The following is a 57,671-nucleotide window of genomic DNA, read 5'->3' as shown; positions in this document are numbered from 1 at the left end:
AGAGCCGTTGCCTCCCCAACGCAATGGGCTCGGCATCGGCTCTTCTCATCTCGGCTTGCCTTTATCGCATCAAAAAAAGCTTGATTGCTCAAGCTTCAAGTCCTTTTCGGACGATTATAGGAGGCCTTTAATCAGCGTATCCACATATTTCTCACTGGCTTGGCCAATATCGTAGTCGGCATCGGACAGACACCAAGTGATGAAGGCTCCCGTCAAAAAAGAATAAATATAATTCACGACTTCATCGACGGATAACGCCGTCTTGAATATGGACGTCGATATTCCGTCAGCAATCGCTTTGATCAGCAACTCCTGCTCGATGCAGTCCGAGAAAAAGGATGGTTCTGTTGAGTTCTGAGATAGGTTGACTACAAACGTAAGTTTCGTCAGTTCCTCTCCAACGATGATTGGAAAGCCCAGTGCAACCATCATAAAAGTTTTGAGCTTCTCTACCGGAGAAGCTTCTTCGTTTTCATTGATATACTTTCCGAAATGCTCCTCCATGTACTCGGAAAAATCGTCTCGGTATAATTTTTTGACGATGTCCTCTTTGGACTTGTAGTGAATATAGAATGCCCCTTTGGACAGGCTGCATTTCTCGCAAATTTCATCAACCGTAACGTTGCTATATCCCTTGCTTAGGATGAGCTCCTTCGCGACGGCGAATATCTTTTTCTTCGTGGCTTTCCCCTTCAGGTACCGACTTGTTTCTTTTTCCTTCATTCCGTAACCCCTCCACTATTACAACTATACTGTATTGGTTTTTAGTTAGTCAAAGCGCACGCAGGGAATTGACAAAACAAAAGTGACCAGAGTATACTGACTTCAGTCACATTTAAACTGACTGCAGTCATATTTAAGTGGCTATATGATAAATTCCAAGAAGGAAGGTTGTTCATGATGAAAATAGCTATTATCGGTACAGGAAATATCGGCGGTAACCTTGCACGGATTTTCACCCGAAAAGGACATACTGTCTCTATTGCGAATTCGAGTAACTCCCAGGCTTTGCACGAATTAGCCAAAGAAACGGGAGCGACGCCATCAACGGTACAGGATGTAGCTAAAGGCGCCGATGTTATTATCGTCTCCATTCCTACAAAGGGAATTCTCAATTTACCGGCGGAATTTCTCGCCGGCATCGCACCTGAAGCGGTTGTCATCGATACCGGCAATTACTACCCTTTGCACCGCGACGGCGCAATTGAGCCCATTGAGAAAGGGTTGCCCGAAAGCCGCTGGGTAGAGGAACAAATCAAGCATCCGGTTATTAAAGCGTTCAATGCCACGAATTGGTATAACTTGACGGAAGAAATTCAATCGCAACTACCCGGCCGCTTCGCGTTGCCTGTATCCGGCGACGACCCTGCAGCTAAAGCGATCGTATCGCAATTGGTCGCCGAAGCAGGATTCGATCCGGTCGATGCCGGAGGGCTGGATGAGTCCTGGCGCCAACAGCCCGGATCGCCTGCCTATTGCACGGATCTCGGCGTAGAAGACATGCGTAAAGCGCTGGCCCAAGCGACCAAGGAGCGCAAACCGGAATCGTCAGGCATTCGGTCAAGCGAAGAAGAACTCAAAACGGCGCAAGAGATGCAAAAAGCGTTTTTCGCGACTCTCGACCAAGCGATCCAGGTTCTGACGGAAGCGAACCAGTGGACGGAAGCATTAGCCACTAAGCGACTAATCGCTCAATTTATGACCGGCAAATCACCGGAAGCTATTTTAGGACACGTATTCGAGCATAAACGGCTGGACTAAGAGCAACTGCTCGGGATTAACCGATGATTATTAATGATTGAACGTAAGAAAAAAGTGCTTAACTTTGCATGAGCAAAGTTAAGCACTTTTTGTTGTTTTACCTACTTAGAGCCATTATTTATTCAAATACAGCAGTACATCATTAATGTAATGATCAACGGGTTGTGAGGTGTCTACTTTGGTGCACGCCACGTGTAACTTCCTTTTGGCTCGGTTGATCACCTCTTGCCATTTCTCTTCAGGTATATCGACCGGACCGATCTGGGTCATCATTCGCTCTCGGTTTTTCAGCCGATTATTCAGTTCATGGATATCGTTCAATACGCATTCTACATACTTGTATTTCACATGATGTTTGTCAGACAATGCGGTTCCTTTCTCAACCAACACCTCATACAAACAAGGACTATCCAATATAACGCTATGTCCTTGGGAAAGGTGGAAATCAACCAACGCCCATTCGATATGATAAGCGACCCCTCCCGCCCTTCTGGGATCTACCTCCTGGCACTCTAATTCAAGTCCCTCTAACAATCCTGTTTTCACGATATCATGGTCGATTATGACCGATTTGGTGCGCTTCGCAATTTCTCTGGCAAGCGTTGATTTTCCCGAACCGGGAAAACCGGACATTTGTAAGAAAAACATATCCCTTTGACCTCCATCCTTTCTTTATCTAAAGTCAAAGACGAAGGTAACAGGAAATAGGTTTCTATTTTGTCATTCCATGCAAGTCATTATGAGTCTCACGCTTGATGGGATGGAGGACAAATAAAAAGCCGCCTGCATCAGATCGAATACAAGCGGCTTGGAAGTATCTATAAACACAATTAATGACGGATCAGATAATCAAAGGCACTCAAAGCTGCGGTAGCGCCTGAACCCATGGAGATCACGATTTGATTGTACGGAATGTCCGTGCAATCCCCGCCGGCAAATACGCCGGGCAGGCTTGTTGCTCCGCGCTTGTCCACGACAATTTCGCCGGAGCTAATCCGCTCAAGGCCATCGCCGAGCCATTCGGTATTGGGAACGAGTCCGATCTGTACGAATACGCCCTCGAGCTCGACATGCTTCTCGGCTCCCGTCACGCGCTCGATGTAGGAAATACCGTTCACTTTGTCCGTCCCTGTAATTTCTTTCGTCTGAACGTTCACCAGTACGGTAACGTTCGCCAGACTGTACAGACGATCTTGAAGTACCGCGTCGGCCTTCAATTCCGGAGATGATGCCAGGACGGTGACATGGCTGGCGATGCCTGCGAGATCTATCGCCGCCTCGACGCCGGAGTTGCCTCCGCCGACTACGGCTACGCGCTTGCCTGCATACAACGGACCATCGCAATGCGGACAATAAGCCACGCCTTTATTCTTGAACTCCTCTTCGCCCGGAACGCCGATATTGCGCCAGCGCGCGCCGGTGGAGAGAATGACGGTCTTGCTCTTCAGCACTGCCCCGTTCTCGAGCTCGACTTCAATGAAGTCTCTCTTCTCTAAACGTACGGCGCGCTGCAGCTTCATAATGTCGACGTTATACTCTTTCACATGCTCTTCGAGACTAGCCGCCAGCTTGGGGCCTTCGGTATATTTCATGCCGATCAGATTCTCGATCGCAAGCGTATCGACGACTTGTCCGCCGAAGCGGTCTGCCACGATGCCGGTGCGGATCCCTTTGCGCGCCGCGTAGATCGCTGCACTAGCTCCCGCAGGTCCGCCGCCGACAACTAGCACGTCATATGGCTCTTTGACGAACAGCTCCGAGTCGTCGCGCGTCATGCCGATTTTGGTCAAAATCTCGTCGATCGTCATTCGGCCGCCGCCGAAAAACTCGCCGTTTAGGAACACGGATGGGACAGCCATGATGTTGTTGCTCTCCACTTCCGCTTTGAATGCAGCACCGTCGATCATCGTATGCGATATGCCGGCATTTAGGACGCTCATCAGGTTCAGTGCCTGCACGACGTCCGGGCAGTTATGGCAGCTTAAACTGATGTACGTCTCAAAACGGTATTCGCCTTGAATGCTCTTGATCCGATCGATAACGTCCTGCTCGACTTTGGGAGCTCTTCCGCTAACCTGCAGCAGAGCGAGTACCAAGGATGTAAACTCATGGCCGAGCGGGATCCCTGCAAAAACGATGCCGGTCTCCTCGCCGGGACGGTTCACGCTGAAGCTTGGCGTTCTCGGCAAATCCGCTTTCTCTACTTGGATACGGGATGACATGCCGGCAATCGCGTCCACCAGTCCAAGCATATCTGTCGATACTTGATCGTCGCCTGCACATACTTTGAGCAGTACGTCGCCTTCCATCAAACCAAGGTATTGATTTAACTGTGATTTTATCTCGGGGTCTAATACCATCGTCTATTCACTCCTTAGATCTTGCCTACGAGATCAAGGCTCGGTTTAAGCGTAGAACCGCCCTCTTGCCATTTCGCTGGGCAAACCTCGCCTGGATTATTGCATACGTATTGTGCTGCTTTGATTTTATTCACGAGCGCGCTTGCATCTCGGCCGATGCCGCCTGCTGCGCAATTAATTATAATTATTATAAAATAATATTAACTATAGAATAGGTCGCTGTCAATAAGATTATGCTTCCAATTGAAAACAATTATCAATCACTCTCAATAAAAAAGCCGCCCGCATCCTGTAGGATACAAGGCGGCCGGAAGCGAGCATAAGCTGGATTAATGACGAATGAGATAATCAAAGGCACCTAAAGCCGCAGTTGCGCCTGAACCCATCGAAATAATAATTTGCTTATACGGACTGTTCGTGCAATCACCCGCGGCAAATACGCCCGGCAGGCTTGTCGCTCCGTGGTTGTTCACGACAACCTCGCCGAAACGCGTCCGCTCGATATGATCAGGTAGCCAGTCGGTATTCGGCACAAGTCCAATCTGAACAAATACGCCTTCTAGCTCGACATGCTTCTCGGCACCTGTATCGCGTTCGATGTAGGAAATGCCGTTTACTTTGTCCGTACCCGTAATTTCTTTCGTCTGGACGTTCTTATGCACCGTTACGTTCGGCAGACTGTACAAACGATCTTGAAGAACGGCGTCCGCCTTCAATTCCGGAGCGAATTCCAGAACGGTGACATGGCTGGTAATGCCAGCGAGATCAATTGCCGCTTCGATCCCGGAGTTCCCTCCGCCGATGACAGCTACGTGTTTGCCGGCGAACAAAGGACCATCGCAATGCGGGCAATAAGCCACGCCCTTGTTCTTGAACTCTGCTTCGCCGGGAACGCCGACATTGCGCCAGCGAGCGCCTGTGGAGAGGATAACGGTTTTGCTCTTGAGTACAGCGCCGTTCTCGAGCTCGACCTCAATAAAGTCGCTCTTATCCAAACGCACAGCGCGCTGCAGCTTCATGACGTCAACGTTGTACTCTTTCACATGCTCTTCCAGGCTTGCCGCGAGCTTAGGGCCCTCGGTGTATTTCGTGCTGATGAAGTTCTCGATGCCGACCGTATCCATGACTTGCCCGCCGAATCGCTCCGCCAAGATGCCTGTGCGAATTCCTTTGCGGGCTGCATAGATCGCCGCGCTCGCGCCTGCCGGACCGCCGCCGACAACAAGGACGTCATATGGCTTCTTATCGAATAGCTCGGAGTCGTCGCGCGTCGCGCCGATTTTCGCCAAAATCTCGTCGATGGTCATGCGGCCGCCGCCGAAAAACGCGCCATTCAAGTAAACGGATGGAACCGCCATGACTTCCTTGCTTTCGGCTTCTTCTTTAAATACCGCGCCGTCGATCATCGTATGCGAAATGCCTGGGTTGAGAACGCTCATCAGATTTAGCGCCTGCACGACGTCCGGACAGTTATGGCAGCTTAAGCTGATGTACGACTCGAAGCGGTATTCGCCTTGGATGCTCTTGATTTGATCGATTACGTCCTGCTCGACTTTGGGAGCTCTGCCGCTGACTTGCAGCAGCGCAAGCACCAATGAGGTAAACTCATGACCGAGCGGAATGCCCGCGAACGCAATGCCCGTATTCTCGCCTGGGCGGTTCACGCTAAAGCTCGGCGTTCTCGGCAGATCAGCCTTCTCGACCTTGATCCGGGAAGACATGCCGACAAGTTCATCCATCAGCTCAAGCATTTCTTTCGATACTTGATCCTCGCCCGCGCAGACTTGGATATGCACGTCGCCTTCCATTAAACCAAGGTATTGATTCAGTTGAGCCTTAATTTCCGGGTCTAAGACCATTTCACATTCCCTCCCAAGTGATGTTAAATGATTGCCGCGTTTCAAAACTCCAAATGAGAATCATTTTCAGTTATTGCAAGAAAAAACCGCCTGCACCCGTCGGGATGCAAAGCGGCAGTAGTCATTTACATCGTTCCTTAGATCTTGCCGACAAGATCAAGGCTCGGTTTAAGTGTTGCGCCGCCTTCTTGCCATTTCGCAGGGCAAACTTCGCCTGGATTGTTGCGGACGTATTGAGCTGCTTTGATTTTGTTAACTAGCGTGCTTGCATCGCGGCCGATGCCGCCTGCGCTGATTTCAACCGATTGAACAACGCCGTCCGGATCGATGATGAACGTACCGCGGTCAGCAAGACCGGCTTCTTCGATCAATACGTCGAAGTTGCGGGAGATCGCGTGCGTAGGGTCGCCGATCATGATGTATTCGATTTTGCCGATTGTTTCCGAGCTATCGTGCCATGCTTTATGCGTGAAGTGTGTATCCGTCGATACGGAGAAAACTTCTACGCCAAGCGATTTCAATGTAGCGTATTGATCTTGCAAGTCGCCAAGCTCAGTTGGGCAGACGAACGTGAAGTCAGCTGGATAGAAGCAAACAACGCTCCATTGACCTTTGAAGTTAGCGTCGGATACTTCGATGAATTTACCGCCTTGGAATGCTTGCGCTTTGAAAGGTAGTACTTCTTTTCCGATTAGAGACATGAGTTTGTTTCCTCCTATAGAGCATTTAATTAAAATTATTCTAAACTGATATTAATTCTCGGACGAGCATTTGTCAAGACTTTTTCGGCATCTAATTGATAATTATTTTCAACGAGACCCTCGACATCCGAAACCACTGCCACGTGCTAGTATTGTCTACATTAGGATCATTATACAAAAATGCCTCGATTTACGCAGCCCCTTCTAGCTCACCGTGCTGTGTCGATAACGAGGAATCCATATATAGACAAAAAATAGTATATCCCCGATAATAGATGTATCCATTTCCACAATATGGCAGACATTTCAGGGGGAGTCATGAAAAAGAAATTATCGGCACTATTAATCAGCTTTATATTCATTTGTTCACTAATTACCGGAGCATATGCAGCCCCGGCTGCAAGTACGAAACCACAAACTTTTCGATTTAATCTGTATACGAATCCCTCAACGTTGGATCCGGCTCGCATTGTAGACTCCACCGAATTCACAGTGGCACAGGCGCTTTATGAAGGATTAACGAGATTGACGAAAACCGGCCAAGCAGAGCCAGGGATGGCGAAGTCGTGGGACATCTCTAAAGATGGCAAAACGTATACATTTCATTTGCGATCTTCCGCTTACTGGAGTAACAATCAGAAAGTAAAAGCATCCGATTTCGAATATGCATGGAAGCGCGCATTGAATCCGAAAATGAACGCCGACTATGCTTTCTTGCTCTACAGTATTAGCAATGCCGAAAGTTACAATAAAGGGCTAATCGATGTTTCTAAAGTTGGCGTTAAAGCACTGGATGACAACACGCTTCAAGTGACGCTGCAGGAGAAGACTGCCTACTTCTTGCAGCTGCTCACTACACCGATCTATTCGCCGGTCCCGGCATCAATTGCAAAAACGAACCCGAATTGGTTCGCTTCCGCAAAAACGTTGGTCTCTAACGGGCCTTTCTATATGAAAGCATGGATGCCAAACAAGCAGATCATACTTGCGAAGAACAGCCACTATTCAGATGCGAAACAGATTCATTTTACCGAAGTACGCATTCAAATCATGGATAACCCCGAGAAAGAATTACAAATGTACAAGAGTAATCAAATCGATTGGTCGGGGTCAGATCAGACCAATATTAGCAGACAAGCTCTTGATTCAAACACAATAAAAGATCTGCATGTCTCCGAGATCGCTTCTACCTTCTATTATGTGTTTAATGTCAACAAGAAACCTTTCGATAATGTGAACATCCGGCGTGCATTTTCAATGGCGATTCATCGTGACAAGCTTGTATCTGCTGCTACACCTGCATACGGTTTCGTACCACCGGGTATTCAAGGCGCAAAACAATCATTTCGTGAAGAGTACTCGGATAAGGCGTATATTTCGGAAAATGTAAAGTTGGCTAAACAACTCTTGAAGAAAGGGCTTGAAGAAGAAGGACTCGATGAATTACCGCCTGTAACATTGATTTCGAATGATACGTTGGGTATCGAAGAGCTTCTAACCGGTTTGCAGCAAATGTTGGGACAGAATTTAGGAGTCAAAGTTAATATAGAGTTTCAGGAATGGTATGAATTATTACAAAATCGCAGAGATCAAAATTATCAGATTGCCAGAGCCAGCTGGGGGGCTGACTATAACGATCCGTCTTCCTTCCTCGATATATTTACTTCTTGGAGCGGCATGAATGATAGTGGGTGGAGCAATGCCGACTATGATGGCTATATCCGTAAAGCACAACAAACATTCGATGCCAAAACAAGGATGGAGCTCTACCACAAAGCGGAACAACTGTTACTGGATCAAATGGTTATTTTGCCATCCCATTACTTTACCGTTAACACCCTGCAAAAATCCTATGTTCAAGGTGTCTATAAGAATTTCGCAGGAAATACCGTATTCTCCAGAGGCTCAATTAAATAATGAATAAATAAATCGCTGTTTCATCGCATTACTTCCATAAAGCAAAAAGTGCCCAACTTTGCATTACAGCAAAGTCGAGCACTTTTATTTTATAAAGCCGATTTTTCAGAATGAGTCGGGGCCAAGTATTTATTGTGGTGATTGAAAAACGTAACCGTTGACTAATCACTTCCACCAAAAACCATGACGTAACCATCCAGGTCCTTGACCGCAAAATGCTTCCACTGACTATTTCCCATTGGTTCTATTCTTGGTTCGTATGCAATTATTGCTCCCTTGGAGCTGAACTCATTAAACAAATATCCAACCCCGTCGAAATTGCTATAGAAGTTTGCTCGTCCCCGGTTGGTTTATCCGGCTTTCGATTAGGGAGAACGTCTTCCGGCTTAATAGCTTGTTGAAGGATAAAGCCAAGATTATTACCGCGTTCGGCATGCCCCCAGCCGTCAACTTGGAACTTCTTGGTAATACGTTCTTGCTTTCTCGAGATCCGAAACTAATCTTACTTGTAGAAAATTCTTAAGATAAGCATTCTCGTTACTCAAAGGAACAACCACCTTTATTTAAGGTATGTTTCCTTATAAGGATACGGAACGTTTGTTCATACGTAAAGTTTTTCCTTTTCTCTTTATCGCTTCTATTTTGGCGAGTTTCACATCAGCGGAATTGAATCTCAAACATAAATAATGCTCCCTTTATAGCAACAGATTTTTATTAATTCACCTGTCTGCTGTTGGGGGAGCATATCAAATGGGCAGTACTATTAAAATAAGTTAATTACACTATTGGAGGACTCATTGAAGTAATAAAGATAAGCTCATTCTGATTAAAGAGTTGCTCCTCAACTAAGTTTCCGAATTCGTTAATACCAGTAACAGCCATCAATACAGCAGGCGGGCTTACATTCATTGTAGCAAGCTGCACCTCGTAGGTAACATTTCCTGCAATAAAAAACTCCCTAACATCATAGGAGTTTGGGGGCACTAAATACGAGAGATGGTATGCAGTATAAAAAATACTGGAATCAACAGAAGCAAAAATCTGTGCGATAATTGTTGCTGGGCTTGCCAAATCCAGATTTCTTGTGCTTATAACAATATTAGTTGAAGCTGTGCCAAAGTCTCTAGTATTCGTTACTGGACCAGTAGTAAAAGGCATGACGTCTCACCTCACTTTCTTAGAGGACATGCTACATTCTATGAAAATAATGAAATAATGCTTGGGCAGCGATATAGAATTTGTAATATTTTACATTTTTTAACGCATCTTACCTTTTGATGAGGCTAGCACAATGGATCTATAGAGGTCACGTGTAAACCGCTCACGAAAATCGTGAAAACACAGCTTTGTACGCAACTGTTGATTTAACGAAAGATGGGTAACCTATAACCGCGGGCGGATACGCGGCATGCTTCGAGAGTGCGCTGAATGTAGTGTGTCGGGAGCGGAAAGTGAACCCCGACCGTACAGAGGTGACAGCGCACGTAACACTGGGCAAAGATGAAACAGACCATTTCAAACTTGCGGTCAAGCTCGACATCGCCTTGGCTGGTGTGGACCGGAATACTGCTCAGGAACTCGCCAGAGCAGCTCATGATGTATGTCCCTATTCCAGAGGGCGATTCGCGGCAATATTGACGTTCAATTAAACGTGGTGTAAAAACATCGAGATAACAGATGCGCTGCACATCGCACATCGGCGAATAACAAAGGACATCGAATGGCATCGCGGGCGGAGCATAAAGCAGAATAATACCTCCGATTTCTCAACGATCATATCCGACAATGGCACTCCGATTCATCCGGGCATTTATAAAGCACTCATTCATATTCAGCATTATTTCCGTCAACCTCTCATGCTCGAGGAAGCCGCAGCGCACGCACATTTGTCTGCTACGTACTTCAGCGAGCTGTTTCGACAGACATTGGGGCTTACTTTCCAGCAGTATCTGCAGCAGCTACGCCTGAAGTTCGCTCATAATCTGCTTCGCTCTACGATGCTTCCCGTTACCGAAGTTTGTCATGTAGCAGGTTTCAATACATTGACACACTTTGAACGAGTGTATCGAAAGCAATATAGCAAAACACCGCGCGAAACGAGAAAACTAGGTAAAAAGGCAGGTTCAATAAATTGAACCTGCCTTTTTGATGCTTTCCTAATTATACGAATGTAATCATGAATTCATTGCCGATCACCAGTAGCCTTTCGTATTCCCATTCGCTTGCAGACGCGCGATGGCTTCCGCGAAATAATAATCTCCGTAAATTAACGAGCAGTTCAAATCGACGCCGGCTGGGTGATGGCCGCAACCTTCGTTAAGCAAGCCTTCGTTCTCGGGTTCAAACCTCGTGCTGTATGTTTCATATAAGTTCAGGAGCGTTTGAATAGCAAAGTTCGTATAACGTTGCTTTTCGTCCTCGCTATCCGCATGCTCAGCCAGTTCGAGCAACGAAGCCGCCGAGATCGCCGCTGCCGACGTGTCCCGCAATGCTTCCGAGCGATTAGGCACAGAGAAGTCCCATAAAGGAATGAAGTCTTGTTCCACACGGCTCATGTACGCTTCCGCCGTCTTTCGGGCGATCTCCAAGTATTTCGTATTTCCAGTATATTTGTATGCATAAGCGTATCCGCCGATCGCCCAGGTCAGACCCCGGGACCAGCATGAATCGTCCGAGTAACCTTGGAATGTCTTGCCGTATTTAGGTTCTCCACTATCGGGATCGAACACGTAAGTATGGAACGCAGTGTAATCCGACCTGATAATTGTCTTTGCACACGTGTCCGCATGGGCCACCGCAACGTTACGGTAAGCCTCGTCGTTCGTTTCCTCCGTAGCCCAGAACAAAAGCGGCAAATTATACATGCAATCGATAATAATCCTGCCCCGGTTTTCTTCACTGAAGGCCTCTCCCTTCACCCAAACGTTCCATGCCTGAATGAATTTGCCCTTATCATTGAACCGTTCCTTTAATCGATCCGCCGCATCCAAAGCAATCTGCCTCGAAGAGGAATCGCCGGTCAGCTTATAATGCGCCACGAACGTCGGAAGGTAGAGAAAACCCGTGTCATGATCCAACGTATCCGGCTTCTCGTAAAGTCTCTTTGTTAAGCGCCAATTGGATGCTTGCGCTGCAACGGCGAACGATTCTTCTTCCGACATCTCGTAGCAAAGCCAGTTCAAGCCCGACCAGAATCCGCCTACCCAGAATCCATCGTCCGCGAACTTGTATTTGCCTCCTTCCGTGCTCGTCGGCAGCCGGTCGCCGAATGAAGACGCGTTCTTCTTCGTCTTTTCCAATATAAAGAATTTAGCATGCTCTAAGTGTTGTCTCATATCACGATAACCCCCATACGATGTGCGGATCATTCTTCTTGTCTGAAAAGCAAAAAGCTGGATCGGAAAGATCCCGTCCAGCCGCTTCTGGTAACTTAAGGATTATTTTTTTTGAACGTATCGATCTGCATTTGCAAGTCCGTGAGCACTTTTTCCAGACCCGCTTTATTAGCCGCTTTCTCGAACTTCGCGTATGCGGTGTCATAGTCGGCCAACCCGACAGAAACAGGATTCATGTATTGTTGCGCCAAATTATTGATTGCCGCGTTTTCGTTTTTGACGTTGGCATCGCTGTAAACGAAGCTCAAACCATACGGATATTCGTGGAACGACTCTCTATACCCTTTCAATTGAGCGACGACGTCGTCCGGCTGCTCCACATTCCATCTTTCAAATGTGCCTCTCCAACCCCAAGGGTCGTTACCGGAAGGCGGATAATTTGCGGCATCCGCCAACGAGATGAAGCGGTCATCGCCTGACGGCTCCCAGTGCTTGCCTTTAATACCGTACCAAGTTAAGTCGAAATACTCCTTGTTCCACTTCAACAGATCGAGGAACATGAGCGCGCGTTCCGGATTTTTGGAATTCGCGTTGATCGACACGCCGTTCTGCGTAAATCTTGCAGGCACGATCGCGACGTTTGGCATGAACACTTCAGGCTTCCATTCCGGATGCGTCTTTTTAATTCCGGCTACGACATTGGAAGCTTGGTCAAGCGACAGAGCTCCCACAGCAGATTTACCCGCTTGGAAAAGCTGCGCGGACGTTTCTTTTTGCGTTAACGCGTTTTTGGAAAGTACGCCTGCTTTTTGCCAATTAGACATCGCGCTGGCAAAGCTTTTATACGTGTCATTGGCATAAAGGTTTTGGGCGACCATGCCATCTTTCGTGAAATAGTTCCAGCTCAGCGCGCTGTTCGATTTGTCCGATCCGTTCGTATATGCTTGTGGGTTTTTATCAAAATACTTCTGGATGAACATTTCCGTCGACAGCTGGAATCCGAATGGAATGATTCCTTTTTCATTCTGGGCGACGGCCAGCAAATAAGCTTCAAGACCGGCCATGTCTTTAATCGTCGGTATATTGTGCTTCTCTCTCAAATCGCCGCGAATCATGAAAGAGTGAGAAGCGTTCTCTTGTACAGCTTGCGGCACGGCGTACACTTTTCCATTCACTTTGGCTTGCTCCCATGCGTCTTTCGGGGTTTTCTCCCAAGTAATCGGCGCATTCTTGGACAATAGATCTTCCGTTAATTCAAGGAAGGCGTTCTTTCCTGCGTAACCTTGATAGCCGGTCCAGTCCGCGACGTAGACGAGGTCGAAATCTTCGCCGCTCGAGAAGAGCAAAGGATATTTCTGACTCCATTCTCCCCAGCTCAGGTTCTGAACCTCGATATTCGCATTAATATCTTTCTTCGCCATCTTGCTGAGCTCTGTGTACACCTCGTCGGCATCCGTCGGCTTATCACCGAGCAGCACCATTTTCAACGTCACTTCTTCTAGCGGCTCTTGAGTCGCTTCCGACTCGTTCGCCGATACGGACGGGGAAGCCGAACCGCTACCAGAAGAGCTTGAGGAGGAATTGCCATTGCCATTGTTGTTGGAGCATGCCGATAAAAAGATGCTGCAGAGGATTGCCAATGCCATTGCGGTAAACCACTTTGCCTGTTTCTTTCTCATAGTGACCCTCCATGTAAAATGTATTTATGTTAAACCGGTATGACCGGATTTAACCTTTAACCGCGCCTAAAGTCAACCCTTTAACGAAATAACGCTGAATGAACGGGTACAGTAAGATGATCGGCCCGATTGCGATGACGGTAACCGCCATCTTGAGGGAATTTTGCGGCAGGTTCGACATATCCACAGAAGCGCCTCCCCCCGATGCTTCCATGACTCTGCGCAATTCCTCCGAATTCGTCACCAGGTTGTAAAGCAATAGCTGGAGCGGCCGAAGGTGCTCTTCGGAGATGAACAGCATCGCAAGGTACCAGTCGTTCCAGTAATGCAAGGCGACAAATAGCGTGACCGTCGCAAGAACCGGTTTGCATACGGGCAGCAAGATCGAGTTAAAAATGCGAAATTCGTTCGCACCGTCCATATACGCGGACTCGCTAAGCTCTTCCGGCACTCCCCTCATGAACGCTTTCAAGACGATGATATAGAACACGTTTAGCAAGGAAGGCAAGATAAGAGCGAGCAAGCTGTCTTTAAGGTTCAAATATTTAATAATCAAGATGTACCAAGGAACTAGCCCTGCGTTAAACAACGTCGTGAAGAAGAAGAAAAACGCGAGACCGTTGGCAATTCTGAACACTCGCTTGTGAATGACATAAGCCGTCATCGCCATCAAATAGACGCTCAGTACCGTGCCGATAACCGTGACGGTTATCGTAACGCTATACGCTCTTAGCATCAGCATCGGGTCTTTCAGCGCAACCCGGTAAGCTTCTACCGTCACGTCCTTCGGCAGAAGCGTGTAACCGCTTGCCACAATCGTCTGTTCGCTCGTGAAGGACGAGGAGATGACCATGATGAACGGGATGACGCATAAAACGGATATAACTCCGATTAACACATATGCAATGGTGTTGAAGGTTAACCGATCCGTAGTAATTTTTCTCAACGGCAAGCTCTCCTTCCTAGAACAAAGAGTAGTCTTTGTTGTATTTTTTTACAGCGAAGTTCGCCATCATAATCGTAACGAAGCAAAGGACGGATTGATAGAAACCGGCCGCAGCGGCCATTCCCTCTTCCCTCGTCATGAGCAGTGAACGGAAGACGAAGGTGTCGATGACGTCGGTTTTATCGAACAGAACTCCATTGTTCTGGACGAGCTGATAGAACAAGCCGAAGTCGCCTCGAAATATGTTCCCGACCGCCAGCAGCAGCAAGATGACAACTGTCGGAATCAAGTACGGAATCGTCAGATGCCAAATTTTGCGAAAAATATTCGCTCCGTCGATTTCGGCCGCTTCATAGATTTCGGGATCGACGCCCATAATCGCCGCCATATAGTAGATCATCCCGTAACCCACCGCTTTCCAAGCGCTTACGAGCACGATCATGATCGGCCAATAACCTGGCGTATTGTAAATATCGATCGGCTCCGCGCCAAATGTCTGCAACAAGCTGTTCACGATACCCGAATCGAAGTTCGCAAAACCGAAGAACAACAGCCCTACCGTCACCCAGGATACGAAATACGGAAGGAACAGCATCGATTGCATCACTTTACGAAGCCAATTGCTCGAAATTTCGACGAGTGCGACTGCAAGCACAATCTCAAGTAGGTTGTTAATGATAATGAACGCTAGATTATACAGAAACGTATTGCTCGTAACAAGCCAGGCTTTTCCTGAAATAAAGAAAAACTGAAAATTGTCAATACCTGCCCATGGGCTGCCGAAGATGCCATCGCGGTAATTGTACTGTTTGAAAGCGATAACCAAACCGGCAATAGGCAAATAACTAAATACGATAAAAAAAACGATGGCCGGCAACGACATCAACACCAGAAGCCGATTTTTCACTAGATGCCGAAGCAATGATTCACGTTTCACTGCGTTAATCCCCCTGTTCTATGTAGTTCATTCTTGGATAGCTATGTTTCTAGTATGCCGATTCTTCGTTTTCAAATGAACCCGACAGAATTGTAATATAGCCAAAAATATTGTACTGTTGAGAAAACTGTCTTCTCAATGAGGGGGAGCTGAATACATGCTGAAAGTGTTGATCGCGGATGATGATCCGTTTACGCTGCAAGGAATTTACGAGTCCCTACCTTGGCAATCGCTTGGCGTGGAAACCGTGCTAGTAGCGAGCAATGGGAGCAAAGCGTTGGAAATCGCTAGGCGGGAACGTCCCCAAATGCTTTTAACCGATGTGCGAATGCCCAAGATGAATGGGATTGATTTTGCAACCGCTTACAGAGAAACAGAGCCGAATTGCCACATTATTTTCATGAGCGGATTCTCCGACAAGGAATATTTGAAGTCGGCCATCAAGCTGAGGGCAGTTTCCTACGTCGAGAAACCGATTGACCTCCCGGAGATGACAGAAGCGGTTCGGCTGGCAGTATCCCATTATCGAGAGCTTCTCAAAAACCCCAATGCGGAGAAGAGCACGATCGTCGCTGCCGTTCCACTCATCTTGAGCGAAATGGCGATCGCCATCACGAAGTCCCAATCGAACAAAGAACGTATTGAAGAAATGTGCCAATTAGCATCTATTTCATTTCCCGCCAAACTGCGGTTACAAACTTTATTGATTAAAATCCGTTCCATGTCCGCCTCTGGGAATCAGGAGCAGGCTGAAACGATGGCTGACTATATATACAACCTGGCATCCGGATTGCTAACGGCCCCGGACACGACCGGCCTCGCCGCCGTTAAGGACAAACACCACATCATCGTGCATCTATATGCTGCGTCCGGCCATTCGGAAGAGCTTCAGGATCAAGTCGACCGTTTCGCTTCCAACTTGCTGGACGTTTTGCCCGCGAAGGAAGCGGTGTTCATTGCTGTTGGCAAGCCGGTTGTCGGCCTGGCTAACGCGGAGCAATCTTATCGGACGGCAGCGATCGTCCTGCAACATATGTTCTATAACGGCTATTCTTTATACGGATATAGCGAGAATAACACGCCCTCCTATTCGTTAAATTCCCAATTGATTACCTCATTCGGCGAGCATCTTGCCAAACAAGAAACCCGCCTTGCGATTAGACTTATCCATAGCCTGACCTTCGATATTAAGCAACATAAGAACACGACGGTGAACAGCGTCAAGGAAATATACTTCCAGCTCCTGCTCGTCGTCGTTCGTGCCGCCGGAGAAAAAGAAATCCGTTTGTTCGACAATGCAGACAGCTCGAATTATCTATGGAATTTAATGAGCGATTTCAATACACTAAGCGAACTGAGAGAATTTCTCGTAAAGAAGATTGAACGTTACGCCTCCCTCTTGAAGGAACGCTCGCCTTACAGTAGCGTCGTAGACGGCATTCTCGATTACATTCATTCTCATTACGCAGACCAAGAATTGTCCATTGCACGGATAAGCGCTCATACATTGCTGACTGCTTCTTACCTGTGCAATCGGTTCAAGCAGGAGACGGGCCGCACGATCAACCAATATTTAACGGAGTACCGTGTCGGACAAGCGAAAGCTCTTCTTCGCGATGCTTCGCTTAAAATCTCCGATGTATCCGCCCGGGTAGGCTACAGCAACGGAGATTATTTCGCGAAGTGCTTCCGAAAGCTTACAGGGAAGAATCCTTCGGAATACAGGGAGGATTTAGTGGAATGAAGCGAACGTTAATGGGAGCATTTCGCTTTTTTTATGAATTGAAGCTCAAAAACAAGCTTATTCTATCCTTTTTAGCACTGATCGTCATCCCACTCGGCGGTTACTTCTATCTGTCTTCGGAACAGGCCTATAAGCAATTTTTGGATCGAACGACGTTCTCGGTCACCCGGAATTTCGACCAGTCCTTCTCATTTCTCGCCTATAAATTTCAAAGAATTCGCGCGGCGAGTGATATCCTCGTATCTGAGAAAATGCTAAACGACGTCATGACGAGTGAGGCAAGCGCCGCCGACTTTTTTACGCAATATAAAGATTTTCTCAATATCCGCCCGTTCTTGTCTTCGTTTGAAAATGAGCAGGATATTAGCAGCGTGAAACTATACGTCAACGATCAGCTGTTTTATTCAGAGGAAAATTGGAATTTATTCAGCTTGGGTGCCGCAAAGAAAACCGCCTGGTTTAAACGATTAATGGACAGCGGAAAAGGCATTCTCTGGGCACCGGGCTCGTACTTCGAAAGCGAATCTCTTTCGTCCAGAACGTTGTCCGTTCTTCGACCGATTCGCAACCAGAATGATTTTTCCGAATTTCTGGGAATCGTCAGATTAGACATTCCAGAATCGGCTATCGTCGACGTTCTAAACAACGCCTCGCCGATCCGCAACAGCCTGACCTATATCCAGAATTCAAGCAACGAAATCGTCGCCAGCTCGAATCCTAAGCTTCAGCAGCAATACAACATCGATCTTGCGGAGACGGCGAGTTCCGCAGAAAAAGGTCCGCATTTCGTTAAAGTGGACCATACATCCGCCAGCATGTATCTCGAAAGCAGACGAATTCCCGATACGGACTGGTACATGGTGACGGCGATTCCGCTTAAAGAAATCGCCTCCGAGAGCAAGCTGATGTTAAGGAAATCCGTTCTCTTGCTCATTGCCATCGCCCTGATCGCTTTTCTATTGTCCATTGTAATCTCCAACTACATGACGTCCCGTCTCACTCAGATCATGCGCAAAATGCGCAACGTTCAAAATGGCCATATTGCGGCGCTCTCCCTGCCTCCTTCCAAAGACGAGTTCGGGGAATTGATCGAGAACTACAATTTCATGGTTGGCAAGATCGAATTGCTGCTCGAGGAGCAATATCTTTCGGGACAGGAGGTCAAGAACGCAGAGCTGAGAGCATTGCAGGCGCAGATCAATCCCCATTTTCTGTATAACACATTAGATATGATGAAATGGATGGCCCGAAGCGGAATGAACGACCAGATCGAGCAGGTTGTGACTTCACTTTCGAAGTTTTATAAATTAAGTTTGAGCATGGGAAAAACGGTCATCTCCATTCGGGACGAGCTGCTTCACGCGAGCAGCTACATGCAAGTGCAAACTGCTCGTTACGTCAATAAAATTCAATTGGTCGTTGATGTCGATGAAGAAATCCATGATTATGGAATTTTGAAAATCACGCTACAGCCGATTTTGGAGAACGCCATCATTCATGGGATTTTGTGCAAAGATTCGGAAGCGGGCGAGATTCGGATTACGGGGGGGCTCGAGAGAGGAGACATCGTCATTAAGGTGTCCGATGACGGCGTAGGCATGCAAACCGAAATGGTCGGAATGTTGCTTACGGACAATTCGGATAACCGAACGAGAGATAGCGGATACGGACTCCGTAACATTCACGAGAGGATCCGGCTATTTTACGGAATCGATTTCGGACTCGCTTTCCATAGCGAACCGGGTCGCGGCACGCAGGTAACGATCCGGATTCCCGTTCAAAAATTGTCATCCGGGTGATGCATGCCTTTTATCGCGGGATTGCTCATTCATCTTCCTTCCTCTCACCAAGCCAAATTCCCCGCTTCGGCCACATGGCCGGGGCGGGGGACTATACAGCCAAGCCCGTGGTAAGCTTGATCTGCTCGCTGAACAGCTTACCCACTAGTTTCTCCGAAGACGCTGCACAACCATAACCCCGTATGGCGGCAATTCTGTGTTTCCGACCAACGTTCCAATATTTATGCAATCTTGGACAGGTTCCTTAAACTCTACTACTTGCGAGCTCGACATATAATTAAGGAAGATGGCAACCTCTCCATCAGGGTGAAAAGTCAGGCGAATGCAAGAACATCTCAAAATGCTTCAGCCCCACCCAATCACTGCCGAAAAAGCCATTAAATAAGTTATAATTCTGGAAAGCCATTAAGACGCCCCACATGGGAAAATAGCTGAATATGAGGACCAACAAAACGCCGGGAAGCACCATCACTTGTAAATCAATCTGACTGATGAAAGTTTTTAACCAGCTTTTGCTGGAACGATGACGGATCTCTTTATAAGTTGCAGCTTGTAGCTCCGATTTCATGATTTTCTCTCCTATCTCTTTTTTTTTAATTATATCTGCAATACTCTTAATGAAATATGTCATCTGCCAACGAAAACATATTCGAAAAATCGGGAATACTAAATAATTTTGTAACAGGAAGCATGAAATTGACGCAAAAAAAGGTTGAGCAGAACGTGTCTGCTCAACCTCCATGCAATTGATTGTAGATTGTTGGATCAAGGACATGAAAGTAGACTACCCATTTACCCTTTAACAGAACCGAGGACGATCCCTTTTGTAAAATACTTCTGAAGAAAAGGATAGAGCAAGAGAATCGGCAAAGCCGTCACGAAGACTTGCGCGCCTTTCAGCGTCCGATCCGAAACATCTGCATACAGCTTTGCTGCGTCGAGCGTCATAATGTCGTTGCCCTTGACGACCGATTGCAGCATCGTCTGCAGTGGATACTTGGATATATCCGTCATGTACAGCAAGCCCGCGAACCAATCGTTCCAATGCCCCACGAAGTGGAACAACGTCACGGTCGCGATAACCGGCATAGACAGCGGAATGACGATCCGCGATAAGCTTGTGAAGTAGGATGCGCCGTCCATAAACGCGGCTTCTTCGATTTCGGAAGGCAGCTGCTTCAAGAAATTCATCATTAGAATGACACTGAAGATCGGAACGGCGCCCGGCAGCACCAGCGACCAAATGGAGTTCAGCAGCCCAAGATCATGCACGATGATATAGGTTGGGACGAGTCCGCCGTTAAACAGCATAACGAAGATCATCCCCCACATGTAGACGTGCCGCCCTGCAAACTGCTTCGCAGACTTGGCCAGCGGATAGGCCATCAGGATGGTCAGTACATTATTGAGCAGCACGCCAAGCAAGGTTCGCTCCGTGGATATCCAAAACGCCTTCAACACTTCCGCGCGGGTCAGAATGACTTTGTAAGATTGAATCGTGAAATCAACCGGCCATAGGCCTACCAGATTGGCATTGGCCGCGTGGCTGCTGCTCAAGGAAACGGCCAGCACGTTTATCAGAGGCAGGATGCAAAGGAATGCTGCAGCCGCAAGAAGCAGATAGTTGAAGATGGCGAACAAGCGCATCCCCCATGTATCATGTAGTTTGTTCATTTCATGCCCCCCCGAAGGAACAAATGCCTGAATGCGCGATTAGAATACGCGGTATTTCGTAATGCGGTAAGCAAGCAAGTAGCCTGCGATAATGAGCACGCTGTTCACAACCGATTTGATCAGCCCTACCATCGTGCTAAGGCTCCAGTTCGTTTCCTGAAACGCCACCCGATACACGTACGTGTCCAGAATATCGCCCCGATCCATGACGAGCGGATTATATAAGTTGAAAATTTGCTCGAACCCCGCATTGAGCACATTGCCCAGGCTCAGAATCGCGGTCAATATGATAATGGGCACGATGCCCGGGATCGTAATGTGGAGCGTTTGCTTCCAGCGGTTCGCACCGTCAATAACCGACGACTCGTAAAGGGCTGGATCGATTCCGGTTAAAGCTGCCAGATAAATGACCGTTCCCCAGCCAAAATTTTTCCAAATGTCCGTTGCTATAATAATCCAGGGAAAGCTCCGGTTGTCTCCAAGATAATAGAAAGGCTCGATGCCGAACCAGCCAAGAAATGAGTTCACGATGCCCGTTAGCGAAAACACGTCGAGAATGAGTCCCGCCAGAATGACCCAGGACAGGAAATGAGGCAGATAAATGATCGTTTGCACGCCTTTCTTGAAGAAGCTGCGGCGCACTTCGTTCAGCATGAGCGCAATGATAATCGGAACCGGGAAGCCGAGCAGTATTTTCAGTCCGGCAATGTAAACCGTATTGTTCGTCACGCGCCAGACATCGGGCAACTTCATCATGAAGTCGAAGTATTTGAGTCCGACCCAAGGCGATGCCCAAATTCCTTTGGAAGGCAAGAACTCTTTGAAAGCAATCAGGATGCCATAGAGCGGCAAATACGAAAACAGGATAAGAAAAACGACGCCGGGAGCAATCATCAGATGAAGCTGCCATTCTTTTGTAGCCAAACGCCTTTTGATCATGTTCATGAAGCCACCGCCATTGCCATTAGATATGCCAAGGCTCGCCGCTGCGGACGAGCCCTGGTATTCGGTTGCGCGTACGTCTTGGTATTGGGCTTACTTCTGCGTTGCTAGCACCGCATTCATTTCATCTAGAATCTGCTTGCCGCCGAGATCGTTGTATTGCTTCGCAAAGTCGTCGAAGGAATCGACCGGAGACTTGCCCACGATGATTTTAATGAACGTTTGATTCTCCAGGTCGAGCAGGCTTGCGCCTTTGAGCTTGCCTGTCTCTGTCGCGCTTCCGAACCAACCGTTGTAGACGATCGTTTTGTAGCTGCTGGCATTCGGTACTCCTTCGAGGAACGTTTTGTACCATGGCCAGTTAGCCGCATCGCCTTCCTTGCCCTTCTTCACGTTCTGGAACGTAACGCGCTGATCGGCCGGCATGTTCTGATCGGTGCCTGATTTAAGCGCATCGGTGAAGAGGTTGTAGCGGTTCGTATTGGCGTCAGGGCGGTCATTGAAGACTGGCAGCCAGTTGTTGATGCTGGCATTCGCGTACTTCGGATCCTTATTGAGTTCCGACCATGCTTTCGCCCACGCATTGTCGAGGTTACTGTAGGACGTTTCGGCAAGATTGTTTAGCAGCACCATCAGCGCTTCCGGATGCGCGAAGCCTTTGCGGACCACGAAGTAGCCGCTTACGTTAATCGGAACGTTCGGCTGATACTCCGAACCGCCAAGACCAGGCATTGGCATGCTGACGAAATCAGCGCCCTTCACGTTCTTCGGCACATCCTGCAGCGGCCAGAGCGGCGAGAAGAACTCCCCGATCAGAATGCCGACTTTGCCTTGCGAGACGAGCTCCATCGATTTCGGCATGTCTTTCGTTACGAATTCCTTGTCAATGACGCCTTCTTTATACAGTTCGGCCAGCATCGTCAAGCCCTGCTTCATATTCGGATTCAAGCTGCCGTAATTCAGCTTGCCGTCCGCATCCTTCACGTATACCTTCGGATATGCGCCGTAAGCGTTCATCAGCGCCGTAAACTTCAGGTCGAGCTGGTTGTTCATGGACAGCCCGTACGTGTCCGGTTTGCCGTCGCCATCCGGATCTTCCTTGGCGAAGCGCTTAGCCAGCGCGATCAGCTCTTCGAACGTCTTCGGCATTTGCGCGCCCAGTTTGTCCATCCAATCCTTGCGGATGTAGACGACAGGCGAACCGTTCAGTGAATCGGAAACGTTAGGCATGCCGTAGATCTTGTCTTCGCGCTGTGCGCCAGAGAACAGAAGCCCATCCTTGTAACCGGCGATTTGTTTTGTTTTGTCCGTTGCGTACTTGTCATAAATCGGCTTCAGGTCTTCCAGCATGTCATTCTTGATCAGTTGGTCCACGTCGGCTTGCTCCGCGAAGAAGATGTCCGGCAGATCGTTGCTCGCAATCCCAAGCTTGATGCGTTCGCGGTAGTTTTCGTAAGGGACGGCGAACTTGTTCGTCGGCTTGATGTTCGTCGTCTGCTCGATCATTTTGTACACCGCGTTGTTGCCTGGATCTTCTCCTTCAGGGTACACCTTGACATCGAATACGCTCTTCGCGAATACGACATCGACCGGCTCCTTGAATTTGTAGTAGTCGATCTCTTCCGCCGGCTTCTCCGCAGAAGTATTGTCCGTCGGCGCATTATTCGTTGTCGCCGAATCGTTCGTCTTATTCCCCGATTCCCCCGTGTTATTGCCATTGTTGCTGCCGCAGGCTGCCGTCAGTACGAGCGTCAACGCCACGCATCCAAACAGAGTAAAGCGCAGTGCCTTGTTCTTCACATGCATCCAATCCTTTCGCTCAACGTTATTGGAATTGCTCTACTTGCTACACATTTATCGTAACGGATGCAGGCTATCGCCAATAAGAAGAAAGTCTTTACGTTCGTGCACGATTTTGTCCTCTGCGCGGATTAAAGGGATACGAAGCAGTAAAAAAAGCGGCTCCCGAGTGAGAGCCGCCGCTTCAAGCTATGAATTCGATAACGAGGAGGAACGGAAATCCTGCGGCGGGATGCCGACGGTTTTGCGGAACACCTTGGAGAAGTAGTTCGCACTCTGGAAGCCGAGCTTCTCGGATATGTCCTGTATCCGGTAGCGATCGTCAAGCAGCAGCTTCTTGGCTTCCTCCATCCGAACTCGGGTAATGTAGCTCATCAGCTGCTCACCTGTAATCTGGTGGAACAGGCGCGACAGATAGGACGGACTGACATACTTAAGCTTGGCCAGCGCGTTCAAGGATAGATCCTCTTCTAGATGCTGATGAATGTAAGCGCGGACCTGCGCGATCAAGAGATCGGATGGATTGTCGCGAACCGCGCCCATCTTGTTCGAGATATGATTAAAGAGCTGGATGAGGAAGCTCTTCATAGAGCCGACGTCCCGATGAGACTTGAAGTTGCCTAGCCGATCTGCCGTCTGAGGGTCCAATTGGTTCTGCAAATTATAGAGCAGCAAGAATTGCGACAGCTGGTTGGCGATCGCAATGTAGTGAATGGCCAGCTGCTCCGGACTCGGCAGCTCCAGGCCGTTAATGGCGAAAGCGCTGTCCAGGCAGCGCTTGAACCTTGCCTCATCCCTGGCTTTTAGCGCCTCGGATAACTCCTGCGTGATCTTGTGCAGCAACTGGTAGTGGATCGCCGTCGCCTTGTCACGCTCCGGCGTGACGAGCAGCGTGCTGCTGAATGCGCACAATCGCAGCGCGGATTCAGCATACCAGAACGCATCGGGCCATTTGTCCCATGAGGACGGCTCAGGTGTGAGCACCATAGAGAAGGTGATGCCGAGCACCCGTTGAACGGTTTCATGCATAATCGACACCCGCTCGCTCCACTGCTCCCTGCTCTGCTCCTGATCTTCCGTCTGCAGCAGCAGCACGAACCAGCCTTCGAAGCGGAACGACTCCACGCGATATTGTCCCGCCCATAGCTCCTGAACCATGTTTTGCACCGCAAACAGAAGCAAGAACTCGTCTTCGTTATGAAACCGCCTGCCGAAATCGTCGATACGCACAATCAACGTCCATACGGGCAGCGACACAGAAAGCGGTATCCGCTTCTGGCTGAAAGCCGAATCGGATAATGTCCTCACATTCACTTCGCCGTGAAGCATGCGCCCCCACCATTTGTCCTGCATGAGCGGAATCGCTTGACGGGACAGACGCTCGGCCTCCTCTAGAGAAAGCATTAGATGATAGGCTTGGTCGAGCTGGGATATAGCCTCTTTCAAGCTCACCACTACTTCTTCGTCTTCCGCAGGCTTCAGCAAGTAATTCAATGCTCCCAGTTGCAGCGCGCGCCTTGCGTAATCAAAGTCCGAGAAACCGGTCAGGAAGATAACTGCGGTATGGCGCCATCTTTCCCTAAGCCGCTGAACGAGCTGCAGTCCATCCATTTCGGGCATGCGGATATCTGCCAGCACGATATCGAACGGTTCCTGATCGAACTTGCGAAGCGCTTCGTTCGCCGAGAAGGAGTAGCTGATTTCCCTTAGAGGCAGCCCAAGCTCGGTAATCATCTCCGCAAGGCCCTCCGCAATCGCCGGCTCGTCGTCAACGATCAACAGTCTGTACATGGCCGGTCACTCCCTCTTGGTTTTGTGGCTTGAACGGATGAATAGCTTCCGGCTGCTGCTTCAGCTTGCATAGCGGAATGCGAAGCGAGGATGTAAACCCGTCCGGCGCACCGTTCTCCAGCATGATCCCGCTCTCCTCGCCATACAGATGATAAAGCCTGCGATTCACATTCCATAAGCCAAAATGATCCGAGCTGTTCACGGGCTTCTCCAGACGGCTCTGCAGCCTCAGCCATTGCTCGTTTTCCATGCCGCGACCGTTATCCTTCACGTCCAACCGTAAGACATCCCCTTCCACGCAACCGGTAATGCGCAGAAAACCAGGCCGGTCCGCGCGTTCGATCCCATGCAAAAGCGCATTCTCCACAAGCGGCTGCAAGAGTAGGCCCGGAACCTCGATACGTTCAAGCCCTGATTGAATATCGATTTCGAATTCGAGCCGGTTGGAGAACCGCATCTTCTGAATTTCCAAATACGTACGTGTGTATTTGATCTCCTCCATCAGCGCCACGTCGCGAGATCCCTGTTGGGTGACGAAACGGAAATAATCGCCTAAGTACTTGCACAGCTTTGCCACCTGATCCATCTCGCCGGATTTGGCCATCCGATACCCGATGTAGAAGCAGTTGAACAGAAAATGCGGGTTAATCTGCGATTGGAGCTGCTTCAGCTCTGCTTGCTGTCGCTCGATTTTGCTTTCGAGGACTTCCTCGATCAGGCTTCGGAGTTGACCGACCATTTTATTGAACTGTTTATAGACAAATCCGAACTCGTCCTTCTGACTGACGGGCAAGGTGGAATTCAAATTCCCGATCTCCACCTCGCGCATCGTCCGCACAAGCTTATGGAGCGGCTTATGAATTTGATGGTAGGTGAACCAGGAGTACAGCACGGCAAATAGAATCATGCTGATCGAGATGCCCACGTACCATTTCCAGATGACGGCGACCGGCGCCAAAATGCTGCTTTCGGCGATATAGGACACCAGCGTGAAGTTGTGGTCCGTCGAGCGCTGGACGAGATATGCTTTCCCGTCAACTTGAATCCGGCTCGTCTCGTCCTCCGCAAGCTGATCGTAGATGCTGCGGTCAAGCACTTCCGAATCCGCATCGCCGATTCGTTTTCTCGTTTCGTCATCGATAAGAAACACGTTATACTTCTTGTTGTCGTCCAGCTTGTTCATCGTCGCAATCATGCGTTTCTGTGATAGGTTCGTTCCGAGCACGTAGAGGACGTTGGTATTGCTGCCGTCCGTAACCGCCGTGGAATAGGTAATAGTGTCATTGCCGATGTAGCGCACCATCTCGTCCGTACGGTTCATATGCCTGCGAAGAATGGTTTCGTCCGCTCCCCCGATCGACGTCACCCCTTCATTGACGGACAGCTTGATCTTCGACTGGGGAAGCAGCAGGAAGACGTCCGTGACGTAATCGCTGGAGTAATTGACGATCTTCATCTTGGCCCGGATGCTGCCAGCCAGCTGGACGAATTCATAATCGAAACCGTCATGCTGATGTAGGTATACCGCCGGCATGTCAGCGTCGTTATTCAGGGCGATGAGCATCTGATTCACGTTGCGCAGCTCTTCCTGCAAGTAATCCATAAAAAACTGCAGCTTCGAATGCGCCGATTGCTGCGCTTGATTGGACAACGCATTGCCGGCCACCCACAAGGCGCCATAGCAAATCGCGGTGAAAGGAATCATGACCGCAAGAAAGCCGAGAAACATTTTACGAAACACGCCTGTGCGCAGCAACCCTCTCAATCCCATTGTCCACCGCCTTCCTGCCCGTGCTCCGCTAATCGGAGCTTCATTGTTTTTGCTGCCAGGCATTCACTTCCCGAGTGATCGCATCCCCGCCGAGCTTGACCCATTTTTCCTTGAACCGGCCAAACATGTCCAGAGGTGAACCCATGATGATTCGCGTCAATTGTTCGTGCTCGAGGCGTGCGAGCGCTTCTCCTTTAGTGAGCATCTCCGGTGTCGGCGCATCGAAGAAGGCCGAATACTGCAGCTTAGGGTAACTGCTCAGCACCAGTTCCGACTCATCGAATATTTTGCGGAAGGTCCAGGCGTCCAGCTTATCCTTGGATTGAATGAAGTTCGCATAGATATTGCGGGCCGATGTGGAAACGAGCTTGGTTTCATCGCCCGACTGAAGCGCCGCATGAATTTCTTTGCCTGATTGCAAGTTCCGAACAGGTGAATCGAACAAGTAGGGCTTCATGTACAGATGCGCGGACAAATCCTTGTAGACGCCTTTGCCCGCTTCGTCCCAGAACTTACCCGGCTCGCCCATATTCGCTTGCATCATGTAGGTGACGTTGAGCGCCTTGATCAACGCCTCGGGATGCTCGTAGCCGCTGCGGACCACGACCCAGCTTCCCGAGAAGGGAAGCGCCTTAGGCACGGCGGGTTTCCCATCCACGCTCGGAATAGGCGCGACAATCCAGTCCGCATTCGGATTGTTCTTGAGCGCATCCTTAAGCGGCCACAGGGGGTAATGAAACGGTCCGAATACGATGCCAATTCGTCCGTCCGCGACATCCTTGGAAACGCGGTTCAAGTCCTTAATGGCGAATTCCGGGTCGATTGCGCCGGAATCGTACCAGTCCTTCAGCATGGAGAGCACGGGAATCATCCGATCGCTGATAGTGCCGTACGATAATTTGCCGTCAGGAGAGCTTACCCATAACTCCGGGTAAACGCCGAAGCCTGCCGCAAGCGCGTCCATTGTCATTCCACCCGGCAAGCCGACTGAGCCGCCCTCAGCGGCTTGCTCAAAAGCAACGCCCCAGGTATCCTTCTTCCCGTTGCCGTCAGGATCTTGCGAAGCGAACGCATGAACAAGCTCGTTCAGTTCGGCAGTCGTACGCGGCACTTGGCGATGAAGGTTACGCAGCCAATCTTTGCGTATATACATTAATGCTATGGAATTGCCCATATCCGAGGGAAGCGGAATCCCGAAGATGCGTCCACTCTTCGTTGCAGGTGTAAACGCGATCCGATTCTGGTAGCCCATGTTCGCCTTCAGACCAGGCAGTGCGTACTTGTTCCATACATCCGTCAAATCCTCGACCTGACCGTTCTTGATCAGGCGGGACATTTGCTCCACGTTTACTTGAACGGCGTCGGGAAGATCGTTGCTGGAGATGTCGAGATCAATTTTCTCCCCGATCTTTCCGCCGTCCGCCACCCATTTATTATGAAATTCGAGATTCAGAAAAGATTTCATATAGCGTGTATGCAAATTATCGTCTATGCTTTCGCCCGATGCGAATCGCATAACGTCGTTCATCCCTGCCCAAACCGTCATCGTGACCGGTTCGGCATAAGGAGTGACAGGGCCGTCCGTCTCTGGCCGAGACAGCTCGGTATTTGGCGATTTCCCGGCTTGCGAAGCGCAGCCGGCCATCTGAGCAATAGCGAGAAGGGAAAGGAAACCGAATGAATAGGAACCTCTGAATCTATGAATCTTCACCTTACCCTCGCCCCCAAGAAAACAATATATATGAATCATATCATTTACTCAGGCAGGGCTCATAAACAAAAGATGGAAGGCGTTCCATCAGTGGGGAACTACGGGAACTACCCGCTAATCACAAACAAACGCGCTCTGTTCATGCCTGAAATCCGCACGGACAGCTTCGCGAGATGGGGATGGAAGGCGAACTGCGTTTCCGCCGGACTCGCTGGGTAGATCAGCTCTGCCCTGGCATGTCGGCCAAACCAACGTTCAAGCGGGATTTCGCAGACATCCTCCGTGCTCTGCAGCTTCCATACCGCAAGCAGCATGCGGTTCTCGCTGACATTGTTCAGCCCGAATGAAGCCCATTCCTTCGTATCGCCAAGTCTCGCGAGGCCGCTCGGATAGACGGGAACAGATTGTCTGATCTGCGCGCGTTCACGCTTATAGATCTCAAGTCCTTGCTGAATCAGTGCCATGTTGAATACGTCCGCGGCATAGAGATGTCCGGCCAGCACCAGGTTTCCGCACATGCCGTTCACAAGATTGAAGATCGTCTGCTCGCCGTCCTTCATGCTCTCCTGATACACCTGACCATGGACGAGCTCCGGCTGCTTCTGCTCGAGAAACGGAAGCGGATACGGATAGCTCCATATGCCGGATTGCTCCGGCAGGACTGCCGCCTGCGTGCCCATCAGGATCGACGGATACCGCTCATAAAATTCCTGATCGCTCGTGCTCTGAACATGGAAATGCGAGAGCGCCGCGTAATCCTCGCGCATTGCGCCCGAACCGCAATTCTCCAGGATCAACGTTGGATGATTGGCTCTCACTTCGTCAATGAAGGAATAGAATGCATCCAAGTTCTCGCGGACGCCATCCTTGGACACGCCGTCAGCGCTGTCGGCATGCGGAATATAATCGTTGTAATCGTTCTTGATATAACCGACGCCCATGGCCGCTAAACGGTCAAACAGCTGATGGAAGTACGCTCTGACCTCATGGTGAGCGAAATTGAGGAATACCCGATCAGGGCCGCCGACTCTTCTCCCGTTATGCAGCAGGAACCATGTGTCCGGCTTGGTGAATAACTTCGATCGCTCATGGCACATTTCGATTTCGAGCCAAATCCCCGGCGTCATGCCTGCGCGTTCGATGTCACGAAGCATCTGCTGCAGGCCGCCTTCTCCGAAACGCTCGTCGACCGGCTCCCAATCCCCCAGCACTTGCACGGGCTCTTCGGTATGCTCCATGAACCAGCCGGCATCGATGCAGAACACTTCCGCTCCCGCTTCTGCTGCGGATGCGATGAGCGGCTCCAAGCGCTCGCGGGTTGGCTGGCCCCAAATGCCGTTCATGAAATCATTGTAGACGACAGGAAATTCTCCCGTCCAAGCATTGGCCGGCTTCAATATTTGCCGCCTATAGCGGGTCAATTCGCCGACTGCCTCATTGAAGTCTCCCAGCGTGCAGCCAAAAGCAACCGGAACGCTCGTGTAGGTTTCATCCGGCGCAAGTGTCCTGCTCCAATTCCCGAAGCGCTCGTTTCCCGCGTCGGCGCTCAGATACAAGCAACCTTCCGGACCTGCCCATGATCCGCGGTAGCCGATCTCCACGTTCCATGAAGTGGACGTCTCGAGCTGCACGTACCACACCTTGCCCGTCTCCTTGTTCTCCAGCACGAACATCGGCAAATATTTGCCTGTGCTGAACGAGCCGTAGGAAGAGAAGCGGATCGTATTGGATGGTGGATGAGGAGAATGATGGTACAGCCCCAATTCTTCGAGGTTTTGGCTGCGCCACTGGCCTTCACCGTGCCAGGTTTGATGCGCGTAATGCAGCCGGAGTTTGTCCGCTGCCTGCCAATCCTTCAGTCCGTCCGTTGCCAGCCCGTTCAGCAGCGCCGCTGAGAAGTAAGTCAGCTTGCGCGGCTCGCTGCCCGTATTCGTCACGGATGTATGCTGGCGTATGACCGCGCAGCCCGGCACGAATTCGTAATCAACGGTGACCTCAATCGCTTGTTCCTCATGGACGTACGTAATGCGGAAGCCTTTTTCACTCTGCTCCTTGGACTTGGCTATCATCTGCGCGGGCAGAATCGTGCTCCCGTTTGGCGGTACGGGGAAGAGCAGGCGGCCAAAGCCTTCAATGCCGATCTGGAAAGGCACGACCGGGATAGAGGCGAAGCGATCGAACCGTTCTTCCACCGTATTCAGCACATCCATGGCACAAGCCGTCTCATTCTCCAGAAATTCCATGCTCATGCCTTGATGTTCGATCTTCCGTTTGCTTATACCGGTTACCGTTTCTATCATGCGTTGCATCTCCTTTATGGTGCGGGGAAGAGCAAAACCTACAAGGCAGCAAAGCACCTGCAGGTTCGCGTCATTTACCGTTTGATTTGATAGAGCTTGTAGGCGTTCTCGTACATGATTTTGTCGGCAAACCGTTCCGCATCCTTCGATCGCCATGCGCCGCTGTTCACTTTGTCCGCGCAGACGCGGGCCAAAATATGGCGGAAAGCCATAGAAGCACCGACCGCTTCTTCACCAGTCCACGTGTCGCCGCCCCATGCGATCTTGCCGCTGTCCCGCAGCACATCGGCGTAAACGTGAAGAGCATCTTGCGCAGCAGTGGTCGAGATGAGCGGCAGCCAGTTGATGTCAATGACGAGATTGTCGTAATTGTGCGCAAGCGCCGCCGTATCGTAGGTCCACGGAAAGCCGCCGTGGAACAGGACGAACTGATTGCTCGGATGCGCGGCGATGAGCGGCTCCAGCAGGAGCGGATTGGACCCGCCGAGTCTTGCGAGCCCGGTATGGATCTGCACAGGAAGCTCCAGCTCCGCCGCGAGGCTAAGAGCAACCTGCAGCATATAATCGCCGAACCGATTCCGCTCGGCCTCGGAGATCTCGGACGGTTGCTTTCCGAAGACAGCCTTAGCGTCTTCTCGGGACGCATCCGAGAATGCGATCGTACGCTGATACGCGGATGCGCACTTCAAGCCCGCGATAGAAGGCCTGCGGCTGCGCAGCTCATGCTCGAACCGTTCCATGTACTGCGCGAAGGTCGGCGGCTGCTCGAATTGGTCGTGAATCGTCGTGCGCTCATTGGTCAGCGATTCTGGATGGTAACCCATCATCCACATGTCGAGCCGATAAACCGGCGTAATGAAGTCGGGGTAGCCGACATCGCTGCCCGTATTCCAAAAGCAATCTTCCAGAAATCCCGTATAACCGCCATGCTGTTTCATCAGATTCAGATGCCAGTCGGCATCCGACAGATGAGCGTGCCGTATCGCATGCGAAACATCGTCCCAATTGTCTGCAGTGAGTTCCTCAATGCCATAGATGCGCATGATAGCTTTCTCAAGCCATTGAAAATACGTATTGAAGCGGATTTTATCGAGCCATGCCGTCCGCGCTTCATAGGTTGCAGCAGGCGTAGGTCCACACCAGCCGACATAAGACCACTGGAACAGCAGATCCAGATCCAGCTGCTGTTGGCTGAACGCTTCCCGGTGATGCTCATGCGTGCTATAGACAGGCTTGGCGTTGAGAACGTCCAGCCACGCTTTCCAATCATTGTTCGTTGTCTGCATCATCGCTGCACCGCAGCCCCCTTCTCGAAATGAACGATTATGGCTTTAGGCATATCCTCATCACGGACGACCTGATAAACAGAAGGCACGGTGACCGTGCCCGAATAGACGCCGTCCTCCCGTTTCCACTCGGCGCGGATCAAGCCGTTCCTAGTCGGCAGCTCGGCCGATAAGCGGTCAGGCCCTTCGTCGGCCGGCTTGCGAAGACGGATGATGCCCTGGCCCAATCGCAGCACATCAATGCCGCTGATCAGTTGATGCAAAATATAAGCAGGAGATGCTCCCCACGCATGACACTGGCTGACAAGCGGGCCTTCCCACAGGTAAGTTGGGACGTTGCCGCCGTAGGTGCTCGGCGTTACGCCGTGAGGCGTCGAGGCGTCAAACGTTTCCCACCATGTGGTTGCTCCACGATCTACCATGGCTCCCCAATAACCTCGAATGAGCTCAAGTGCACGGCCCGTCATCCCCATCCGCACGAATACCTCCAGAACGATATGCTGGAAGAACGCTCCTTTGATTTCAACAAGCGCATTCGTATCGTAATAACGCTCGATGAAGCGAGTCGTCTCCGCCTCGGTCATAATGCCGCACCAAGCAGCTAAGAAATTCGTTTGCAAAGACAGATTCGTCGACAGCGTGTTGCCGATTATGCAATCGGTGAACGCTTCTTTGTCCGCCAGCCACAGCTGCCTGCGAATATCGAGCTTCAGCTGATCCGCGTGTTTACGGTAGTCGACGCTCACTTCGAATTTACCCAGTGCCAGTGACATCTCGGACATCGCTTCCAGCACCGCAACATATAGCGCATTGATGCACGTCACCTTATCCCGCTTGTCGATATGCACCGTCCAGTCGATGAAGCACCACCAGCCCGGCCGATCCGCCTGGGCGAACAAGCCCGTCTCGTCCTTCTGAGCACCGAACCAATCCGTCAGCTTGAGCAGATTCGGCCAAAGCTGTTCGATTGTTGCACAATCGCCGGAATAGCGCCAATAATCGCGCACGCCAAGCAGCCAGTGTCCGCAGAAATCGGTCAGCATCTGCGCGTTGCGTTCCGGTCCCGTTCCCGGAATGGATCCGTCCTCGTTCTGGATGCGCGCCCCTTGCAGCAGCGACTTGCGCAGCAGGGCGGTATCGCCGTATACATGATAGATCACCTTGCCCATCACGACGGCATCAGCTACCCATAGCGCCTTCTCGCGCCAAGGGCAATCCTCGAGATGATCCTGACTGTTCATCAGTGTTGTGTAGCAGCTTACGTCCCAGATCCGATTCAACCGTTCTTCGTTCGTGACGAATGTCCCTTGCTGCTTGAAGTCGTAGTGCTGATGCTCGAAGACAAGCTCTTTCACCGTCAGCGGCTTTGGCGCCGCAAGGAAGGAAAGCTGCAAAAACCGGCAGGCCCTTCGGCCAAATGTCGAAACAGCATTGTTGCCGCGGCGAAGCACGAACGTATCGACATATTGCAGCTCCAGCGATTCGCCGTATGCCAGCCTCATGACGCCGCCCTCCGGCGCTTCGATTATGATGACAGGCCGGCCGACGACCTCGCGCCCATAGTCAAAGACGACTCCAGGAAGCGAATACGGCGCTGAGCAATCGACCGACATGCCGGCGGCAGGCGATCGCGCAAGCAGCTCACTGGCGCCAATAACGCTTCCATAGTTTGCTTCTGTACGGATGATAGCCGCCGGATGCACCTGCTCGCGATGCAGCGGCGCAATCTCGGCAGGGATCAGATGCGTCCAAGGGTTCTCCGCATCACCTATGCGCGCCACGATGCCGGCTTGCAGCCAGTCTTCCTCGACATATTCTTTCTCCTGCCAGCCATCCTCGCGATCAACCACATAAATTTCATTAAACCCGCCCCACCGGCTGATGCGATGATTACGCGTCTCCCACCGTGGTGAAATCCGACAGGACCAAGAGGCATCCGAGCCTAGCAGCATCTCGCCCTCCGCCGACTCCAGCTGCAGCCAGAAGCCTCCGGGACCTTGCATCTGATTGGTGACGATATCCTTATCTCCGAAATGATAGACAACCGCGCTAAGGACGTTCTCTCCCTCTTGCAGGAAGGACGAGATATTGATTTCGTCATAATATTGCCACTCCGGCGAACAAGGAGATGGTCCTCTGCCAGCCAATTGGCCGTTTACGAACAGTTGATATTCTTGGCATGCCGATACCTTCACGATGACGTTCACATGCCCCAAAGCAATCTTTTTTCTAAAATCCACATACATATTCGGCTGTACAGCCGTTTGATCGGGATACCAAATCCATACCGCTTCCGTCATTATGTTCGCTCCCTGGGAAGTGCCCGGCTTCCGAATTCTTTTGCCATCCGCTCAATCTCCTCGAACTTGCCTTCCACGAGGTAATGACCGTAATTCACGAATTCCGAACCTGCGATATGCGTCCAGAACTCCCAGCCGCCCACGTTCCTCCAGCCCTTGGCCTGCGCTTGCACGATAGCCCGCTCGCCGCTGATATAGCGCTCCAGCACCGTATCGTCCCAGCTCATCATTTCCTGCGCCAAGCGCGACAACCGCTCGACAATGCGGTCTGCATATCGTCTTCCTAACTCTGGTGAAGAGCCATTCTCAATGATCCCTCCTATGCTGTAGTCAGGATCCTGTCGAATTCGCTCGATTTGCACGAGATCGGGATGCAAATCCCATAGCAGAGAGGTTTCACCAATGCCCGCATGATCGCCAAGGTACCCTTCATCAAGCGCAAGCCAGTATTCCGGCGATCCGAATACGGGAATCCGCAGCCTCTCTGACATACGTACTGCCGTCTCGCGAATGACGATTTGCTGGTTATGACCGTAATGTCCGGTAAGCAGAATGATCGCTTTGAAGCCGTTGCGGTGGAATTCATAGCAATACTGCTCGAGCCATGTGCGAAGCAATACGTTCTCCCATGCCATCTCCGGCTCCATGATGACCGTCGCGGGCTTATCAAGTCCGCCCATTCCGCCATACAACGGGGGATGCACGACTCCGCCTCCCGCACGGGCGGCCGTACGAACTAGCAGCTCGTGGGCTTTAAGAGAATCCAGTCCCAACGCGTTATGCTCGCCATGCCATTCCACAGTGCCAAGGGGCATAAACAATATCGGAAGCTTCGCCTGCGCGTTGCGGAATTCTTGCGGCAGCATGAGTTCCCATTGAATTTGGTTACGGGGCAGCTTATCGTTCACTCTGAATCGACTCCTTTATCGAACTAGTCTATCCCCTAAATATACAAAGAAGGGGCTCACCTTTATGATAGGTAAGCCCCGACGCCAGGGTAAGAACAACATTTTTACTTTCAGGTACGATCTTGCCCGCTTGAACGAAGACGTCACTGTCGACGTTCTTGTGCGCTGAACAGCTGCTATCTGACGAAGATTTCCATCCCTTCGCCTGCTTTGCAGCGAATGGTCCCCGTGTGGCGCACAATTCCCTTCACTTGCCCCCCTCGGTTCCGCTCTGCTTCCATTTCTATAATGCCATGCGGTGTAGGCACCTCCGCTTTGATCCACTTCAGTCCGCCCAAGGAAGGCTTGGCGCTGAAGCTGGCAAACCCCGGTGTCAGCGGCTGAATACCGGCAACGTACGCCTGCAGCCCATAACTCGAGGAGCCTCCCCAAGCGTGGCTGAGCGACAATGTGTCGCCAAAACTTCCGACAGGCAGGCTGCCGTCGCGGTTCATCATTTCCCAGTACGTACGGTGCCCCTGGTTCAGATGGCTTGATCCGACGCGCCGCATCACCTCGAGTCCTCGATCCGTTTGTCCCGCATGAAAGCTGGCAAGCGCCTCATAAGCCGACATGTACGGCCATATCGTATCGTTATGCCGCCATACGGCCGCCTCCTTCGGCAGGACATTCCACCACCAAGCGCCGTCTAGCGGCTCCTCGAACACCGGCACGACGTTAATCGATCCTCGCTCCGTCCAGAACTGCTCCTGCACCTCATGCAAAATCGCTTCTGCTCGCGACAAGTCCACTACATCGTGCAATATCGCCCACAAGTTGCCATCAATTGCGAATCGATCCCTATGCTTTGTGCCTGCGGGCATCATGGTCAGCAGCGACGTGCCTATGACGCTGAACTGGGATAGAATCGAACGTTTCGTTCGTTCAGCCTGCTCGCGGCAATAAGCTTGCATCGGATGGCCGACTAACGCGAACAGTCGGACGAGCGCATCCCAAGCGGCTTTCTGCGCAAGCGCTAGCCCGCTGATTTTCCCGCGTGCGTCGATGGAATACATCCAGCTGTTGAGTCCGTTAATCAAGCCATCAGTATCCATGCGTTTGTTCATCCAAGCGACGACTTCGAGCAGCCGATTCTTGTTTTCGCGCAAATAGCCTATATCCCCCGTCAATAGAACATATTCCCACAGATTGACGATTGTCCACATCGTCCACTCATAGAAGATCTGGCCGTAGGCGCCGCTGCCCGGGATGATGCCTTTCTCCTCGCCAGTTGTATGCTGAATGCTTAACAGCAGCTCAAGCGTGTTTTTGACAATTTCAGGCCTATCGAATGCATATAAGGCGGTAAGCGAGGCCGGCCTGAGATCGCCGCCCCAAATATCCTTGTCACGCCGCACCCCGTCCCAAATGACATAGTCCGAATAGGGTCCTTTGAGCTCGCACTGCGTGTACATGGATGGTTGACTGCAAATTTCCGTCGTATAGACTCCCATCGCCCAGCATTCGTTAATCAGCTCATCGTCGCATTCGAACCCTCCGACTGTCTTGTAAGGTGCCGCCGTATAGGCCAGCCATAGCTTGCGGATCTCCAGCGGCTCGTCTGAACGATTCTCGATCTCCAGATAGCGCAGAGCCGTCAGGTCCTCCTCTAGTAAATAGACACCATCGCCTTGCGCAACGAATTGGCTCAGCGTGCCGAAAGGGCGCATGCGCACATACGAGGGGAACCTGCCGGACAGCCATGCTTCATCCTCAAAGCCCTTATAGAGCGAGGAGAATAGTCTTTCGTCGCTTGTGTACACATACCGAATGCGCTCCCAGCCCGGCGAAGCCTCTCCCAGTAGAACATACAACAAGCCCGCGCGTTTCAAGTTAAAATCAAACCGTATGGTTTGCCCAGGCTGCAGCACGACCTGCGAGAAACCGTCGGGAACCAGCTCTCGGGAAGCCGGAGTAAAGGATCTTTTCATCAATGGATGCACCTTCCACGTCCAATTTTGTAAGAACGAATGAACCGCAGCATAGGAATCGCTAGCTACTTCTATTCTAATCTTAGAAAAACGCATCTTCTTGCGAAATACGATCCTCTTGTCATTCGGGTAGATTTTTGTCAGATAGAGAATTGCGCGAATCCACCGGTCCAATTCTTCATTCCCGACCAACGTAAAAAACGGATTGGCTGCAAACCATCCGTTTCAATAGTACATTTCAATCCTTACATCAATAAAATCCGTAAAGCCGCTCGTCATTTGATTTCAATTCCTGAAGTGCAGATTCTTTATCATTCTCATGAATTTCTTCATACGTTCCATTTCCCATTATTAAACCTACTTTCAGCTCAAGTCATTTGATTTACTCTTATTTAAAAGAAATTAACTTTTCACCAAGTTATCCTCCCGTTAAGTGACGAAAGGCTGCCGTTCATGCCGGGTCACACATTTCTTGCTTGAAACCACACTTTTGACTCGTAGTTGTACTACTTAAGTAATTTAGGGATCACGTTCGGCTCGTTTGTTGTAGGAGGTTTATTCATTTCCTATCTGGGCATATCGCTTTACGGATCATTGTTCTTCTTCTTCTCATCACTCATAAACATCCCATTCCCCAGAATTCAAACCCTCGTCACAATTCATGTGAAAATAATCACATAGATCGGCTATAATAATCGTGTAACCATCAAATCACATCACATCTACATGAGAGAAGGGATTCAATTGGCCGGTCAACCGCAAAACCCGAAAGACAGAAACCGTGTAGCCAAACAAGAGAAACGCCTTATCCTGCTTTGCATCATTGTTGCGGTCATTATGCTGCTCTCTCTGTCACGATATGTGTTTAATTAATTGGTAACGATGAACGACAACATCAAGCACTTGGGAGGGATTACAAATGCTGCTTAGCAGTTACGATCCGGTCATGTATAGTCGGATGCTCACAGGACTCACGCTTGCTTTCCATATTATTTTCGCAACGATCGGTGTAGGGGTCCCGCTAATGATTGCACTCGCGGAGTGGATCGGGATCAAACGCAATGATGAGCATTACTTGCTCATGGCGCGGAGATGGGCGCGGGGCTTCGTCATTACGGTGGCGGTTGGCGTTGTGACCGGGACTGCGATCGGTCTGCAGCTCAGTCTGTTGTGGCCAAGCTTCATGAAAGTCGCGGGCCAGTCCATCGCATTGCCGCTCTTTATGGAGACGTTCGCGTTCTTCTTCGAAGCGATCTTTCTCGGTATTTACCTGTACACCTGGGACCGATTCAAGAATAAAATGACGCATTTCTGGCTGCTCGTTCCCGTCGTTATCGGCTCGTCCGCTTCAGCCTTCTTCATTACAGTCGTCAATGCATTTATGAATGCACCAGCCGGCATCACCGTGAAAGACGGTAAAATCACTGACATTTCACCATTCGGTGCAATGCTGAGCCCGGCAATGCCGACAAAAGTGTCGCATGTACTCGTTACAGCTTACCTGACCTGCGCGTTCGTGCTTGCTGCGATTGCAGCTTGGTCGCTGCTCAAAGGCCGCAATCATGTCTATTATAAGAAAGCACTCAAGCTAACGATGGTTTCCGCCTTTATTTTCTTAATCTCAAGTGCGATCATTGGCGACTTATCCGGCAAATATCTGGCTAAATATCAGCCTGAGAAGCTTGCGGCTATGGAGTGGCATTTCGAAACGACAAGCGAAGCACCTCTGGTGCTTGGCGGGATCTTAACGGAAGACAATGAGGTCAAATATGGTCTCAAAATCCCGTTTGCGCTTAGTATTCTCGCCCATGGCGTGCCTAATGCGGAAGTTACCGGACTAAATGACATTCCGGAGGACGAACATCCGCCGCTCTATATTCATTACCTGTTCGATTTGAAAATGGGCTTCGTTGCGTTGATGGTCCTGATCGCCTCGGCCTTCATGCTTCTCCTGTGGCGCAAGCGCGAGCTCGCCTTCAGCAACAAGTGGATCCTTCGCGGCATCATATTGGCTGCGCCTCTCGCGATGCTGACCATTGAGCATGGTTGGATTTTCTCGGAGGTTGGCCGTCAGCCTTGGATTCTTCGCGGCATTATGCGCACATCGGAAGGCGCTACCGTATCCGATCATGTGGACACGATGCTATGGGTGTTCGCCCTGCTTTACATCGTACTCGCCTTCTCGTCGGTCACCGTCTTGACCCGCATGTTCCGCAGCAACTCGGCTGAGCAAGAAATCGAGGCTAAAGGCATTAAAGGAGGCGACGCGGAATGAGCTACGAAGTACTTGGCATAACCGTCCTCTGGATCTTCCTATTCGGTTACTTAATCGTCGCTTCGATTGATTTTGGCGCAGGTTTCTTCAGCTACTACAGCACAATTACGGGCAAACGCCACGTGATCAACAATATTATCGAACGTTATCTCTCGCCGGTCTGGGAAGTGACGAACGTCTTTCTTGTCTTCTTCTTCGTGGGAATGGTCGGATTCTTCCCGGACACCGCTTATTATTACGGAACCGCCTTGCTTGTTCCGGGGAGTATCGCCGTCATTCTGCTTGCCATTCGGGGTTCCTACTACGCCTTTAACACATATGGCACGAACAAGAACAACAGCATCTACATGCTGCTCTATGGCGCAAGCGGCCTGCTTATTCCCGCTTCCTTGTCTACCGTGATGACGATTTCGGAAGGCGGCTACATTGAGGTGAGCGACTCCGGTAAAGTCAGCTTCCTGTTCAGCAAGCTGTTCCAAAGTACGTACTCGTGGACGGTCGTGCTGCTGGCGCTTGTCAGCGTACTTTACATCTCGGCCATGTTTCTCAGCTATTACGCAGACCGTGCGAATGACCGAGGCGCCTTCGAGGTCGTGCGTAAATATGCGCTCGCTTGGAGTGCTCCCACGATTCTTAGCAGTCTGCTCGTATTCTTCGCCATTCGCGGCCATAACGCGGAGCATTACCAGCGGATGACGGAGCACGCGTGGATGTTCGTCGTATCCTTCGCCTGCTTCCTGATCGCGGTCTATCACGTGTGGACGCGCAAACGTCTCGGACTATCGTTTATCTTCGTCATGCTGCAGTTCGGCTTTGCGTTCTTCGGTTATGGCGCAGCTCACTTGCCGTACATTCTATATCCGTATTTAACGATTCACGATAATTTCACAAGCGAGCCGATGGCCATTGCGCTGATTTCCGTCTTCATCCTCGGACTGCTGCTGCTCATACCGTCGCTGTACCTGCTTATGCGGTTGTTCTTGTTTGATACCAAATATGTGCAAGGAAAGCGCGGCAAATAACCCTACAGGAGGAGGCTGAACCGAAATGGAGCAATTTCTGATCTTCGTCGCACCGCTGCTCGTTGTTGCGTTATCTGTGGGATTTCTGTTCTGGTGGGGTGCCCGGAAGCCGAAACCGAAACGTTAATTTGTCATAAGAATCGGCCTAATCGCGCACGATAAATGGGTACAATCCAGCGATCACACTCATTTATAAAGGAGCATTCACCGACTATGACATCTTCGAAGAACCGCCGAGAGAACGCTTGGAAGAGCCGAAAGCAAAACCAAAAACCCCATGGCGAGGTCAAATCGTTGGCCGAGCTCTCCGATGAAGGCACCTCCGGCGTTGCCGGCTATGAAAATGCCCGTAACAACGGCGACTAGCCCCCGATGAACAAAATCCGCCTAAATCACGTTCTCCGTGGTTTAGGCGGATTCTTATTGTGGAGCTACAGTTTACCCGGCCGCCGAACCGGCCGCCGCTTCTCCCCGAGCCAGATAGGCCGCGCTCAAGTACGTTTGCTCAAACTGCGGTATCGATAACGGCCTGCTGTGCCAGTAGCCCTGCATATCCGTACAGCCCAGCTGACAGAGGCGCTCGGACTGCTGCTCCGTTTCTACTCCTTCGGCCAATACCCGCAGCTTCAGACTGCGCGCCATCGCGATGATCGCTTCAACAATTGCGGTATCTTCGCCTGCACCGGAAACATCCTGTACGAAGGATTTATCGATCTTAAGCGTATCGATCGGAAACCGTCTCAGATAACATAAGGAAGAGTAGCCCGTTCCGAAGTCATCGATGGAAATCGAAACTCCGAGCCGCTTTAGCGCGTGGAGCTTGCCGATTATCGCCTCGTTATGCTGCATAGCCATGCTTTCGGTCATTTCCGCGATCAAATACTTGGCATCCAAGCCCGTCTGCTCCAGCGCGCCAATGATCATATCCACGATTAGATCTTGATTAAACTGAATGACGGAGAAATTAACGGCGACCGGAATCCGTGGGAGGCCCGCATCATGCCATTCTTTCATTTGCTTGCAGGCTTTATGCAAAATCCATTCACCCAACACGATAATATGACCGGTACTCTCAGCAATCGGAATGAACTCGCATGGTGAAATCGTGCCCAGCACCGGATGCTCCCAGCGAACCAACGTCTCTACACCGATCAAATGACCCTGCTCCGCATTAAACATCGGTTGGTAGACAAGATGGAAGGCCTGCTCTTCGATTGCGGCCGGCAATGCCTGCTCGATGTTCATACGACGTGCCTGACAATGGTTCATCGCCCATTCGAAGAATTGGAATTGATTCTTACCCTTCTCCTTCGCTGCGTACATCGCCGTATCCGCATTTTGCAGCAGCATCTCCAGCGTCTCGCCATCCTTTGGATATAAGGCAATCCCGACACTCGTTGTAATGAAAATATCCTGGCCTTCCACTTGAATCGGCTCGGCCACTCGTCGAATCAGCGTTTCCGCCATGAGCTCCAGCTGCGAGCGGTTGCAATCCTGAATGATCGCCACAAACTCATCCCCGCTTAACCGCGCAACCATGCGATTGTCGCCAATCGTCTCGCTAAGCACGGCTGCAAAATGCTGCAGCAGCCGATCTCCCATTAAATGCCCCATCGTATCATTAATCAGCTTGAAACGATCCAGATCGAGAAACATCAGCGCCGCCTGCTGCCCTCTCGCGCTCACGACTTGCAGCAATTCAGGATAAGAGAGGTTGAACCAGTTCCGATTCGGCAGCCCCGTCAGCATATCATAATAAGCCAGCTGCCTGATCGTATTCTCGTAGCGTTTCTTGTCCGTAATATCCCAAGCAATCGTTTGAATCAAGGCTTGTCCGGAAAAATGCACCAGGATCGACTTCGCTTCAATGTCGATCGTCGTGCCGTTGAGCTTATGCATCTTCAGCTCGATGGGATCGCCTTTAGCTGTCCCGGTTTGAATGTGCTCCAGCCACTGCGCCGCGGATGCAAGGCATTCAGAATGAACCAGCTCCAGGAAACCTCTCCCGATCAAGCCATCCTGCTCGGCACCGAATATACGCAGTGCCGATTCGTTCACGAAAGATATTACGCCTTGATAATGAACCAGAATCGGCTCCGGCGAGAAATCAATCAGCTTGCGATAGCGCTCCTCGCTCTCGCGCAGCGCTTCTTCTACAAGCCGCCGCTCCGTCAAGTCACGCAGATACATCGTAAAGACGGGGAATTTCTCGCTGCGAATACGAGTGACGATAATTTCCGCCGGAAACGTACTCTGATTCCCACGCGGCATCATCGTCTCGACTCTCGTACCAAGCACCGTTTTGTTACCGCTGCACAGCATTCCGTTCATCGACGACATATCTCGAGGCAGCTCAGGCATCAATAACTCTTTAATGGAGCTGCCTATCACCTCGCTTCGCGAGTAACCGAAGAGAGTCTCCGCTGCCGGATTAAACTCGAATATGGTTCCTTTATGGTCGAACATGATCAAGCAATCAATTGCCGACTCCAGGATGGAGCCCTTAAGCGACAGCTGCTCCGACAGCTTCTTGTCGACATTCATCGAGCTGATCAAGCTGACAGCCATAATGACGATTGTACCAAATGCTACGTAGACCGCCATTTCGATAAAATCCATCGCCTGCGCATCGCTCGCGCGACTAAGCATATGTACCGGCATCGACATATTTGCCGCAGACATGCCCGTATAATGCATCCCTGTGACTGCAATGCCCATAATGAAACCGCTAAGCCAATAGTGATTGTTTCTGCGGAAGGAGAAAAGCAATGCAACAATCGATGCCAACACAGCGATCAGAATGGAAAGTGTGATTATATAGGGATTATAAGTAACCGTAAGTCCCGTCAAGGCATACATGCCGATGTAATGCATGCCGGTGATTGCAAGTCCCATGATGGTCCCGCCGATAATCAGCCTCAGCGTACCGCGACCGGAGTGGCTGGCAATGCCGAAACCGATAAAAGCGCCTACAATGGAAACGCCAATCGACACCAGCACGGTTACAAAATCATAAGTCACACCCGTTGGAAGATGGACAGCGAGCATCGCGATAAAATGCATCGACCATATCCCAACACCCATGACGACTGCTCCGCCGAACAGCCATCCTCGTTTCTTCCAGCCTTCCGACAACAGAACACGTCTGGCTAAATTCAATGCCATATACGAAGCGAACAGCGCAATAATAAAAGACAAACAGACCAAGAACCAGTTATAGCTGCCTTCGATATGATTATGCACCATTTCGATACCCCCCGGGGAGTGTTACTTGGAACGTCGTGCCCTCTCCCATTTTGCTGGAAATAGAAATTGTCCCGCCATGGCTGGAAATGATTTTGTTGCTGATCATCAGCCCAAGGCCTGTCCCCTGCTCCTTCGTCGTAAAAAAGGGCCTGCCCACCTGATCCAGCAACTCCTGAGGAATGCCGCAGCCATAGTCTGCAATCGAGGTCATGATGTGGTTGCCGACCTGTTCGACCACAATTCGAATTTCACCGCCGCCCTCCGTTGCTTCGATTGCGTTCTTAATGAGATTGATAAATACCTGTTTGATCTGGCTTTCATCGCAATAAATAAGCAGCTCCGGCTCCGAGAATTGCAGCTTAATATCTACATTGTTTAGATTAGCCTGTGATTCCAGCAGCGTATAGACGCCGGCTAGAAGCTCACCTAGATTGGTCGCTTGAAATCGGCTGATTTGCGGCTTCGCAAGCAGGAGCAGCTCGTTGATGATGCCTTCCATCCGAACAACCTCGGATGTAATAATGGCGACATACTCCATTTTGCTCATCCCGTTCTGAAACAGCTTCATAAATCCTTTAATCGCCGTAAGCGGATTTCGAATCTCGTGCGCGATGCCCGCAGCCAGCTGGCCCGCCATGGACAGCTTCTCCGACTCTACAAGGAACGACTCCTGCTCCTTGCGCTGCGTTAAATCGGTAAAGTTGATGACGACTCCGGCTTGCTCGCCTTTGACCCGCATTGGGGTAATATGATATTCCACCGGGAACGTCGAACCATTCTTACGGCGAAACAAATCATCCGCTACATAGTCAGCGTTGCCGGAGCGATTCACCTTCTCTACGGGATCCCATTCCTCTTCCTCCGGCTTAATCGCCCGCAGCCCAACTTTACGACCGAGTACCTCATTCGCCTCGAAGCCGGTTAAGTTCGCAGCGGCTTGATTCCAGAAGATCACCTTGCCCCGCTCGTCCAGTCGGTAGATCCCCTCGGCCACGGAATCCAGAATATGCGAATAGGCTTCATTCATCCGCTTAAGGCGTTCTTCACTTTGCTTCAAGCGGCTGTCAATCATCAGAATGACGATTGAATACATGCAGATTACGGAAACGATCAAACTAATGCTAATGGCCAGGAAGAATTGATTTTGCGATAAAGCCACAGATTCACTTGCATATTGCGATGTAAGGCCATGCATCATGGGCATATTGCTATAATGAAGAAATTCAACGGCTGCGGATAGCGATAATGCGTGGATGAACTGCCGCAAACGGCTTAGTTTATGGAGTCGATGCTGCCTTGTGAATACGAATCCCAGCACAAGAGCCAGCACGATAATGGAAACAAAACCTGTGGATGACTGATAGTGGAGTGTCGCATGGGCTTTGATGGCTTTCATCCCGATGTAGTGCATGGCTACGATACCGCCGGTCTGTACCAAGATACCGAGAACGAGCAGGCTTGTCCGATGTCGCTGCGCAGCACGTTCGAACAAGAGAAGCGCTATCGCGGACATGACGACTAAAACACCCATGGAGAGAAACACATAACCGAAATGATACATCACCTTGACCGGAAACGGATACGCGAGCAATGCCACAAAATGCATGGACCAAACCCCGATACTAAATACAAAAGCACCACTCATAAGCCAAAAGAATGTCGTATACCTTGCTGCATTCATACGCCTGTACAGATGAAAGAGGATTAGAGAGGAACTGAATACGAGTACGAATGAAATGGCGACGAGTGCGACGGATGCCATGCTAACCTTCCTCCGGTTCATTGACTTAGCTGCAGGGTGCAAAATGGCAATAAAAAAACCACCCGAATAGGATGGATTCCATCTACTCGGCAACCTTGTCTACCTTAGCATCACGGCGAGTGATCCCTTAGGCCACGGCTTTGCGTCCCATAGTTTCCTATGGTTTGCCTTTATCATAGGTATTAAGTTGTAAAATTTTCCTGAAGATTAGTTTAATTCTCATTATAATTTTTTTCCCGGAACTGTACAGAGCGAATAACGTTGAATTTTGACTGATTTTGTCGAATTCGAAAATAGATCTAACAGCGTTAATTATTGCAAAAAAGCCGGGGATGACAAGGCCATCCCCGGCTTCAATGTTTGTTCTACTCGAAGTATACAGCCTTGCCCGTGCGGGAAGACTCGTAGATCGCTTCAAGAATTTCGGAAACCACAAGCGCTTGCTCTGGTTTAACGAACGTTTCTTTGTCGTTTTTAACGGCATCGATCCACATGCTTGCTTCAAGAACTTCTGCGGTTTCGCTCGCGCCTTCATAGAAAGCAACGCCGCCGCTGTTCAGTTCAACTTTGTTTACATATAGGCGGCTGTTGTGCTCGCCATTGAAACGAAGACCGTCTTTCATGTCAGCGCCTGCTTTAGTACCGCTGAGGGATACTTTAGCCTCATCGACTTCAAGCGAGTTAAGCGCCCAGCTGGATTCGAGGATTACAGTTGCACCGTTCTCCATCGTGATCATAGCGAAAGCGGAATCTTCAACCGTGAATTGTTTTGGATCCCATGGGCCCCAAGCATTCGCAGCGTTCTCGTTTTGGGACAGCTTGTGGTAAGCGCGGCCAAGAACGACTTTCGGCTTGTAGTTGTCCATCATCCACAATACAAGGTCAAGCGCGTGAGTACCGATATCGATAAGCGGGCCGCCGCCTTGTTTCTCTTCATCCAAGAATACGCCCCATGTCGGAACGGCACGACGACGGATTGCATGTGCTTTAGCGAAGTAAATTTCGCCAAGCTCGCCTGCATCGCAAGCTTCTTTCAGGTAACGGCTGTCTGCACGGTAACGGTTGTTGTAACCGATGCTGAGTTTTTTGCCGGTACGTTTTGCAACTTCAAGCATTTTGCGAGCGTCAGCAGCTGTTTTAGCCATTGGCTTCTCGCAAAGCACGTGTTTGCCGGCTTCCAATGCGTCGATGGAGATAACCGCATGGGAATCGTTAGGCGTACAAACGTGGATCACGTCGATCGACGCGTCTTGAAGCAGTAGTTTATAGTCAGAATATACTTTTGCTTCTTCAGTGCCGTATTTCGCTTTTGCTTGTTCAGCCTTCTCAACAATGATATCGCAGAAAGCAACGATTTCAGCGTCTTTGACTTGGGCCAAACTTGGGAGATGTTTACCGTTGGCGATACCGCCGCAGCCAATAATGCCTACACGTACTTTTGACATTTTAAATTTCTACCTCCATGAGCCTCGAAATGATATAATTTGTAGTATGCGTGTCAGCTAGATAGAGAGACACAACTGACTACAGTATAGACGAACATGTCCACAAAAATATAGGCGCTATATAGGTATGCTTTTATGTGATTTTGTTATCGAAGGGATGGTACCGTGGAATTTTACAATGAAAAGGTCGTTTACGAGAACCCGCTGCTCTCCATAAAAGTGTTTCAATCCCTGCGGAATAACGATCTGTTTATCAATTGGCATTATCATCGCGAAATCGAATTGCTGCTTGTGATCACCGGCGAGCTTGACGTAAATATAGAAGATGAGTGCATAAAACTACAAACGGGCGACATCGCATTGATCGGTGCAAGGCAGCTTCATCGCGATCGCAGCATGAGCAGCCCGCTGAATTATATCGTCTTGCAGTTTGATTTGGAGCAGTTTATTGACCAAAGCTCCATGCCTTATATGCGATTCTTCTCCGAGACGAAGAACCCGCTCAGCCGGGCGAATTATATTTTCCAAGAGAATGAATCGGCACGGGCAGAGGCGTCGGAATGTATCCGAGGCGTTCTGCAGGAAGTCACGACGAAGCAAAGCGGGTATGAGCTCGCGGTCAGCATGTACATAAAGAAGCTGCTCCTTCTGCTCATTCGGGGAGATTCCAGGAAAGTGCTTGCTGATCATGACGACTTTGACCGGGCTCGTCTCCGAGGGGTAATCGACTACGTAGAGGAACATCTGACCGACCGCATCCAAGTTGAAGAAGTATCGAAGCTTGCCAATATGAGCTATTACTACTTCGTCAAATTCTTTAAGAAAGCGATCGGGATGTCCTTCACGGAGTATGTGAATTACCGCAAGATCAAATGGGCCGAGCGTATTCTGCTCACGAAGGATCTCAGCGTCTCCGAGGTCGGCGACCGGATCGGCATGCCGAATATGGCCCATTTCTATAAAATGTTCAAGAAATATAATGATTGCTCACCGAAGCAATTCCAGAAGAAAATGCTGGAGTGGAACCGCGCTTAGCCCTACAGTGAACGGCGGTGAATCAGCCTATCCGCTGAAAGGTTTGTTTCATGAATGTCAGGCTGGCCGGCAATTCCTCGTCCAGTCGTTGAAGGCTGCATTCCGCGGAAATTCCGCCTTTGTAGCCTGCTGCAGTCAGCTGCGCGGCAAACTCCGCATAGGGATATTGCCCGGTTCCCGGTGACAATCTGCCTGTATCTGCGATGTGGATATGCGCAAGCCAGTCTTTATGTGCAGTCAATGTGTCCAGCGCTTCGCTATCCTCGTCCATGTGATAGAAATCAGCCAGCACCCGGATGGCAGGATGATTGATTTGTTTCGCAAAATGCACAGCCTCGGCGACAGAGCCAATCAGATTGGTCTCCTTCTTGTTCAGCGGTTCAATAGCCAGCGTTACGCCGCTTCCCTTCAATTCCTCCGAAATCCAGCTAAGTAAGTGGAGCAGCTGGTCCTCCGCCCGATTGCGTTCCCATCCATCCGGTATGTCGCGCGCTCTGCCGCTTCCAAGCACGGAAATTTTCGAACCGATCTGATTCATCGCTTTCGCAGCGCGGTACAGATATCGCCGGATACGCTCCGGATCTACATCGGGACCGACCACTTTAATGTCGCCGGGGAAAAATACGTTAAACGCGTAGACAGGCAGAGGGCTGTCCAAGTAAGCACGCAGCAATTCTTGATGCAAAACCTCATTCTCCAGCTGCAGGGCGGACAGAGGACACTCGATGTAATCAAACCCGTATTTGTGAAGAAGCTCTGCGTCCTCGATCCCTCTGCACCAACCGTAAGCAACCATTCGAAAAAACACCTCCATTAGTTTCTAACGTGATTTTACCATTATTTGCTTCGGAATTTGCGGCAAAAAAAAAGTTCACCTTATTTAGGTGAACCTAGCTTCTTCGGCATAACCAGTTTATAGCCTACGCCGCGAATGGATTCAATTTCGACCGATTGTTGACCCAGCTCTAATTTCTTACGTAAAGAGCTGACATGCACATCTACCGTTCGCTGTCCGCCGAAATAGTCGAATCCCCATACGACATTCATAAGATCATCGCGGGTAACGACAACGCCGGGACGTTGAACAAGATAGAGCAGCACTTCGAATTCCTTCGGTCGAAGCGGCACGGTTTCCCCATTAAGGATAACCTCATACCGTTCCGGATAAATCGATAAATCGCCGGCCGTAATGACTTTGTCCGTGGACTCCGTCAGCTTGCCGTCATCTTGGCCGGTTCTGCGAAGTACCGCAGATACGCGCGCAAGAAGCTCGGCCACGCCAAATGGCTTGGTCATATAGTCATCGGCGCCTCGCTTCAGACCTTGCACTACTTCTTCTTCCGCATTGCGGGCCGTCAGTACGATAACCGGCGTGCGGTTGCCGCTCTGACGCAAGCGAGATAAGATCTCGAAACCGTTCATGCCCGGCAGCATAATATCTAGAATGATAAGATCAAATGCGCGCTGCAAAGCAACCTGCAAGCCTTCCGCACCATGATCAATGACTGTCGTGTCATAACCTTCTTGAGAAAGGTTATACGAGAGTAATCTGGCTAACGTCGGCTCATCCTCAATGACCAACACTTTCTGTGACATGTTGACCCCCTGGCTTCCACGCATGCCGCTGCTCGTGATCGGCATGGTAACTCGTTCTACTTTCATACCCATGATAGCATTGTTCAGAGGAAGGGGAAACCCCAATTACTGGTTCGCTGCTATTGAAGGACCGGCAGCTCAATTGTAAACGTCGAGCCGCTGCCCACTCGGCTCTCTACGGAGATCGTTCCTTTGTGTAGTTCAACAAGATGCTTCACGATCGACAAGCCCAACCCGGTTCCGCCTGAACTGCGGGATCTGGCCTTGTCCACTCTGTAGAAACGCTCGAAAATTCTCGGCAGATCTTTCTTCGGAATGCCGATACCCGTATCAGATATGTGAATACGTACGGATTCGTAATTTTCCCCGCCGACCGGCTCCACGACGATGGAAACACTTCCGCCTTCAGGCGTGTAGTTAATTCCGTTCGAGAGCAAGTTCATGATGATTTGGCGCAAGCGGTCTTCATCCGCCTCGACATACACATCCCGATCTGCTTTATAGGATAACCGAATTTGCTTCTGCAACCCTTCCGCGCGCATCAGCTCTACCGTCTTCTCCACGAAGGACGCCAGCTCGATTGGCGAGAATTGCAGAGGCACGCGGCGTGACTCAATCTTAGACAATTCCAAGATGTCGCCGATAAGCCGGTTCAAGCGGTCGCTCTCGTCATAAATGATTTGCAGGAAGGAGCGTGCCGTCTCCGGATCATCCACGGCGCCGCCAAGCAGCGTCTCCGCGAACCCTTTTACGGCGGTAATCGGTGTTTTCAGCTCATGCGATACGTTGGCAACGAACTCGCTGCGCATCCGCTCCAGCCTGCGAATCGCCGTCACGTCTTGAAGGACCAGCAGGACGCCGCCGAAGGAGTCATCATCCTCGAAGATCGGCACCAGGTTAAGATCCAGCAGCCGTTCCTCCGGATAATAGAAGGTGACCTCTTCGCGCAGATGCTCTTTGCGCTCGATGCCCTCTTGAATAATTTGCGAAAGCTCATACTGCTGCTTAGCTACCGTGAAATGATGACCGACCAGCTCACGCACCGAGAAGCCAAGCACTTCCTCTGCCCGCCGATTCAACAGCACGATATGACCGCTCGCATCGATCATGACAACGCCGCTGATCATGTTGTCCAGGACGCTGGCCAATTGGCTTTCGTTCTGATGAATGCGCGTCATCTGTACTTGAAGCGAGTCCGCCATCGCATTGATGGCAAGGCCAAGCTCGCCAATTTCGTCGTTACGCTTCACATGGACGCGCGCTCGATAATCCAAGCTCTTGATCCGCTTCGCGACACGCGTAATTTGTTCAAGCGGGCGCGTTAAACCAAGCGCCACACGGTAGCTGATCAGCGCAGCCGCGATAAACAGAATGAGCAGTCCCAGCACAAGGGTGATCCAAATGCGCTGTACGCTCTCATCGACCTTCTGCAAGCTAAGTGCCATACGGATAATATCCGAATTCGGATCATTCGGATGAACAAGCATCGCTACGTAAAGCAAATTTTCATTAATGGTATCGCTGTAACGCGTTGTTCGCCCTACGCCGTCCTCCTTGGCTTCAATCACTTCTTCTCGCTGCAGATGGTTGTCCATCGTTTGCGGATCATGATCGGAATCGCCAAGCACGACGCCATCGCCGCGAATGAAGGTGATCCGAGTATCCGTGATCTCTTTCAGCCGCTTGGCGTTGCCGGTATAGTAGCTGTAGACCGACGCCGGCTCTCCGCTGCGCCAATCCATTTGATCGAGGATAATCTTCATTTCACGCACCATATTGTCTTCCAGCGCGTCCAGATGATTTTCCTTATACGTCTTGCCCATAAATAAACCGGCTGCCAGAACGGCAAGTCCGATCATACCGATCAGAATCATCGTCAGCCGCACGCGAAAGCTGCTCATCTCATCCTACCTCCATGCCGGGGTTGCTCCATGCACCATCCATCGTACCTTGTTCTCAGCCGCCTGCGCCAGCACTGCGTTTGTTAAGTTTTTGTAAAACATAATGGTGCAGCGTGGCAAGCGGCTGTTGAATCAGAATCGACAGCACAACCGGAACGGCGGCCAGCGGGCTAAAATAGCCCATTGCAAGCACTACGCCAAGCGAGATGTTCCGCATACCGGTCGCATAGGACACGGTAACCTGCACCTCGCGGCTGCGGTAATGCATCGTACCGAAATAGCCGATCGCATAACAGAGCCCCACCATAACTAAGGCTGCGGGCACTACCTTGAGCAGATCGCCGCGAAGCGCTTCTGTGGAAGGCGCAATCGCCGCTGCGTTCAGCATGACGACTGCTGTGAAGCACAGCTTGGACAATGGCGGAGCATAGGGCTGAACGGCTTTCTGAATGCGTCCTTTGGACCATTCATGCAACGCAACGCCGATAATCGTTGGCGCCACAATCAGGAGGAGCAGATCGCCCATCATAGCCGCCGTATTGGTTTCAACGTCGGTACGGAACAGCAGATGAATGCCGGTTGGCACCACGATCGGACTGAGCGCCGAATCAATGACGACCATAGCCAGCATGAGCGGGACGCTTCCGGCCGACATCCCTACCCACAGCACGGTTGAAATCCCAAGCGGGATGATCGTGAATAGGACAAGTCCGACGACGTAAGGAGAATCAGGCCCGAACAGCATATACCCCAGCGCGTACGCCACTAACGGCGAGATGATATGCGCCAGCAGGAACGTCCAAATCATAACGCCAGGCCGGTTCAATACCGCTCGCAGCTGCTGCAGGCCGCATCCGATCGCCATCGTTAGCGTGACGAAGGCGAAGCAGTAAGGAACAGCTTGCACATACTTGTGCAGGTGCGCAGAAAAAAAGAATCCCAGGATAAGTGATCCGGGGATAATAAGAAACATCCATTGCTCATACCTTCGATTGAAGGCCAGTCCGAAGCTGCGCGTACCGCATCCCTCATTCTATTGTCTACTTTGGTAATTATTTAAATACAGGCTCTTTAAATTGGGCAAGCTTAGCAAAAGAGTCCTTGTCTACATCCGCATGCAAGCTGTTGCCGTGGGAATCCATCGTTACGACAGCCGCGAAGCCTTCTGTCTTCAGATGCCACATCGCCTCCGGAATGCCGAATTCCATAAAGTCGACGCCGTTTACATGCTTGAAGCATTCCGCGTAGTACTGCGCCGCTCCGCCGATGGCATTCAGATAAACCGCACCGTGCTCCTGCAGCGCAGCGAGCGTCTTCGGTCCCATTCCGCCTTTGCCGATTACAGCGCGAATGCCGAATTTCTTAATAATATCGCCTTGGTAAGGCTCCTCGCGAATGCTTGTCGTCGGTCCGGCTGCTTTCACATGCCAACCGTTCTCGTCCTTCAGCATGACAGGTCCGCAGTGGTAAATAACGGAGCCATTCAAATCGATCGGCGCGTCATGATCCATCAAGTGGTGGTGAATCGCGTCACGGCCCGTGTGCATTTCTCCATTAATGATGACGATGTCGCCAACTTGCAAGCTGCGTACATCTTCTTCGGAAAGCGGCGTGTTCAGCACCACTTCGCGGCGTGCCGCGTTCTCCGTTACCGCCTCAGCCGCTTCATCAGCCGCCTGCGATTTCATCGGTGTATCGGAGCCGTTCGGATATATCCAGGATTTGATCTCACCGCTGTCCGCAGAGAGCAATACGCCTTGACGGCGGTAAGCCCAGCAGTTGTACGCAACGGAGACGAAATAGCTTGCCGGCAGACGGTTCATGACGCCGACTTTACAGCCGAGCAAGGTCACTTGGCCGCCGAAGCCCATTGTCCCGATGCCAAGCTTGTTGGCGTTCTCCATCACATATTCTTCAAGTTGAGCAAGCTCGGGAATCGTATTCGTATCATCGGTATGACGGAATAATTGCTGTTTCGCTAATTCATAGCCTGTCGTCCGGTCGCCGCCGATGCCAACGCCGATGAAACCCGCGCTGCAGCCTTGACCTTGTGCTTGATAGATCGAGTGCATAATACATTTGCGGATACCGTCGAGATCGCGGCCGGCTTTGCCTAGACCCGGAATCTCCATCGGAAGGCTGTATTGGATGTTCTTGTTCTCACAGCCGCCGCCTTTGAGGATCAGACGCACATCGATATCGTCCTTCTCCCATTGCTCGAAGTGGATTACCGGCGTACCCGGTCCGAGGTTGTCACCGGTGTTGGAGCCGGTGAGCGAATCTACGGAGTTCGTGCGCAGCTTGCCGTCTTTCGTTGCGCGCGCGATGGCACTGCGAATCTGCTGCTTCATAATAATTTGGTTGGCGCCAACCGGCGTATGGACGACAAAGGTCGGCATGCCTGTATCCTGACAGATCGGGGAGACATTGCACTCCGCCATCTCAATGTTCGTTGCAATCGTGGAGAGCGACAGTCCGGCGCGCGTTGCGCGGTCCTCCGCTTCTTGTGCGGCTTGAATCACTTTCCGGACGTCTCCCGGTAGATTCGTAGAAGTTTCAACAATAAGGTTATAAACACTCTGTTCAAAATGCTGCATAAGGCCTAAATGGCTCCTCTCTCTATTCGTTAATCGTCTTTCCTTATATAATCAATCTATATCATACCATATCCTAATCGAGCGGGCATACCGCTTTCGAAGCCTCATATGGTCTCCTATTTCTAGAGTAGAAGGAGCATCCTGCCATTATGGACAGTCCATTTATCGCGTATATGTACCGGCTTCGTTATATCGAGAGATGGAGCCTCATGCGCAATACCACCCGTGAAAATGTTGCCGAGCATTCCTATCATGTAGCGCTGCTTTCGCATATGCTTTGCGAGATTGGCAATCAGCTGTTCGGCCGCTCGCTGAATGCCGACCGCGCTGTAACGATGGCGTTGTTCCACGACGCCAGCGAAGTATTCACAGGCGATATCCCGACGCCGGTGAAGCATCACAACCCGAAGATGCTCGCGAACTTCCGCGAGATCGAGGCGCTTGCCGCCGAGCGGCTGCTCGGCATGGTGCCGGAGCCGCTGCAGGCTGCCTATGAGCCGCTCGTCATCGGAGCGGCACATGACGATGAGGATAAAGCACTGCTCAAGATGGTGAAAGCCGCGGATCTGCTGGATGCCTACATGAAGTGCCTCTCCGAGCTGTCCTCCGGCAATCGCGAGTTCGCCGTCGCGAAAGGGCAAACCGAGCAGAAGCTCGCTGATCTGAACATGCAAGAGGTCTCTTGGTTCCTGACTTATATGGCGCCAAGCTTCAACAAGACGCTGGATGAGCTGTCTGAGCATGAGACTTAGGAGCACGTCCTCCGGATGCCCCTTATTTACCGGGAATAGCTTCACATCTACTCTATATCGAATGAAAGAGAAGGTGACCGAAGGTGGGAGATAACCGGACTTGTATGCGAATTCGTACGAAGGGGAACTACCAGGGGAAACAAGGGTTTGACTATCAAGAAGCGATTTCGGCTGAGAGTGTCGGCTCGACCGGACTCTGCATGCATCTGCTGACCATTCCTCCGGGCGGCCGAGCCAAAGCGCATCTGCACGAGAATCATGAATCTTCGATTTATGTGCTGTCGGGTCGGGCGGGGATGTGGTATGGCGACAGGCTGGAGCAGCATATGGAGGTCGAAGCCGGGGATTTCATGTATATTCCGGCAGGCGTGCCGCATCTGCCTTATAACCGTTCGGATTCGGAAGTTTGCTCGGCGGTCATCGCCCGCACCGATCCGAATGAGCAGGAGAGCGTAACGCTGCTGCCGGAGCTTGACGACCTTCATCGTTCTAACTAATCGGGCTGTGCTGTTGCGCTGCGATTGGATTGTGATTCGCGCCGGATCTCAGCGGCGCAACGGCTCACCGTGAATAACATGCCAATGGAGATGCTTCGAATCCTGGTATTGGCCCAGGTTCGTAATGACCCGGCATGCTCCGTGCTCCGACGTAACTTGGGATGCCGCTTGCTTCACGACCTCCAGTAATTCGAGCAGCAGCTCATTGTCGCTTGCCTCCAAGGTAAGTAAGGAGGAAATATGCTTCTTCGGAATCGCCACGATGTGCACCGGATAGAACGGACGCGTGTGATGATAGGCAAGCACATTCTCCGTCTCGATTACTTTCCGAACAGGCGTCCGACCGCTCAAAACCTCTTCGCAATAGAAATCCTCTGACATGGATTTTCTCTCCTTTGATGGAATGGTGCATACAGCCACCATGCGCTACTTTCCTCGAAATAAACAGTTCATAAATTCTAACGAATTGTAGAAGCCTTATTTCCGCGAAATCAGCGGATTATAAATTCTAACGAATTGTAGAAGCCTTATTCAGGGGATTTGGTTCGAAAATCGGCGATTTGGCACCAAATAGCACCTGTAGGATTCGTTAGAATTTCAAAGCCATTTTTTCGCTCAAATAAGACCTCTGTGGTTCGTTAGAATAAACCCATTGCTGCAGCGGAGCTAAAACGCCTCACACTTTGAACCTCTCCATAACCCGCTCCCCCGACAAATAAGGCCGGCATAGATTCGTACAAAATCCGGGCATCCGCTCGCGAATCCACGGGTGGACGGCTTGGTTCTCCATCTGGAACGCGTAATAACCGAGGACCGCGATCAGCATCCAGCCTTCCAGAAGCACCCTCACCGTATCCGGCACGTCGCCGGAGTCCCCGTAATAGCCGGCTAGGAAATCGAGTCGTTGCTCAGGCGGGACGACCAGAGTGCCCATCCCCACATCAAACAAGTAATAGCCGCTTCCGCATAAACCGAAGTCAATGAAACAAATTTCTCCCTCCGGCGTCAAAATGATGTTGCTCATGTTCAAGTCACCATGGATGATTCCATACGTTTCCTCAGATTTACCTAAGCTCTCGAGTCGCGAGTTCACAAGACCTATCGTTTGCTCCACACAACGAAACTCCTCCTCGCCAAAAAGTCCCTGTTCTACGCCGCGATGAATTTGAGCGATCATCAGGCTATTCCGTTCGATCCCTTGCGAAGGCCGGCTATCGAAATCAAACTGCGGATGATAGCTTCGAAAGAATCGATGCAGCGATGCGATATGAGCGCCAAGTTCCCGCGCGATGACGGGATCGGATTCGCAGGTTTCCTTCCGGAATACCGCTCCCTCTACCCAGGTCAGCAGCGAACTAGGGATTCTTTTGCCCTCATGCTCGATATGAGTCAGTAGATTGCCGGAGCCATGCCAGACAGGCTTTTGCGCTATAAGCTCGCTACGCTGTCCCAACTCTTCAAGGAGCTGCAGCTCGGTCAACAACCCCTTATCCGTTTGCTGCAGTCCTTCGAAATTACGGGTAAGAGGTTGATGCACACGAAATAAGTAGTGTTCGCCCGTTGCCGAATCGATGACTTCGTACGTCCGATTCTCATTATGCCGAAGGAATTGAAGCTGCGGCTCCTGAATGCCATAACCACAAAGTATCTCAACCATCGTATCTTCTCTCATGCCGCCAATCCCCCCTCGCCTCCGACTCTATGAACCCGACGCACTCTGCACCCACACATCCTTAAAATCAATCCAACCCAGCGACGACATCGTAATCCCCTTAATCCCCGGATGATAGGAAGTGTTCGTCTTCTTGTGCAGCAAGAACACCACATGACCCTCCTCGCGAAGCCGATCCTCGATCTCGCCCATAATAAGACGGCGTTCTTCGGATGTCTTCGACGCTAAAGCAATATCGATTTTGTCTCTGGCTCATGCCCGGAATTCCGGATGCAGATGCTCCTTGAGGAAGCTGCCATGCTGCTCATAGGACTCAATCTCGCACACCTCATCCTGCGCAAACAAAATGCCGTACAGGATGGTGTCCGCCTCGTTGATTA

General features: G+C 50.7%; 47 protein-coding genes, 1 pseudogene and 1 riboswitch. Of the genes and pseudogenes, 14 read left to right on the top strand and 34 right to left on the bottom strand.

Annotation, left to right across the window (positions count from 1 at the left end):
* Positions 1-114 precede the first annotated feature (114 nt).
* Positions 115-723 carry a TetR/AcrR family transcriptional regulator gene (locus I8J30_RS12325; protein ID WP_210655524.1) on the bottom strand — a complete coding sequence of 203 codons (609 nt, stop codon included), beginning with the start codon at positions 721-723 and terminating at the stop codon, positions 115-117.
* A gap of 93 nt (positions 724-816) precedes the next feature.
* Here I8J30_RS12325 and I8J30_RS12320 point away from each other — a divergent pair, with 93 nt between their 5' ends.
* A complete protein-coding gene (locus I8J30_RS12320; RefSeq protein ID WP_338044860.1) occupies positions 817-1,761 on the top strand; it encodes an NADPH-dependent F420 reductase in 945 nt (314 codons plus the stop codon).
* Between the two features lie 114 nt (positions 1,762-1,875).
* Here I8J30_RS12320 and I8J30_RS12315 read toward each other — a convergent pair whose 3' ends face one another.
* The 5 genes and pseudogenes from I8J30_RS12315 to ahpC all read right to left on the bottom strand — a co-directional run bounded on the left by I8J30_RS12315 (position 1,876) and on the right by ahpC (position 6,681).
* Positions 1,876-2,409 carry a P-loop nucleotide/nucleoside kinase family protein gene (locus I8J30_RS12315; protein WP_210655528.1) on the bottom strand — a complete coding sequence of 178 codons (534 nt, stop codon included), beginning with the start codon at positions 2,407-2,409 and terminating at the stop codon, positions 1,876-1,878.
* Positions 2,410-2,591: 182 nt separating this feature from the next.
* Positions 2,592-4,121, bottom strand: a complete 1,530-nt coding sequence (gene ahpF, locus I8J30_RS12310; RefSeq protein ID WP_210655530.1) for an alkyl hydroperoxide reductase subunit F — start codon at positions 4,119-4,121, stop codon at positions 2,592-2,594.
* 14 nt (positions 4,122-4,135) lie between these two features.
* Positions 4,136-4,288, bottom strand: a pseudogene (locus I8J30_RS12305) (peroxiredoxin); the annotation flags it as partial.
* A 162-nt stretch (positions 4,289-4,450) separates the two neighbouring features.
* Positions 4,451-5,980 carry an alkyl hydroperoxide reductase subunit F gene (gene ahpF, locus I8J30_RS12300; protein WP_210655532.1) on the bottom strand — a complete coding sequence of 510 codons (1,530 nt, stop codon included), beginning with the start codon at positions 5,978-5,980 and terminating at the stop codon, positions 4,451-4,453.
* Between the two features lie 137 nt (positions 5,981-6,117).
* Positions 6,118-6,681 (bottom strand): alkyl hydroperoxide reductase subunit C, encoded by a 564-nt coding sequence (gene ahpC / locus I8J30_RS12295; RefSeq protein WP_210655534.1) that lies wholly within the window; start codon positions 6,679-6,681, stop codon positions 6,118-6,120.
* 318 nt (positions 6,682-6,999) lie between these two features.
* On the opposite strand from ahpC, the gene I8J30_RS12290 reads away from it, so the two are divergent.
* The gene (locus I8J30_RS12290) at positions 7,000-8,598 is read left to right on the top strand and encodes a peptide ABC transporter substrate-binding protein (protein ID WP_210655536.1); all 1,599 of its coding nucleotides are present in this window, start codon (positions 7,000-7,002) and stop codon (positions 8,596-8,598) included.
* A gap of 777 nt (positions 8,599-9,375) precedes the next feature.
* On the opposite strand, the gene I8J30_RS12285 is transcribed toward I8J30_RS12290, so the two are convergent.
* Positions 9,376-9,756 (bottom strand): hypothetical protein, encoded by a 381-nt coding sequence (locus tag I8J30_RS12285; protein ID WP_210655539.1) that lies wholly within the window; start codon positions 9,754-9,756, stop codon positions 9,376-9,378.
* 275 nt (positions 9,757-10,031) lie between these two features.
* Between I8J30_RS12285 and I8J30_RS12280 the strand changes: the two genes are divergently transcribed.
* Together I8J30_RS12280 and I8J30_RS12275 are read left to right on the top strand one after the other, a co-directional pair.
* The gene (locus I8J30_RS12280; protein ID WP_338044859.1) at positions 10,032-10,247 is read left to right on the top strand and encodes an OsmC family protein; all 216 of its coding nucleotides are present in this window, start codon (positions 10,032-10,034) and stop codon (positions 10,245-10,247) included.
* A 207-nt stretch (positions 10,248-10,454) separates the two neighbouring features.
* The gene (locus I8J30_RS12275) at positions 10,455-10,733 is read left to right on the top strand and encodes a helix-turn-helix transcriptional regulator (RefSeq protein WP_210655541.1); all 279 of its coding nucleotides are present in this window, start codon (positions 10,455-10,457) and stop codon (positions 10,731-10,733) included.
* Positions 10,734-10,790: 57 nt separating this feature from the next.
* On the opposite strand, the gene I8J30_RS12270 is transcribed toward I8J30_RS12275, so the two are convergent.
* From I8J30_RS12270 to I8J30_RS12255, 4 genes are all read right to left on the bottom strand, one after another.
* Positions 10,791-11,933: a glycoside hydrolase family 88 protein gene (locus I8J30_RS12270; RefSeq protein WP_210655543.1), complete on the bottom strand. Its 1,143-nt coding sequence runs from the start codon at positions 11,931-11,933 to the stop codon at positions 10,791-10,793.
* A 95-nt stretch (positions 11,934-12,028) separates the two neighbouring features.
* A complete protein-coding gene (locus I8J30_RS12265) occupies positions 12,029-13,612 on the bottom strand; it encodes an ABC transporter substrate-binding protein (RefSeq protein ID WP_210655545.1) in 1,584 nt (527 codons plus the stop codon).
* A 49-nt stretch (positions 13,613-13,661) separates the two neighbouring features.
* The gene (locus I8J30_RS12260; RefSeq protein ID WP_240547769.1) at positions 13,662-14,558 is read right to left on the bottom strand and encodes a carbohydrate ABC transporter permease; all 897 of its coding nucleotides are present in this window, start codon (positions 14,556-14,558) and stop codon (positions 13,662-13,664) included.
* A gap of 16 nt (positions 14,559-14,574) precedes the next feature.
* A complete protein-coding gene (locus tag I8J30_RS12255; RefSeq protein WP_420831199.1) occupies positions 14,575-15,495 on the bottom strand; it encodes an ABC transporter permease in 921 nt (306 codons plus the stop codon).
* 157 nt (positions 15,496-15,652) lie between these two features.
* Between I8J30_RS12255 and I8J30_RS12250 the strand changes: the two genes are divergently transcribed.
* The gene (locus I8J30_RS12250) at positions 15,653-17,239 is read left to right on the top strand and encodes a response regulator (protein WP_210655547.1); all 1,587 of its coding nucleotides are present in this window, start codon (positions 15,653-15,655) and stop codon (positions 17,237-17,239) included.
* Entirely contained in the window at positions 17,236-19,038 is a 1,803-nt protein-coding gene (locus tag I8J30_RS12245) for a sensor histidine kinase (protein WP_210655549.1), read from the top strand. The genes I8J30_RS12250 and I8J30_RS12245 overlap by 4 nt, the downstream gene beginning before the upstream one ends.
* Positions 19,039-19,339: 301 nt before the next feature.
* On the opposite strand, the gene I8J30_RS33975 is transcribed toward I8J30_RS12245, so the two are convergent.
* The 12 genes from I8J30_RS33975 to I8J30_RS12185 all read right to left on the bottom strand — a co-directional run bounded on the left by I8J30_RS33975 (position 19,340) and on the right by I8J30_RS12185 (position 37,491).
* Positions 19,340-19,606, bottom strand: a complete 267-nt coding sequence (locus I8J30_RS33975; protein ID WP_210655551.1) for a hypothetical protein — start codon at positions 19,604-19,606, stop codon at positions 19,340-19,342.
* A gap of 224 nt (positions 19,607-19,830) precedes the next feature.
* Entirely contained in the window at positions 19,831-20,712 is an 882-nt protein-coding gene (locus I8J30_RS12235) for a carbohydrate ABC transporter permease (RefSeq protein ID WP_210655553.1), read from the bottom strand.
* A 39-nt stretch (positions 20,713-20,751) separates the two neighbouring features.
* On the bottom strand, positions 20,752-21,657 hold the full coding sequence (locus tag I8J30_RS12230) for an ABC transporter permease (RefSeq protein WP_210655555.1): 906 nt from the start codon (positions 21,655-21,657) through the stop codon (positions 20,752-20,754).
* Between the two features lie 90 nt (positions 21,658-21,747).
* A complete protein-coding gene (locus I8J30_RS12225; RefSeq protein ID WP_210655557.1) occupies positions 21,748-23,454 on the bottom strand; it encodes an extracellular solute-binding protein in 1,707 nt (568 codons plus the stop codon).
* A gap of 189 nt (positions 23,455-23,643) precedes the next feature.
* Positions 23,644-25,245, bottom strand: a complete 1,602-nt coding sequence (locus tag I8J30_RS12220; RefSeq protein WP_210655560.1) for a response regulator transcription factor — start codon at positions 25,243-25,245, stop codon at positions 23,644-23,646.
* Positions 25,223-27,016 carry a sensor histidine kinase gene (locus I8J30_RS12215; protein ID WP_210655562.1) on the bottom strand — a complete coding sequence of 598 codons (1,794 nt, stop codon included), beginning with the start codon at positions 27,014-27,016 and terminating at the stop codon, positions 25,223-25,225. The genes I8J30_RS12220 and I8J30_RS12215 overlap by 23 nt, the downstream gene beginning before the upstream one ends.
* A gap of 40 nt (positions 27,017-27,056) precedes the next feature.
* Positions 27,057-28,727, bottom strand: a complete 1,671-nt coding sequence (locus tag I8J30_RS12210) for an extracellular solute-binding protein (protein WP_210655564.1) — start codon at positions 28,725-28,727, stop codon at positions 27,057-27,059.
* Positions 28,728-28,834: 107 nt separating this feature from the next.
* Positions 28,835-31,027, bottom strand: coding sequence for a glycoside hydrolase family 36 protein (locus I8J30_RS12205; protein WP_210655566.1), 2,193 nt, complete (start codon positions 31,025-31,027; stop codon positions 28,835-28,837).
* A 74-nt stretch (positions 31,028-31,101) separates the two neighbouring features.
* Positions 31,102-32,316 (bottom strand): amidohydrolase family protein, encoded by a 1,215-nt coding sequence (locus I8J30_RS12200; protein ID WP_210655568.1) that lies wholly within the window; start codon positions 32,314-32,316, stop codon positions 31,102-31,104.
* A complete protein-coding gene (locus I8J30_RS12195) occupies positions 32,313-34,613 on the bottom strand; it encodes an alpha-L-rhamnosidase-related protein (protein WP_210655570.1) in 2,301 nt (766 codons plus the stop codon). Before I8J30_RS12195 ends, I8J30_RS12200 begins: the two co-directional genes overlap by 4 nt.
* The gene (locus I8J30_RS12190) at positions 34,613-35,521 is read right to left on the bottom strand and encodes a creatininase family protein (protein WP_210655572.1); all 909 of its coding nucleotides are present in this window, start codon (positions 35,519-35,521) and stop codon (positions 34,613-34,615) included. Before I8J30_RS12190 ends, I8J30_RS12195 begins: the two co-directional genes overlap by 1 nt.
* A 176-nt stretch (positions 35,522-35,697) precedes the next feature.
* A complete protein-coding gene (locus I8J30_RS12185) occupies positions 35,698-37,491 on the bottom strand; it encodes an alpha-L-rhamnosidase-related protein (RefSeq protein WP_210655574.1) in 1,794 nt (597 codons plus the stop codon).
* A 744-nt stretch (positions 37,492-38,235) separates the two neighbouring features.
* Between I8J30_RS12185 and I8J30_RS33640 the strand changes: the two genes are divergently transcribed.
* The 5 genes from I8J30_RS33640 to I8J30_RS12170 all read left to right on the top strand — a co-directional run bounded on the left by I8J30_RS33640 (position 38,236) and on the right by I8J30_RS12170 (position 41,154).
* Positions 38,236-38,364, top strand: coding sequence for a hypothetical protein (locus I8J30_RS33640; RefSeq protein WP_276316068.1), 129 nt, complete (start codon positions 38,236-38,238; stop codon positions 38,362-38,364).
* A 46-nt stretch (positions 38,365-38,410) separates the two neighbouring features.
* A complete protein-coding gene (locus I8J30_RS12180; protein WP_210655577.1) occupies positions 38,411-39,766 on the top strand; it encodes a cytochrome ubiquinol oxidase subunit I in 1,356 nt (451 codons plus the stop codon).
* Complete coding sequence (locus tag I8J30_RS12175) at positions 39,763-40,788, top strand: cytochrome d ubiquinol oxidase subunit II (protein WP_210655579.1); 1,026 nt, start codon at positions 39,763-39,765, stop codon at positions 40,786-40,788. The genes I8J30_RS12180 and I8J30_RS12175 overlap by 4 nt, the downstream gene beginning before the upstream one ends.
* Before the next feature lie 25 nt (positions 40,789-40,813).
* A complete protein-coding gene (gene cydS / locus I8J30_RS34205; RefSeq protein ID WP_371264700.1) occupies positions 40,814-40,915 on the top strand; it encodes a cytochrome bd oxidase small subunit CydS family protein in 102 nt (33 codons plus the stop codon).
* An 86-nt stretch (positions 40,916-41,001) separates the two neighbouring features.
* Complete coding sequence (locus I8J30_RS12170; RefSeq protein ID WP_177245624.1) at positions 41,002-41,154, top strand: DUF6254 family protein; 153 nt, start codon at positions 41,002-41,004, stop codon at positions 41,152-41,154.
* 72 nt (positions 41,155-41,226) lie between these two features.
* Here I8J30_RS12170 and I8J30_RS12165 read toward each other — a convergent pair whose 3' ends face one another.
* The 3 genes from I8J30_RS12165 to I8J30_RS12155 all read right to left on the bottom strand — a co-directional run bounded on the left by I8J30_RS12165 (position 41,227) and on the right by I8J30_RS12155 (position 47,241).
* Positions 41,227-44,034, bottom strand: coding sequence for a bifunctional diguanylate cyclase/phosphodiesterase (locus I8J30_RS12165; protein ID WP_210655581.1), 2,808 nt, complete (start codon positions 44,032-44,034; stop codon positions 41,227-41,229).
* On the bottom strand, positions 44,024-45,796 hold the full coding sequence (locus I8J30_RS12160; protein WP_210655582.1) for an ATP-binding protein: 1,773 nt from the start codon (positions 45,794-45,796) through the stop codon (positions 44,024-44,026). The genes I8J30_RS12165 and I8J30_RS12160 overlap by 11 nt, the downstream gene beginning before the upstream one ends.
* An 85-nt stretch (positions 45,797-45,881) precedes the next feature.
* A riboswitch (cyclic di-GMP riboswitch) is annotated at positions 45,882-45,975 on the bottom strand.
* A gap of 186 nt (positions 45,976-46,161) precedes the next feature.
* Positions 46,162-47,241: a Gfo/Idh/MocA family protein gene (locus I8J30_RS12155; RefSeq protein ID WP_210655585.1), complete on the bottom strand. Its 1,080-nt coding sequence runs from the start codon at positions 47,239-47,241 to the stop codon at positions 46,162-46,164.
* 165 nt (positions 47,242-47,406) lie between these two features.
* On the opposite strand from I8J30_RS12155, the gene I8J30_RS12150 reads away from it, so the two are divergent.
* Positions 47,407-48,276, top strand: coding sequence for an AraC family transcriptional regulator (locus I8J30_RS12150; RefSeq protein WP_091213610.1), 870 nt, complete (start codon positions 47,407-47,409; stop codon positions 48,274-48,276).
* Between the two features lie 22 nt (positions 48,277-48,298).
* Here the strand turns inward: I8J30_RS12150 and I8J30_RS12145 are convergent, their stop codons facing one another.
* From I8J30_RS12145 to I8J30_RS12125, 5 genes are all read right to left on the bottom strand, one after another.
* On the bottom strand, positions 48,299-49,072 hold the full coding sequence (locus I8J30_RS12145; protein ID WP_210655587.1) for a sugar phosphate isomerase/epimerase family protein: 774 nt from the start codon (positions 49,070-49,072) through the stop codon (positions 48,299-48,301).
* 80 nt (positions 49,073-49,152) lie between these two features.
* On the bottom strand, positions 49,153-49,872 hold the full coding sequence (locus I8J30_RS12140) for a response regulator transcription factor (protein WP_091213605.1): 720 nt from the start codon (positions 49,870-49,872) through the stop codon (positions 49,153-49,155).
* Between the two features lie 119 nt (positions 49,873-49,991).
* Positions 49,992-51,773, bottom strand: a complete 1,782-nt coding sequence (gene pnpS, locus I8J30_RS12135; protein ID WP_210655589.1) for a two-component system histidine kinase PnpS — start codon at positions 51,771-51,773, stop codon at positions 49,992-49,994.
* 55 nt (positions 51,774-51,828) lie between these two features.
* Positions 51,829-52,746, bottom strand: a complete 918-nt coding sequence (locus I8J30_RS12130; protein WP_091213599.1) for a bile acid:sodium symporter family protein — start codon at positions 52,744-52,746, stop codon at positions 51,829-51,831.
* 79 nt (positions 52,747-52,825) lie between these two features.
* Entirely contained in the window at positions 52,826-54,370 is a 1,545-nt protein-coding gene (locus I8J30_RS12125; protein WP_210655591.1) for a fumarate hydratase, read from the bottom strand.
* Positions 54,371-54,519: 149 nt separating this feature from the next.
* Here I8J30_RS12125 and yfbR point away from each other — a divergent pair, with 149 nt between their 5' ends.
* Entirely contained in the window at positions 54,520-55,122 is a 603-nt protein-coding gene (gene yfbR, locus I8J30_RS12120) for a 5'-deoxynucleotidase (RefSeq protein ID WP_210655593.1), read from the top strand.
* 104 nt (positions 55,123-55,226) lie between these two features.
* Complete coding sequence (locus I8J30_RS12115) at positions 55,227-55,619, top strand: cupin domain-containing protein (protein ID WP_210655595.1); 393 nt, start codon at positions 55,227-55,229, stop codon at positions 55,617-55,619.
* Positions 55,620-55,667: 48 nt separating this feature from the next.
* Here the strand turns inward: I8J30_RS12115 and I8J30_RS12110 are convergent, their stop codons facing one another.
* The 3 genes from I8J30_RS12110 to I8J30_RS12100 all read right to left on the bottom strand — a co-directional run bounded on the left by I8J30_RS12110 (position 55,668) and on the right by I8J30_RS12100 (position 57,483).
* Positions 55,668-56,000, bottom strand: a complete 333-nt coding sequence (locus tag I8J30_RS12110) for an HIT family protein (RefSeq protein ID WP_210655597.1) — start codon at positions 55,998-56,000, stop codon at positions 55,668-55,670.
* A 295-nt stretch (positions 56,001-56,295) separates the two neighbouring features.
* A complete protein-coding gene (locus I8J30_RS12105) occupies positions 56,296-57,291 on the bottom strand; it encodes a phosphotransferase enzyme family protein (RefSeq protein WP_210658571.1) in 996 nt (331 codons plus the stop codon).
* A 27-nt stretch (positions 57,292-57,318) separates the two neighbouring features.
* On the bottom strand, positions 57,319-57,483 hold the full coding sequence (locus I8J30_RS12100) for a hypothetical protein (protein ID WP_210658569.1): 165 nt from the start codon (positions 57,481-57,483) through the stop codon (positions 57,319-57,321).
* Positions 57,484-57,671: the final 188 nt, after the last annotated feature.

This window comes from Paenibacillus lignilyticus, from assembly GCF_017942085.1.
Taxonomy (GTDB): Bacteria; Bacillota; Bacilli; order Paenibacillales; family Paenibacillaceae; genus Paenibacillus_Z; species Paenibacillus_Z lignilyticus.
The sequence above is the reverse complement of the archived record's forward strand: the minus strand, read 5'-3'. Positions and strand labels throughout refer to the sequence as shown.

Excerpts from the sequence above, each read along its gene's own strand:
- I8J30_RS12325 (WP_210655524.1), bottom strand. The coding sequence starts at position 723 with ATGAAGGAAAAAGAAACAAGTCGGTACCTGAAGGGGAAAGCCACGAAG.
- I8J30_RS12315 (WP_210655528.1), bottom strand. The coding sequence starts at position 2,409 with ATGTTTTTCTTACAAATGTCCGGTTTTCCCGGTTCGGGAAAATCAACG.
- ahpF (WP_210655530.1), bottom strand. The coding sequence starts at position 4,121 with ATGGTATTAGACCCCGAGATAAAATCACAGTTAAATCAATACCTTGGT.
- ahpF (WP_210655532.1), bottom strand. The coding sequence starts at position 5,980 with ATGGTCTTAGACCCGGAAATTAAGGCTCAACTGAATCAATACCTTGGT.
- ahpC (WP_210655534.1), bottom strand. The coding sequence starts at position 6,681 with ATGTCTCTAATCGGAAAAGAAGTACTACCTTTCAAAGCGCAAGCATTC.
- I8J30_RS12290 (WP_210655536.1), top strand. The coding sequence starts at position 7,000 with ATGAAAAAGAAATTATCGGCACTATTAATCAGCTTTATATTCATTTGT.
- I8J30_RS12285 (WP_210655539.1), bottom strand. The coding sequence starts at position 9,756 with ATGCCTTTTACTACTGGTCCAGTAACGAATACTAGAGACTTTGGCACA.
- I8J30_RS12275 (WP_210655541.1), top strand. The coding sequence starts at position 10,455 with ATGCTCGAGGAAGCCGCAGCGCACGCACATTTGTCTGCTACGTACTTC.
- I8J30_RS12270 (WP_210655543.1), bottom strand. The coding sequence starts at position 11,933 with ATGAGACAACACTTAGAGCATGCTAAATTCTTTATATTGGAAAAGACG.
- I8J30_RS12265 (WP_210655545.1), bottom strand. The coding sequence starts at position 13,612 with ATGAGAAAGAAACAGGCAAAGTGGTTTACCGCAATGGCATTGGCAATC.
- I8J30_RS12250 (WP_210655547.1), top strand. The coding sequence starts at position 15,653 with ATGCTGAAAGTGTTGATCGCGGATGATGATCCGTTTACGCTGCAAGGA.
- I8J30_RS12245 (WP_210655549.1), top strand. The coding sequence starts at position 17,236 with ATGAAGCGAACGTTAATGGGAGCATTTCGCTTTTTTTATGAATTGAAG.
- I8J30_RS33975 (WP_210655551.1), bottom strand. The coding sequence starts at position 19,606 with ATGAAATCGGAGCTACAAGCTGCAACTTATAAAGAGATCCGTCATCGT.
- I8J30_RS12235 (WP_210655553.1), bottom strand. The coding sequence starts at position 20,712 with ATGAACAAACTACATGATACATGGGGGATGCGCTTGTTCGCCATCTTC.
- I8J30_RS12230 (WP_210655555.1), bottom strand. The coding sequence starts at position 21,657 with ATGAACATGATCAAAAGGCGTTTGGCTACAAAAGAATGGCAGCTTCAT.
- I8J30_RS12220 (WP_210655560.1), bottom strand. The coding sequence starts at position 25,245 with ATGTACAGACTGTTGATCGTTGACGACGAGCCGGCGATTGCGGAGGGC.
- I8J30_RS12215 (WP_210655562.1), bottom strand. The coding sequence starts at position 27,016 with ATGGGATTGAGAGGGTTGCTGCGCACAGGCGTGTTTCGTAAAATGTTT.
- I8J30_RS12205 (WP_210655566.1), bottom strand. The coding sequence starts at position 31,027 with ATGATAGAAACGGTAACCGGTATAAGCAAACGGAAGATCGAACATCAA.
- I8J30_RS12200 (WP_210655568.1), bottom strand. The coding sequence starts at position 32,316 with ATGATGCAGACAACGAACAATGATTGGAAAGCGTGGCTGGACGTTCTC.
- I8J30_RS12195 (WP_210655570.1), bottom strand. The coding sequence starts at position 34,613 with ATGACGGAAGCGGTATGGATTTGGTATCCCGATCAAACGGCTGTACAG.
- I8J30_RS12185 (WP_210655574.1), bottom strand. The coding sequence starts at position 37,491 with ATGAAAAGATCCTTTACTCCGGCTTCCCGAGAGCTGGTTCCCGACGGT.
- I8J30_RS12180 (WP_210655577.1), top strand. The coding sequence starts at position 38,411 with ATGCTGCTTAGCAGTTACGATCCGGTCATGTATAGTCGGATGCTCACA.
- I8J30_RS12175 (WP_210655579.1), top strand. The coding sequence starts at position 39,763 with ATGAGCTACGAAGTACTTGGCATAACCGTCCTCTGGATCTTCCTATTC.
- cydS (WP_371264700.1), top strand. The coding sequence starts at position 40,814 with ATGGAGCAATTTCTGATCTTCGTCGCACCGCTGCTCGTTGTTGCGTTA.
- I8J30_RS12170 (WP_177245624.1), top strand. The coding sequence starts at position 41,002 with ATGACATCTTCGAAGAACCGCCGAGAGAACGCTTGGAAGAGCCGAAAG.
- I8J30_RS12165 (WP_210655581.1), bottom strand. The coding sequence starts at position 44,034 with ATGGTGCATAATCATATCGAAGGCAGCTATAACTGGTTCTTGGTCTGT.
- I8J30_RS12160 (WP_210655582.1), bottom strand. The coding sequence starts at position 45,796 with ATGGCATCCGTCGCACTCGTCGCCATTTCATTCGTACTCGTATTCAGT.
- I8J30_RS12155 (WP_210655585.1), bottom strand. The coding sequence starts at position 47,241 with ATGTCAAAAGTACGTGTAGGCATTATTGGCTGCGGCGGTATCGCCAAC.
- I8J30_RS12145 (WP_210655587.1), bottom strand. The coding sequence starts at position 49,072 with ATGGTTGCTTACGGTTGGTGCAGAGGGATCGAGGACGCAGAGCTTCTT.
- I8J30_RS12140 (WP_091213605.1), bottom strand. The coding sequence starts at position 49,872 with ATGTCACAGAAAGTGTTGGTCATTGAGGATGAGCCGACGTTAGCCAGA.
- pnpS (WP_210655589.1), bottom strand. The coding sequence starts at position 51,773 with ATGAGCAGCTTTCGCGTGCGGCTGACGATGATTCTGATCGGTATGATC.
- I8J30_RS12130 (WP_091213599.1), bottom strand. The coding sequence starts at position 52,746 with ATGTTTCTTATTATCCCCGGATCACTTATCCTGGGATTCTTTTTTTCT.
- I8J30_RS12125 (WP_210655591.1), bottom strand. The coding sequence starts at position 54,370 with ATGCAGCATTTTGAACAGAGTGTTTATAACCTTATTGTTGAAACTTCT.
- yfbR (WP_210655593.1), top strand. The coding sequence starts at position 54,520 with ATGGACAGTCCATTTATCGCGTATATGTACCGGCTTCGTTATATCGAG.
- I8J30_RS12115 (WP_210655595.1), top strand. The coding sequence starts at position 55,227 with ATGCGAATTCGTACGAAGGGGAACTACCAGGGGAAACAAGGGTTTGAC.
- I8J30_RS12110 (WP_210655597.1), bottom strand. The coding sequence starts at position 56,000 with ATGTCAGAGGATTTCTATTGCGAAGAGGTTTTGAGCGGTCGGACGCCT.
- I8J30_RS12105 (WP_210658571.1), bottom strand. The coding sequence starts at position 57,291 with ATGAGAGAAGATACGATGGTTGAGATACTTTGTGGTTATGGCATTCAG.
- I8J30_RS12100 (WP_210658569.1), bottom strand. The coding sequence starts at position 57,483 with ATGGGCGAGATCGAGGATCGGCTTCGCGAGGAGGGTCATGTGGTGTTC.